The 55,066-nt window shown below is 69.4% G+C and carries 46 protein-coding genes, 1 tRNA gene and 1 rRNA gene; 8 read left to right on the plus strand and 40 right to left on the minus strand.

The window, feature by feature from the left end:
• A partial coding sequence (locus FBZ83_RS30095; RefSeq protein WP_211101719.1) for a site-specific integrase occupies positions 1–943 on the plus strand: 943 nt, incomplete at its 5' end.
• Between the two features lie 450 nt (positions 944–1,393).
• Here FBZ83_RS30095 and pcaB read toward each other — a convergent pair.
• The 5 genes from pcaB to FBZ83_RS30120 are packed head-to-tail and all read right to left on the minus strand — an operon-like array spanning position 1,394 to position 7,414.
• The gene (pcaB, locus tag FBZ83_RS30100) at positions 1,394–2,743 is read right to left on the minus strand and encodes a 3-carboxy-cis,cis-muconate cycloisomerase (protein ID WP_145690564.1); all 1,350 of its coding nucleotides are present in this window, start codon (positions 2,741–2,743) and stop codon (positions 1,394–1,396) included.
• A gap of 43 nt (positions 2,744–2,786) precedes the next feature.
• Complete coding sequence (locus FBZ83_RS30105) at positions 2,787–3,980, minus strand: CaiB/BaiF CoA transferase family protein (protein WP_145690566.1); 1,194 nt, start codon at positions 3,978–3,980, stop codon at positions 2,787–2,789.
• An 11-nt stretch (positions 3,981–3,991) separates the two neighbouring features.
• Positions 3,992–4,867 (minus strand): FAS1-like dehydratase domain-containing protein, encoded by an 876-nt coding sequence (locus FBZ83_RS30110; RefSeq protein WP_145690568.1) that lies wholly within the window; start codon positions 4,865–4,867, stop codon positions 3,992–3,994.
• A 38-nt stretch (positions 4,868–4,905) separates the two neighbouring features.
• A complete protein-coding gene (gene dctA / locus FBZ83_RS30115; RefSeq protein WP_145690570.1) occupies positions 4,906–6,279 on the minus strand; it encodes a C4-dicarboxylate transporter DctA in 1,374 nt (457 codons plus the stop codon).
• Between the two features lie 28 nt (positions 6,280–6,307).
• A complete protein-coding gene (locus tag FBZ83_RS30120; protein WP_145690572.1) occupies positions 6,308–7,414 on the minus strand; it encodes a 4-oxalomesaconate tautomerase in 1,107 nt (368 codons plus the stop codon).
• A gap of 146 nt (positions 7,415–7,560) precedes the next feature.
• Between FBZ83_RS30120 and FBZ83_RS30125 the strand changes: the two genes are divergently transcribed.
• Entirely contained in the window at positions 7,561–8,451 is an 891-nt protein-coding gene (locus FBZ83_RS30125; protein WP_145690574.1) for a LysR family transcriptional regulator, read from the plus strand.
• A 15-nt stretch (positions 8,452–8,466) separates the two neighbouring features.
• Here FBZ83_RS30125 and FBZ83_RS30130 read toward each other — a convergent pair whose 3' ends face one another.
• Positions 8,467–9,681, minus strand: coding sequence for an MFS transporter (locus FBZ83_RS30130; RefSeq protein WP_145690576.1), 1,215 nt, complete (start codon positions 9,679–9,681; stop codon positions 8,467–8,469).
• Positions 9,682–9,789: 108 nt separating this feature from the next.
• Here FBZ83_RS30130 and FBZ83_RS30135 point away from each other — a divergent pair, with 108 nt between their 5' ends.
• On the plus strand, positions 9,790–10,242 hold the full coding sequence (locus FBZ83_RS30135) for a winged helix-turn-helix transcriptional regulator (protein WP_145690578.1): 453 nt from the start codon (positions 9,790–9,792) through the stop codon (positions 10,240–10,242).
• Positions 10,243–10,535: 293 nt separating this feature from the next.
• Positions 10,536–11,432: a diguanylate cyclase gene (locus FBZ83_RS30140; RefSeq protein ID WP_145690580.1), complete on the plus strand. Its 897-nt coding sequence runs from the start codon at positions 10,536–10,538 to the stop codon at positions 11,430–11,432.
• A gap of 26 nt (positions 11,433–11,458) precedes the next feature.
• Here FBZ83_RS30140 and leuD read toward each other — a convergent pair whose 3' ends face one another.
• The 22 genes from leuD to urtA (FBZ83_RS30250) all read right to left on the minus strand — a co-directional run bounded on the left by leuD (position 11,459) and on the right by urtA (FBZ83_RS30250) (position 36,687).
• Positions 11,459–12,055, minus strand: a complete 597-nt coding sequence (gene leuD, locus FBZ83_RS30145) for a 3-isopropylmalate dehydratase small subunit (protein ID WP_145690582.1) — start codon at positions 12,053–12,055, stop codon at positions 11,459–11,461.
• 2 nt (positions 12,056–12,057) lie between these two features.
• Positions 12,058–13,479: a 3-isopropylmalate dehydratase large subunit gene (leuC, locus tag FBZ83_RS30150; protein WP_145690584.1), complete on the minus strand. Its 1,422-nt coding sequence runs from the start codon at positions 13,477–13,479 to the stop codon at positions 12,058–12,060.
• Positions 13,476–14,885 (minus strand): FAD-dependent oxidoreductase, encoded by a 1,410-nt coding sequence (locus FBZ83_RS30155; protein ID WP_145690586.1) that lies wholly within the window; start codon positions 14,883–14,885, stop codon positions 13,476–13,478. The genes leuC and FBZ83_RS30155 overlap by 4 nt, the downstream gene beginning before the upstream one ends.
• On the minus strand, positions 14,882–15,496 hold the full coding sequence (locus tag FBZ83_RS30160; protein ID WP_145690589.1) for a cysteine hydrolase family protein: 615 nt from the start codon (positions 15,494–15,496) through the stop codon (positions 14,882–14,884). The genes FBZ83_RS30155 and FBZ83_RS30160 overlap by 4 nt, the downstream gene beginning before the upstream one ends.
• A complete protein-coding gene (locus tag FBZ83_RS30165; protein WP_145690591.1) occupies positions 15,493–17,565 on the minus strand; it encodes a hydantoinase/oxoprolinase family protein in 2,073 nt (690 codons plus the stop codon). The genes FBZ83_RS30160 and FBZ83_RS30165 overlap by 4 nt, the downstream gene beginning before the upstream one ends.
• A gap of 19 nt (positions 17,566–17,584) precedes the next feature.
• Positions 17,585–19,330 carry a hydantoinase B/oxoprolinase family protein gene (locus FBZ83_RS30170; RefSeq protein ID WP_145690593.1) on the minus strand — a complete coding sequence of 582 codons (1,746 nt, stop codon included), beginning with the start codon at positions 19,328–19,330 and terminating at the stop codon, positions 17,585–17,587.
• Positions 19,327–20,229 (minus strand): isocitrate lyase/PEP mutase family protein, encoded by a 903-nt coding sequence (locus FBZ83_RS30175; protein WP_137141170.1) that lies wholly within the window; start codon positions 20,227–20,229, stop codon positions 19,327–19,329. Before FBZ83_RS30175 ends, FBZ83_RS30170 begins: the two co-directional genes overlap by 4 nt.
• Position 20,230: 1 nt before the next feature.
• A complete protein-coding gene (locus FBZ83_RS30180) occupies positions 20,231–21,658 on the minus strand; it encodes an MmgE/PrpD family protein (RefSeq protein ID WP_145690595.1) in 1,428 nt (475 codons plus the stop codon).
• A gap of 25 nt (positions 21,659–21,683) precedes the next feature.
• Positions 21,684–22,397, minus strand: a complete 714-nt coding sequence (locus tag FBZ83_RS30185; protein WP_145690597.1) for an ABC transporter ATP-binding protein — start codon at positions 22,395–22,397, stop codon at positions 21,684–21,686.
• Positions 22,390–23,136: an ABC transporter ATP-binding protein gene (locus FBZ83_RS30190; protein ID WP_145690599.1), complete on the minus strand. Its 747-nt coding sequence runs from the start codon at positions 23,134–23,136 to the stop codon at positions 22,390–22,392. The genes FBZ83_RS30185 and FBZ83_RS30190 overlap by 8 nt, the downstream gene beginning before the upstream one ends.
• Positions 23,123–24,121 carry a branched-chain amino acid ABC transporter permease gene (locus FBZ83_RS30195; RefSeq protein WP_145690602.1) on the minus strand — a complete coding sequence of 333 codons (999 nt, stop codon included), beginning with the start codon at positions 24,119–24,121 and terminating at the stop codon, positions 23,123–23,125. The genes FBZ83_RS30190 and FBZ83_RS30195 overlap by 14 nt, the downstream gene beginning before the upstream one ends.
• Positions 24,118–24,990, minus strand: a complete 873-nt coding sequence (locus tag FBZ83_RS30200) for a branched-chain amino acid ABC transporter permease (protein ID WP_114858882.1) — start codon at positions 24,988–24,990, stop codon at positions 24,118–24,120. Before FBZ83_RS30200 ends, FBZ83_RS30195 begins: the two co-directional genes overlap by 4 nt.
• A gap of 110 nt (positions 24,991–25,100) precedes the next feature.
• Positions 25,101–26,339: an ABC transporter substrate-binding protein gene (locus tag FBZ83_RS30205; RefSeq protein ID WP_145690604.1), complete on the minus strand. Its 1,239-nt coding sequence runs from the start codon at positions 26,337–26,339 to the stop codon at positions 25,101–25,103.
• A 5-nt stretch (positions 26,340–26,344) separates the two neighbouring features.
• Entirely contained in the window at positions 26,345–27,214 is an 870-nt protein-coding gene (locus FBZ83_RS30210; protein WP_145690606.1) for a GntR family transcriptional regulator, read from the minus strand.
• 210 nt (positions 27,215–27,424) lie between these two features.
• A complete protein-coding gene (locus FBZ83_RS30215) occupies positions 27,425–27,778 on the minus strand; it encodes an FmdB family zinc ribbon protein (RefSeq protein ID WP_145690608.1) in 354 nt (117 codons plus the stop codon).
• A gap of 25 nt (positions 27,779–27,803) precedes the next feature.
• Complete coding sequence (fmdA, locus tag FBZ83_RS30220) at positions 27,804–29,036, minus strand: formamidase (protein WP_094302374.1); 1,233 nt, start codon at positions 29,034–29,036, stop codon at positions 27,804–27,806.
• Positions 29,037–29,194: 158 nt separating this feature from the next.
• Positions 29,195–31,615, minus strand: coding sequence for an urea ABC transporter substrate-binding protein (gene urtA, locus FBZ83_RS32575; RefSeq protein ID WP_145690610.1), 2,421 nt, complete (start codon positions 31,613–31,615; stop codon positions 29,195–29,197).
• Between the two features lie 52 nt (positions 31,616–31,667).
• Entirely contained in the window at positions 31,668–32,357 is a 690-nt protein-coding gene (gene urtE, locus FBZ83_RS30230) for an urea ABC transporter ATP-binding subunit UrtE (protein ID WP_040133978.1), read from the minus strand.
• A 33-nt stretch (positions 32,358–32,390) separates the two neighbouring features.
• Positions 32,391–33,137, minus strand: coding sequence for an urea ABC transporter ATP-binding protein UrtD (gene urtD / locus FBZ83_RS30235; protein ID WP_137141180.1), 747 nt, complete (start codon positions 33,135–33,137; stop codon positions 32,391–32,393).
• A gap of 13 nt (positions 33,138–33,150) precedes the next feature.
• A complete protein-coding gene (gene urtC, locus FBZ83_RS30240; protein ID WP_145690612.1) occupies positions 33,151–34,302 on the minus strand; it encodes an urea ABC transporter permease subunit UrtC in 1,152 nt (383 codons plus the stop codon).
• A gap of 13 nt (positions 34,303–34,315) precedes the next feature.
• Positions 34,316–35,242, minus strand: coding sequence for an urea ABC transporter permease subunit UrtB (gene urtB / locus FBZ83_RS30245; RefSeq protein ID WP_145690614.1), 927 nt, complete (start codon positions 35,240–35,242; stop codon positions 34,316–34,318).
• Positions 35,243–35,412: 170 nt separating this feature from the next.
• A complete protein-coding gene (urtA, locus tag FBZ83_RS30250; protein ID WP_145690616.1) occupies positions 35,413–36,687 on the minus strand; it encodes an urea ABC transporter substrate-binding protein in 1,275 nt (424 codons plus the stop codon).
• Positions 36,688–37,092: 405 nt separating this feature from the next.
• Between urtA (FBZ83_RS30250) and FBZ83_RS30255 the strand changes: the two genes are divergently transcribed.
• Together FBZ83_RS30255 and FBZ83_RS30260 are read left to right on the plus strand one after the other, a co-directional pair.
• Complete coding sequence (locus tag FBZ83_RS30255; protein WP_247888546.1) at positions 37,093–40,554, plus strand: hybrid sensor histidine kinase/response regulator; 3,462 nt, start codon at positions 37,093–37,095, stop codon at positions 40,552–40,554.
• Positions 40,523–41,461: a response regulator transcription factor gene (locus FBZ83_RS30260; RefSeq protein WP_247877122.1), complete on the plus strand. Its 939-nt coding sequence runs from the start codon at positions 40,523–40,525 to the stop codon at positions 41,459–41,461. The genes FBZ83_RS30255 and FBZ83_RS30260 overlap by 32 nt, the downstream gene beginning before the upstream one ends.
• A gap of 12 nt (positions 41,462–41,473) precedes the next feature.
• On the opposite strand, the gene FBZ83_RS30265 is transcribed toward FBZ83_RS30260, so the two are convergent.
• From FBZ83_RS30265 to FBZ83_RS30275, 3 genes are read right to left on the minus strand one after another with little or no spacing between them, the layout of a single operon-like run.
• Positions 41,474–43,150: a nitric oxide reductase activation protein NorD gene (locus FBZ83_RS30265; RefSeq protein ID WP_145690618.1), complete on the minus strand. Its 1,677-nt coding sequence runs from the start codon at positions 43,148–43,150 to the stop codon at positions 41,474–41,476.
• Positions 43,151–43,156: 6 nt separating this feature from the next.
• The gene (locus FBZ83_RS30270; protein ID WP_145690619.1) at positions 43,157–43,954 is read right to left on the minus strand and encodes a CbbQ/NirQ/NorQ/GpvN family protein; all 798 of its coding nucleotides are present in this window, start codon (positions 43,952–43,954) and stop codon (positions 43,157–43,159) included.
• 34 nt (positions 43,955–43,988) lie between these two features.
• Positions 43,989–45,026, minus strand: a complete 1,038-nt coding sequence (locus FBZ83_RS30275) for an aliphatic amidase (RefSeq protein WP_145690621.1) — start codon at positions 45,024–45,026, stop codon at positions 43,989–43,991.
• 300 nt (positions 45,027–45,326) lie between these two features.
• Between FBZ83_RS30275 and FBZ83_RS30280 the strand changes: the two genes are divergently transcribed.
• Both FBZ83_RS30280 and FBZ83_RS30285 read left to right on the plus strand, forming a co-directional pair.
• On the plus strand, positions 45,327–45,710 hold the full coding sequence (locus tag FBZ83_RS30280) for a response regulator transcription factor (RefSeq protein ID WP_145690623.1): 384 nt from the start codon (positions 45,327–45,329) through the stop codon (positions 45,708–45,710).
• A 148-nt stretch (positions 45,711–45,858) separates the two neighbouring features.
• Complete coding sequence (locus FBZ83_RS30285) at positions 45,859–46,572, plus strand: response regulator transcription factor (RefSeq protein WP_145690625.1); 714 nt, start codon at positions 45,859–45,861, stop codon at positions 46,570–46,572.
• A 132-nt stretch (positions 46,573–46,704) separates the two neighbouring features.
• On the opposite strand, the gene FBZ83_RS30290 is transcribed toward FBZ83_RS30285, so the two are convergent.
• The 9 genes from FBZ83_RS30290 to rrf form a co-directional block, all read right to left on the minus strand.
• Positions 46,705–47,463: an SDR family oxidoreductase gene (locus tag FBZ83_RS30290; RefSeq protein ID WP_145690627.1), complete on the minus strand. Its 759-nt coding sequence runs from the start codon at positions 47,461–47,463 to the stop codon at positions 46,705–46,707.
• A gap of 162 nt (positions 47,464–47,625) precedes the next feature.
• Complete coding sequence (locus FBZ83_RS30295; RefSeq protein ID WP_145690629.1) at positions 47,626–48,579, minus strand: GlxA family transcriptional regulator; 954 nt, start codon at positions 48,577–48,579, stop codon at positions 47,626–47,628.
• A 246-nt stretch (positions 48,580–48,825) separates the two neighbouring features.
• Positions 48,826–49,863 carry an ABC transporter ATP-binding protein gene (locus FBZ83_RS30300; RefSeq protein ID WP_145690631.1) on the minus strand — a complete coding sequence of 346 codons (1,038 nt, stop codon included), beginning with the start codon at positions 49,861–49,863 and terminating at the stop codon, positions 48,826–48,828.
• A complete protein-coding gene (locus FBZ83_RS30305) occupies positions 49,853–50,860 on the minus strand; it encodes an ABC transporter ATP-binding protein (RefSeq protein WP_145690633.1) in 1,008 nt (335 codons plus the stop codon). The genes FBZ83_RS30300 and FBZ83_RS30305 overlap by 11 nt, the downstream gene beginning before the upstream one ends.
• On the minus strand, positions 50,857–51,738 hold the full coding sequence (locus tag FBZ83_RS30310) for an ABC transporter permease (RefSeq protein WP_145690635.1): 882 nt from the start codon (positions 51,736–51,738) through the stop codon (positions 50,857–50,859). The genes FBZ83_RS30305 and FBZ83_RS30310 overlap by 4 nt, the downstream gene beginning before the upstream one ends.
• A 3-nt stretch (positions 51,739–51,741) precedes the next feature.
• Complete coding sequence (locus tag FBZ83_RS30315) at positions 51,742–52,710, minus strand: ABC transporter permease (protein WP_094307401.1); 969 nt, start codon at positions 52,708–52,710, stop codon at positions 51,742–51,744.
• A 6-nt stretch (positions 52,711–52,716) separates the two neighbouring features.
• Positions 52,717–54,321 (minus strand): ABC transporter substrate-binding protein, encoded by a 1,605-nt coding sequence (locus FBZ83_RS30320; protein WP_247888547.1) that lies wholly within the window; start codon positions 54,319–54,321, stop codon positions 52,717–52,719.
• A 499-nt stretch (positions 54,322–54,820) separates the two neighbouring features.
• A tRNA-Met gene (locus FBZ83_RS30325) sits at positions 54,821–54,897 on the minus strand.
• Between the two features lie 96 nt (positions 54,898–54,993).
• A 5S ribosomal RNA gene (rrf, locus tag FBZ83_RS32580) occupies positions 54,994–55,066 on the minus strand; the annotation flags it as partial.

The raw sequence follows: 55,066 nt of genomic DNA on the forward strand, positions 1-55,066 counted from the left end.
GGCGCTCCATTCTGGCAAAAACGGGCGTCGGAAACGCTATTTTCAAGCCTCAGCGGAGGCAAAAAGCCGGAATATGTTCGTTTTTCCGCGTCCTGTTAGGACGCGATCCCGCGCGCTCGCTCGTGCCGTGCTGACCAGCCTCAAAGGGATTCTTAAGGTCGCGCGCCGACGGGGCTTGATTGTCCAGAACCCAGCCGAAGATGTGACCATCGACAAGCGCCGGGCCGAAGGTGTCCGGCTGGTCGAGGAAGAGGGAGAGAACGCGCCGATCCCGTCCAAGGATGACATTCGCCTGATGTTGGCGAAGTCGGTGGAGTTGTGGGACCTCACGCGGGTGGTGGAGGGGAGATGGGTTGCCGGCAAGGGCCGCACGCGACGCATAGTCCTGGTGCCGTGGCGCCCGCTGCTGGTGACGGCGATCTTCACCGGCATGCGCGCGTCGGAACTGCGCGGCCTTCGCTGGCCGAGCGTAGATATCCAAGCTGGCGTGATCCGGGTGCGCGAGCGCGCCGACCGTTACCAGAAGCTGGGGCCGCCGAAGTCGAAGGCAGGGCGCCGGGATATCCCGCTGGCACCCATGGTCATCAACACGCTGCGGGAATGGCGGCTGGTCTGCCCGGTCACGGAACTTGATCTGGTCTTCCCGAGTGAGGCGGGTGGCATCCTCCTTCACACCAACCTGTTGCGCCAGGGCTTCCATACGCTGCTGAAGGCGTGCGAGTTGATGGGGGCCAAGGACACAGAACCGCCCTACCCCTTCCACTCCCTGCGGCACGCTGCGGCCTCGCTGTTCATCGAACAGGGGTGGACCCCGAAGAAGGTTCAGACCGTCATGGGGCATAGTTCCGTTCAGGTGACGTTCGATGTCTACGGCCACCTGTTCCCGTCGCCTGACGATGACCGGGCCGCGATGGAACAGCTTCAGGCCCGGCTTTTGGGATGACGAGCTGCACGCAACACGGCTGCAACATTTATCAGATAAGCTATTGAAATTATTTGCGTTGTAGCCAACTCTGACTCCGCCAGCCTAGGTTCGAATCCTAGTCCCCCAACCAACCTCCCCAAACGATCTCAAATTTTAAAAGCCTGCAGGCAGATCGCACATCGCGACGCCACGCGTGTGCAAAAGTGACGCGAAACGCTGTCGCGCATCGTGCATCCCGGCCGGCTTGAGAAAAGCTGATCAAAAGGTCGACGGCGGACCGCTCCCCTTGGATCAACCGGCCCTGGATCAACCGGCAAGCGCAGGGGCTCCCTGCCCCGTTCTGCCGCTCGCGTTATCCGCAGGGTGCCCATGGCGCGCTCCCGGAGGAGCACTCGCCATGGGCACCGCGCCGGTGGAACGGCCAACACCCCGATCGTGGGTCACATCAGCCGGAGTGGAACAGCCCGATCAGGCCTTCATGCGGGCCAGAACGCGATCGACCATCACCCCCGACTGCCCCAGGTAGTTGGCCGGGTCGCACAGCTTGGCCAGTTCGGCGCGGCTGAGGCAGGCGCTGATCTCCGGCGTCTCGGCCAGCAGGTCGAGCAGCGGCCGGTTCTGCCGCACCGCAGCGCGGCAGAGATCATAGACGAGGTCGTGGGCGTACTCGCGGCCGATGTGGCGGCCAAGCCCCATCATCACCGCCTCGGAGGCCACCAGCCCGTTGGTCATGTCGAGGTTGGCGCGCATCCGCTCGGCGTCCACCTCCAGCCCGCTGACCACGGAACGCGCCTGCTTCAGGGCGCCGGCCAGCAGGCAGAAGGCCTCCGGCAGGACGATCCACTCGATTTCCCACGGGCCGGTCGACCGCTCGTGGTCCGCCACCATGGCGTCGAGCAAGGCCGCCGTGTGCTGGCGCAGCACGGAGATCGCCGCGTGGATGTAGCAGCTGGAGATCGGGTTGCGCTTCTGCGGCATGGTGCTGCTCGACCCGCGGCCGTGCGCGTAGGGCTCGTAAACCTCGCCGACCTCCGTCTGCATCATCAGCTTCACGTCCATCGACAGCTTGCCGAGCGTGCCGCCGACCAGGCCCAGGAAGCAGCCGACCTCGGCGACGGTGTCGCGGATGGTGTGCCAGGCGATCACCGGCTGGGCGAGGCCCAATTCCTCCATCAGCCCGGCCTGGGTCTCCATGGCGCCGTGCTCCAGCGAGGCCAGCGTGCCGGCCGCACCGGCGAACTCGCCCATCAGCACGCGGGGGCGAAGCTGGGCCAGCCGTTCCCGGTGGCGTTCGACCGCCGACAGCAGCCCGGCCATCTTGTAGCCGAAGGTCACCGGCACCGCCTGCTGCAGGTTGCTGCGGCCGATCATCGGCGTGTCCCGGTGACGCTTGGCGAGAGACGCCAGGGCCGCCGAGAGGCCGGCGAGATCCTCGTCGACCAGGGCCAGCGCCTCGCGCATCTGCAGGACCGTGGCGGTGTCGGTGATGTCCTGCGTGGTGGCGCCCCAGTGGCAGTATTCGCCGAGCCGATCGCGGCACAGCGCGTTGAGCTGCGAGACGACGCCCAGCACCGGATAGCCGATGCGCTCCGTCTGCGCCTTCAGCTTCGCCATGTCGATCTTGTCGAGCGAGCAGTTGGCGACGATCTCGTCGGCGGCCTCCTGCGGGATGATGCCCAGGCGGCCCTGGACGCGGGCGAGCGCCGCCTCGATGTCCAGATACGTGCGCGTGCGGTTCTCGTCCGACCAGACGGTGCGCATGGCCGGGGTGCTGAAGATGTCGCCGAAGATGGCGGAATCGATGATCGTGGACGGCATGATTCTGGTCCTCCCTGAAATGGCGTTCCGTTCGCGGCGTGGCTCAGATCGCCTTAGCGTCGCGCAGCCGGGCGATGTCGCCGGGCGCGTAACCCAGCTCGGCGAGGATGCGGTCGGTGTGCTGGCCGAGCGCCGGAACCGGGTCCATGCGCGCCTCCCCCTGCACGCCTCGGCGGCTCGCCGTGCCCGGCGGCAGCAGGGCCGGCACCGGCCCGTTCTGGGTTTCCACGGTGCGCCAGCGATCGCGGGCCGCCAGTTGCGGGTGGTTCCAGACATCCTGCATGGCGTTGGCCTGGGCGTTGGCGATGGAAGCCCGCTCCAGCCGGGCGACCACCTCCTCGGCGGTCAGGGCGGCGAAAGCCGTCACGATGATCCCGCGCAGCTCGTCGCGCGCCGCGTTGCGGCGGGAATTGCTGGAGAAACGCTCCTCCCGCGCCAGCTCGGGGCGTTGCAGCACCGTCTCGCAGAAGGCCACCCATTCGCGCTCGTTCTGCAGGCCGAGCAGGACCGTCTTGCCGTCGCCGGCCGGAAACGGGCCGTAGGGGTAGATGGTCGCGTGGCTGGCGCCGGTGCGGGCTGGCGGCGGCGCTCCGTCGAAGGCGTAGTAGAGCGGGTAGCTCATCCACTCCACCAGCGATTCCAGCATGGAGACGTCGATGCGGCAGCCCTGCCCCGTCTGCTGGCGCTGGAGAAGGGCGGCCAGGATGTTGGTGTAGGCGTACATGCCGGCGGAGATGTCGGCGATGGACGGGCCGGCCTTGGACGGCGTCTCCGGCGTGCCGGTCACCGACAGGAAGCCGGACTCGCCCTGGATCAGCAGATCGTAGGCCTTCTTGTCCCGGTAGGGACCGTCGTCGCCGTAGCCGGAGATGTCGCAGACGATGATCCCCGGCTTCCCGGCGGACAGCGCCTCGTAGGACAGGCCGAGACGGGCCGCCGCTCCGGGGGCGAGGTTCTGCACCACCACATCGCCCTGCTCGCGGATCAGCCGTTTGAGGATGGCCTGCGCCTCCGGGTGCTTGACGTCGAGCGTCAGGCTTTCCTTCGACCGGTTGGTCCACACGAAGTGCGAGGCGACGCCGCGCACCCGCTCGTCGTAGCCGCGGGCGAAGTCGCCGACGCCGGGACGCTCCACCTTGATGACGCGGGCGCCGAGGTCGGCGAGCTGGCGCGTCGCGAAGGGGGCGGCGATGGCGTGTTCCAGGGTGACGACGGTGATGCCGGACAGCGGTTTCATAGGGGGCGCCCTCACGTCAGGACCGCGGTGGCGTCCATGGTCAGCCAGCCGTCATGGTCCTTGGCCCACAGGTGGACCGTCTTGCCGTCGGCGAGCGGCGTGCCGCACACCGAGAAGGGGTTGATGTCGAAGGTCGGCCGCACCGCCTTGAAGCGGAAAGAAGCGACTTCGGCCTCCGGCTGCCGGTGGCGCAGCAGGTCGAGCAGCAGCGTGGCGATCAGCGGGCCGTGCACGATCAGCCCCGGATAGCCCTCCACCCCCGTCACGTAGCGCCGGTCGTAGTGGATGCGGTGGCCGTTGAAGGTCAGCGCCGAGTAGCGGAACAGCAGCACGTCGTCGGGAACCCAGCGCGTCTCCCAGGCCGCGTCCTCCGGGGCCGGACGGGGTTCCGGCGGCCTGTCGTCCACCATCGCGGCCTCGCGGTAGACGATATCGTGGAACTCGGTCAGCGCCACCTCGGTCTCGCCGGCGCGGCGGATCTCGTGGCGGACCTTGACGAAGACCAGCGGGCCGGTGCGCCCGGACTTCTCGGTCACGTCATGGATGGTCGAGGTCCGGGTCAGGGCGTCGCCGACGCGCAGGGGGCTGTGGAACTCGAACTGGCTGCCGGCCCACATCCGGCGGGGCAGCGGCACCGGGGGCAGGAAGCCGCCGCGCCGGGCATGTCCATCCGCCCCGATCTCCGACTGGCGGTGCAGCGGCAGGAAGTACAGCCAGTGCCACAGCGGCGGGAGTGGGGTGCCGGCGGCGGGCCGCTCGGCGGGCCGGTCCAGCGTGGCGGACAGAGCGGCGTAGGGGGTCGGGGTGACGGTGTCGGACACGGTCTCGGTCCGGCCGATCCAGTCCTTCGCGCTTGTGATGGAATCGGCCATGGTGGGGGCGGTCATCGTGGCGTCCTCGATGCGTGGGGGCGGCCTGCGCCGGATCAGTGCGACGGCTGGGCGGGGGCGGTCAGCGGCAGGACGGCGATGTCGCCCTTCTCATCCAGGCGCCGCTCGGTGGTGCCGTAGCACTGGTTCAGCTCCCGCTGCAGGACATCGCGGTCGCAGGCGTTCTCCCAGATCGAAACGACGATGCTGGCGACGCAGTTGCTGATGATGCTGGTCAGGGCGCGGGCCTCGGACATGAAGCGGTCGATGCCGACGAGCAGAGCGACGCCCGCCACCGGAAGGTCCGGCATCACCGTCAGCGTGGCGACCAGGGCGACGAAGCCGCTGCCGGTGACACCGGCCGCCCCCTTCGAGGTCAGCAGCATGACGCCGAGCATGGCGAAGATCTGGCCACCCGACAGGTGGATGTCGCAGGCCTGGGCGATGAACAGGGAGGCCAGCGTCAGGTAGATCGCCGTCCCGTCGAGATTGAACGAGTAGCCCATGGGCAGCACGAGACCGGAGACGCCCTTCTTGCAGCCCAGCGCCTCCAGCTTCTGCAGCACGCGCGGCAAGACCGGCTCGGAGGACGAGGTGCCGAGCACGATCAGCAGCTCCTCGCGGAAGTAGCGCAGCACCTTCCACAGGCTGAAGCCGTGCAGCCGCGCCAGCGTGCCGATGACGACCACCAGGAAGAAGCCGCAGGCGACGTAGAAGGTCAGGATCAGCAGGCCGAGCGAGCCGATGCTGTCGATGCCGTATTTGCCCACGGTGAAGGCCATCGCGCCGAAGGCGCCGATCGGAGCGAGCTTCATGATGAAGCCGAAGGCGGCGAACAGGACGTGGGAAAAGGACTCGATGCCCTGGACCACCGGCTCGCCGGCCTTGCCGACCCGCGTCAGCCCGAAGCCGACCAGGACGGAGATGAGCAGCACCGGCAGCACCTCGCCCTCGGCGAAGGCGCCGAAGAAGGAATGCGGGATGATGTGCAGTACGAAATCAGTGAAGCCGACCGGAGCCGCCTGCTTGGCGTAGCGCGCCGCCACCGTGGGGTCGAGCGACGCCGCCGACACGTGCATGCCGACGCCGGGCTCGATGATCATGACCGCGGCCAGCCCGATGAGCAGCGCCGCCACCGTCAGCGCGTAGAACAGCGCCATCGACTTGACCAGCGTCTTGCCGATCTCGCGGGTGTCGTTGAGGCTGGTGATGCCGCTGACGATGGTGCAGAAGACGACCGGCGCGATCATCATCTTGACCAGCTTGACGAACCCGTCGCCGAGCGGCTTCAGCGAGGCCCCGAAGTCCGGCCAGAAATGGCCGGCCAGGATGCCCAGGGTCAGGCCGACGACGACCTGGAAATAGAGAGCCTTGTAAAAGGCCTTGGGCTTGGTCGGCGCCGGGGTTTGCTCTCCCGTTTGTAGGCGCATGGCGTTTCCTCCTTCGTGTGCTGTTGGGTCAGGCGGCCATGGCGGCCCGCGGCGGGTCCGATGGCCGTGCGAACACGGTTCCCTCGAACAGGCGTCGTGATGTGCGCAGGATGCTGGCGGTGGGGGCTGATTGACCGGCACCCGGATCGAGGCGGACGGTCAGCCGGCCGGCTGGATGCTCGAAGGTGACGTCGCCGGGCAGCGCCATCCGTCCGGCCAGCGCGGAGGCGACGGTTCCCGGAATCGTGCAGGCGGTCGCGGTGGCAACGGCCCCGGTGATGGCCATCGCCCGGTGGCAGTCGTGCGGCATGAAATAGCGCACGGCGAGCGTGCCGCCGCGGGTCGGCGGCGCCAGCAGGACGGGCTTGGGGATCACCATGCCGGCGGCGTTGGGGAAGCCCATGCGGCGGCCGGCCTCGACGCGCAGCGCCTCCAGCCGGGCCATGAAGACCCGGTCGAGCCGGTAGCTGTCCATCGGCTCATGCCCCGTCTTGCCCAGGTCCGCGGCGCGGACCAGCATCACCGGGATGGCGGCGTCGATGCAGGACACCTCGATCCCGCCGATGCGGTCGATCGGCGCCCCGGTGGGCAGCAGCCGGCCGGTGTTGGCGCCCGCCGCGTCGAGAAAGGCGAGGTGGATGGGCGCCGCGGTGCCGGGCACGCCGTCGATGACGGCCTCGCCCTCGTAGGTCACCCGGCCGTCCGGGGTCTGGACGCGCGCCTCGATCAGCTTGCCGGTGTTGACGTTGTGGATGCGCACCACCGTCACGCCGTCGGTCGCCGGGACCAGCCCGGCCTCGATGGCGAAGGGGGCGACCGCGGCCAGCATGTTTCCGCAGTTGGGCGAGGTGTCGACCACCCCTTCCTGCACCCGCACCTGGGCGAACAGATAATCCACGTCGGCGCCGGCCAGGGTGGCGGGACCGACGATGGCGACCTTGCTGGTCAGGGGATTGCCGCCGCCGATGCCGTCGATCCCCAGGTCGTTCCCCGCCCCCATGACGGAGAGCAGAAGGGCGTCGCGCTCCGCCGGGGATGCTGGAAGGTCGGATGCCAGGAAGAAGGGCCCGCGGGAGGTTCCGCCGCGCATCATCACGCAGGGAATGCCGATCTGGCGGCTGGTCAGGTGGTTCATGGCGCTTGCTGTCTCTTGGTCTCGCCGTCGCGGCGAAGAAAGCCGATGGACAGATATTCCGCCCCGGAACCGTATTTGTTAAATGCAATGATTCGGGATATTATTGCGCATTGCGCATCAATAGGCGCCGCCGCGGGGAGGAGAGCATGAATTTCGAACTGGTCGATCTGAAAGCCTTCGTGGCGGTGGCCGAACTGGGCAGCTTCAACCGCGCCGCCGAGTTGCTGAACCTCTCGCAGCCGGCGCTCAGCCGCCGCATCCAGAAGCTGGAGGACACGCTGGGCGTCGCTTTGTTCGAGCGCTCGACCCGCCACGTCGCCCTGACCATGGTCGGACGCGACTTCATCCCCAAGGTCCGGCGCTTCCTGGACGAGTTCGAGTCATCGCTGCTGGGGATCAGCGACCTGGGGGCGCGGAGCGGCGGGCAGATCACCATCGCCTCCGTTCCGACGGCGGTGTTCTACTTCCTGCCGAACGCGATCAGCCGCTTCAGCATCGCGTTCCCGCGCATCCGCATCCGCATCCTGGACCTCGGCGCCAACGAGGGGCTGGAGGCGGTGGCCCGCGGCGAGGCCGATTTCGGCATCAACTTCATCGGCACGTCGCATCCGGACATCGAGTTCACGCCGCTGGCCGAGGACCCCTTCGTCGTCGCCTGCCGGCACGATCACCCGCTGGCCTCCCGCCAGGAAGTCGGCTGGGACGAGTTGGCGGCCCATCGGGTCATCACCGTGGGTCGGACCAGCGGCAACCGGGCGCTGATCGACAACGCCCTGGCGCAGCACGGCCTGAAGCTCAACTGGTCCTACGAGATCACGCACCTCGCCAGTTCGCTCGGGCTGGTGGAGGCCGGGCTCGGCGTCGCGGTGCTTCCCAAGCTCGCCACCCCGGCCTCCGGCCATCCCATCATCCGCACCATCCCGCTGAGCCACCCGAAGATTTTCCGGACGATCGGCGTCGTGCGCCGGCACGGCGCCATCCTCTCGCCGATGGCGGCCCGCTTTCTGGAGGTGCTGCTCGGCTCATGGAAAGGTTGATGCGCTTTGGACACGTCAGGCACGCCCGGGCGGAGCCGGGCTGCGGCGTGTGAAGCCCCATGTCAGCCATGCCGCCGCGCTGATCGCGGCCCCCAGCGTCGAGACACCCGCCCAGCCGGCGTGGGCATAGGCCATCGTCGCCGCGATGGCGCCGAGCGCGCTGCCGAGGGAATAGAACGCCATGTAGCCGCCGACGAGGCGGCTGCGCGCCTGCGGGTGTCGGTCGAGGATGATGCTCTGGTTGCTGACATGGACCGCCTGCACCGCGAGGTCGAGCGTCACGACGCCGACGAGCAGACCGGGAAGGGACACCGGCAGCAACGCGATCAGCCCCCACGACGCCACAAGCAGCGTGAGCGCGGCGCCCGTGGTCCATTGGGCGAGGCCGCGATCCGCCAGCCTTCCTGCCCCCGTCGCGGCGACGGCGCCCGCCATGCCGACCAGCCCGAACAGGCCGATCCGGGAGTGGGAATAGCCGAACGGCTCGGCGCTGAGCGGCAGCACCAGCGCGGTCCAGAAGGCGCTGAACGCCGCGAAGATCAGCAGGGCGAGGACGCCGCGAACCAGCAGCACGCGGTCGGTCAGGAACAGGACGGGGATCGAGCGCAGCGCCGCGGCGTAGTTGTCCGTGCTGGCCGGCGGCAGGTTGCGCGGGAGGACCCGCCACAGCAGGCCGGCCATCGCCAGCGTGAGAGCCGCCGAGGCCAGATAGACCGCGCGCCAGCCTCCGAGGTCGGCGAGCAGACCGGCAACGGAGCGCGCGCCGAGGATGCCGATCACGACGCCGCTCGTGACCATGCCGACGGCCCTGCCGCGCTCGGCGGGGGTGGCGAGCGCCGCCGCGAAGGACACCAGCACCTGGACGACCACCGCGAGCAGCCCGACCGCCGCCATGCCAGCGAACAGCATCCCCTCCGTCCGCGCCGTGGCGACGGCGGCCAGCGCGACGACGGACAGGACGCCTTGCCCGACAATCAGCCGACGACGGTCCACGAGATCCCCGAGTGGAACCAGGACGATCAGGCCCAGCCCATAGCCAAGCTGCGTCAGCGTCACCACGAGACCGATCGCGGCGGGTGGAATCCCGAAATCCCGCGCCATCGCGTCGAGCAGGGGTTGCGCGGCATAGATGTTTGCGACGCTGAGGCCGGCGGCGGCGGCGAAAATCAGCCCTGTGACCCTCGATAACCCGGCGCCCGGCCGGTGCCGTGGGCTGCTTTCGTGCGGCATGGACACCCCGTTGGTGAAACGCAATCTGGTTTTATGTTGAGACCACTTGCGCGCCGGGAAATCCAGTTCTATTTTAGGACCACATTGGGCGGTTGAAGGGTTCTGGTCATGGTCAAGCGGGTCAGCCTTTGGGACGCCGACTGCCCGGTCGCACGCTCGCTCGATGTCATTGGCGACTGGTGGTCGCTGCTCATCATCCGCGACGCCTTCGACGGGGTGCGGCGGTTCAGCGAGTTTCAGACCGGCCTCGGCATTGCCAAGGGCATGCTGGCGACACGGCTGCGCGACCTGACCGGGCGCGGCATTCTGGAAACCGTGCCGGCCTCCGACGGCAGCGCCTATCGCGAATATGTCCTGACCGAGAAGGGACGCGGCCTCTTCCTCGTCATCGTCGCGCTGCGGCAATGGGGTGAAGACCATCTCTACCGCCCCGGCGAACCGCACTCCTCGCTGGTCGATGCCGAAAGCGGCGCGCCGGTGGCGCGGCTGGAACTGCGCGCGCGGAACGGGCGGCCCCTCGGATGGAACGACACGCGGGTCCGGAAAACCGACGGTGATTGATGTACACTATGGGAACGACATCAACGCGCGGTGGCGGACGCCGCTGCCGTTCCGGCCTCGCAGGTCTCGACCAAGCGGCGCGTGATGATCCTCGCGGGCTGAGACGGCCATCGAAGGCACCGCCTCATTGTTGAAAAATCACCAGTCCTGACCAAGCCTTGATTGCATCAACGCTGTTTTCGGTCGAACAGGAGCAGGACAGCCGTTGATGCGGGTTCATTCGAAAATCCATACGGTTGTAATGTTTCCTTCAGGGCTTTGTGATTCTCTGGAGCCATGGTCGTGGAGGCCGCATGCGGATTTTGGTGGTGGACGATTCGCGCATGGCGCGCACGGTGTTGTGCCAGCAGCTTGAAGGCTTCGGCCATCAGACGGCCTTTGCCGAAAGCGGTCAGGCGGCGCTGGCGCGCTGCCGCGAGGAGCCCATCGACATCGCGCTGGTCGATTTCCGCGTCGGCGCCATGGAGGGCGTGGAGGTCTGCTGGCACCTGCGCGCGGCCCAGCGGGAACGGCACCTCTACCTGATGCTGATGATCCCCGGCAGCATCACCAACCAGTTCTTCGAGGTCGTGGAGAACGGCGCCGACGAGTTCCTGCGCAAGCCGCTGGACCTGACATGGCTGCGCGCCCGGCTGCTCGCCGCCTCCCGCGTGGTCGACATGCAGCGGCAGTTGGAACGGCTCGCCACCACCGATTCCCTGACCGGGGCGCTGAACCGCGGGCGCTTCATGGCGCGGGCCGCCGACGAGGTGGCGCGGGCGCAGCGCAGCGGCCAGCCCTTGTCGGCGATCATGCTGGACATCGACCATTTCAAGAAGGTCAACGACACCTACGGCCACGCCACCGGCGACGAGGCGATCCGCAGCGTGGTCCGCGTCTGCCGGTCCCTGGTGCGCGGCGCCGACGTCCTGGGCCGGCTGGGCGGAGAGGAGTTCGCCATTCTGCTGCCGGAGACGCCGCCGCAGGGGGCGGCTCTGCTGGCGGAGCGGCTGCGCCGGGCGCTGGCCGAAACCGACGTGCGGATCGCCAACGGCGCCGGGTCCGTCCTCTCCTTCACCGTCAGCATCGGGGTCAGCGCGCTGCGACCGGCCGAGACCGGCATCGCCGCGGTGCTCGCCCGGGCGGACGAGGCGCTGTACCGCGCGAAGAACGGCGGTCGCAACCGGGTGGTCTGCGACGCGGCGTCGTAATCCGGCGCCGGGCCGTCAACGCCCCGTCAGGTGCCCGGCACCAGCCAGGGCCGCGCCGCGGCGTCGGCGCGGTCGAAGGCGTCGATGGCGTCCTGGTGGCGCAGCGTCAGCGCCACGTCGTCGAGCCCCTCGATCAGGCATTCCTTCTTGAACGGGTCGATGGCGAAGGCCAGCGGCCGACCGTCCGGGCCGGTCAGGGTCTGGGCCGGCAGGTCCACGGTGACGGCGGCGCCCGGCGTCTCCTGCAATTGGCGGCGCAGCTCCGCCACCGTCTCCTCCGGCAGGGTGATGGTCAGCAGGCCATTCTTGGCGGCGTTGGCGGCGAAGATGTCGCCGAAGCTGGGGGCGACGACGCAGCGGAACCCGCCGTCCACCAGCGCGTAGACCGCACCCTCCCGCGACGAGCCGCAGCCGAAGTTGCGGTCGGTCACCAGCACTCGGGCGCCGGCGTAGGCGGGATCGTCCAGGGGAAAGCCGGGCTTGCGCTCGTCACGGAGCAGGAAGTTGCCGTAGCCGGCGCTGCGCGGCTTCTTCAGGAAACGCGCCGGGAGAAGCTGGTCGGTGTCGATGTTGGCGATGTCGAGCGGCACCGCCGGCGCGGTCAGCGTGACGAAGGGGTCCATCCTTACGAAACTCCCAGCTTGCGGACATCGAGCGTCCGGACATCGGTGAGTTTGCCGGTCACGGCGGCGGCGGCGGCCATCGCCGGGCTCATCAGATGCGTGCGCGCGTTCGGCCCTTGGCGACCAGGGAAGTTGCGGTTGGTCGTCGAGGCGCAGCGCTCCCCCGCCGGGACGAGGTCGCCGTTGATGCCGACGCACATCGAACAGCCGGGCTCGCCCCACTCCAGGCCGGCGTCGGTGAAGACGCGGTCCAGCCCCTCCGCCTCCGCCTGACGGCGCACCGGGACCGATCCCGGAACCACCAGCCCCGGCACCACGGCGCGGCGGCCGCGCAGCACCGCGGCGGCGGCACGCAGGTCCTCCAGCCGGGCGTTGGTGCAGGAACCGATGAAGACGCGGTCGATGCCGACCTCCTCCAGCCGCGTGCCGGGGGTCAGCCCCATGTAGTCGAGCATCTTCCGCATCTGGCCGGCGCGCACCGGGTCGCTCTCGGCGCCGGGATCGGGAACCGCACCGGTGACCGGCACCGCGGTCTCCGGGCTGGTGCCCCAGGTGACCGAGGGGGCGATGGCCGCGGCGTCGAGCGACACCTCGCGGTCGAAGGCGGCGTCCGGGTCGCTCGGCAGGGTGCGCCAATGTTCGACCGCACGGTCGAACAGCTCCCCCTTGGGGGCGTAGGTCCGCCCCTCGATCCAGGAGAAGGTGGTGTCGTCGGGGGCGATCATGCCGGCCCGCGCCCCCGCCTCGATCGACATGTTGCAGACGGTCAGCCGGCCCTCCATCGACAGGGCGCGGATGGCGCTGCCGGCGTATTCGATGACGTGGCCGGCCGCCCCGTCGGCGCCGATGAAACCGATCACCGCCAGGATCAGGTCCTTGGCCGTCACATGCGCGCCCAACTCTCCATCGACGGTGACGCGCATGGTCCTGGGCCGGCGCTGCCACAGGGTCTGGGTCGCCAGCACATGCGAGACCTCGGTGGCGCCAATGCCGAAGGCGAGCGCGCCGAAGGCGCCGTGGGTGGAGGTGTGGCTGTCGCCGCAGACGATGGTCAGGCCCGGCAGGGTCAGCCCCTGCTCCGGAGCCAGCACATGGACGATGCCCTGCGCCGGGTCGTGCAGCCCGAAATGGCGCAGGCCGTGGCGCCCGGCATTCGCCTCCAGCATCGTCACCATGTTGGCGATCTCCGGATCGGCGATCGGCTTGGCGCGGCTGTGCGAGGGCACGTAATGGTCGGCGACGGCGAAGGTCAGCTCCGGCCGGCGCACCGGGCGCTTGGCGTGGTCGATCATGCCGAAGGCGTGGAAGGAGCCCTCGTGCAGGAAATGGCGGTCGATGGCGAGCAACGCCTGCCCGTCCGGCCGGGTCGCCACAAGATGGGCGTCCCAGACCTTGTCGAACAGGCTGCGGTGGTGCGACGTCATGGGGTGCTTTCCTCCTTCACGGCGTCCGCCGCGGCGGCTCCAGCGATGCGCCCCAGCGCCACCGCGGTCAGCAGCCCGTTGCCGGACAGGTAGCCGGACGCCTTCGCTCCCGACACGCCGCAGGCGGCCCCGCCGGCGGCGTAGAGGTTGGGCAGCGGCCTGCCCTGCCCGCCCAAGACGCGGGCGTCGTCATCGACCACCAGCCCACCCTGGGTGTGGAACAGAGCGCCGGTGACGCGGACGGCGCGGTAGGGTGCCGCCAGCGGCGCCGAGCCGGCGAAGCTCCGGCCGAAGCCGTCGCTTTCCCCCGCTGCCTTCAACCGGTCGACCTCGGCCAAGGTGGCGGCCAGAGCGTCCGCGTCGACCTTCATCAGACGGGCGAGGTCCGCCGGGCTGTCGGCGCCGAGCACCGCGCCCATCGCTTCGGCCTGCCGGAAATCCTCGAACTGGCGGGCGACGGCGGCGATGCGCTCGTCAAAGACGGTCCAGGCGATGCCGTCGGGCTGGCGCAGCACGACGGCGGCCTGCTCCGAATAGCCCTGCGCCTCGTTGGAGAAGCGCTGGCCCGCGCTGTTCACCTGCACGCCGCCTTCGGTGACCGTCGCCCAGGTGACCAGGATGCCGGCGGGGTGGGCGACCGAGCCGTGGCCCTGATGCCCCGACAGATGCCGCGTCGCCGCCCCCAGCGCTTCACCCCAGAGAAGCGCGTCGCCCTGGTTGCCGGGGTGGCCGAAATAGAGCGCGTCGGCCAGCTCCGGCACATGGCGCTCGACCAACGCCCTGTTGCCGCCATAGCCGTTGCAGGCGAGGATCAGCGCCGCGCAGCCGACCCGCTCGACGCTGCCGTCGGGCCGGGTGACCTCGACGCCGCGGACGCGCGGGCCGTCGGCGTGGAGCGCGGTCACCTGCGCCTCGCACAGCACGTCGATGCCGGCGGCCTCGACAGCGCCGCGCAGCCGGTCGATCAGCTCCGCCCCCGACCGGCTGGGCAGCCCGTGCATGCGCCGGGCGCTGTGGCCGGGATAGGTGAAGTTGTCGACCACCGAGAACGGCAGGCCATAGCGGTCGGCCAGCCATTCCAGCGCCGGGCCGACCGCGTGGGCGACGCGGGAGACGTCCGCCGGGTCAGGCTCCCCCTTTGCCTTGGCAATGATGTCGGCGGCGAAGCGCTCGGGGCTGTCCTCAATCCCGGCGGCACGCTGCCAGCGCGTGCCCGGCGCCGGGATCAGGCCGGCCGACAGGGCGGTGGAACCCTGGGGCAGCGCGTCGCGCTCCAGCACCAGAACCTCCGCCCCGCGCTCATGGGCGGCGAGCGCTGCGATCATCCCGGCCGCACCGCCGCCGATCACGACGACGGGCACCGTGAATTCGAACGTCACCCCGTCGGCGGGCAGGATGCGGCTCATGGCGCGGTCAACTCCTCCAGCATCGCCGCGACCGTCGCCACACGGCAGACCGGGCGCAGAGCGGCGACCGAGACGTCATGGACCTGCGGCGTGAAGGCGGCGCAGCCGTCCTCCAGAAGGATGGTGTCGAAGTCGCGGACATGGGCGTCGCGCACGGTGGAGGCGACACCGCCGTTGGTGACGATGCCGCAGACCAGCAGCCGCTCCACCCCGCATTTGCGCAGCACCCACTCCAGCCGCGACATGTAGAAGGCGGAATAAGCGATCTTCTCCACCTCGACATCGACGGGCTGGAGCACGTCCACCGTGCGGTGTCCCCAGCCGCCCGGCTGGAAGTCGCCCTTCGCCAGGAAGGGCCGCAGCGCCTTCAGGTGGGGCGAGATCATCGGCTCGCCGCACCGGCCCGGCACCAGGGTGAAGTTGGTGGAGATCACCCAGCCGCCGCGCGACCGCAACAGGTCGGCCAGCGGCTTCACCCGCTCCGGCAGCGCCAGGATGTCCGGCGCCGTCTGGCCGGCGCGGCCGTAGGCCCCCTCCGGGTGGAGGAAATCGTTCTGCAGGTCGCAGACCAGAAGCGCGGTGCGCTCCATCGGAATGGCGGTGCCGCTCATCGGGCGCTCCTTTCCACGATGACGTTGCCGTAGCCGTCGACGCGGGCGCTGAGGTCGGGGTCGATGACGGTGGTGGCGTCCGGCTGCTCCAGGATCGCCGGACCCTGGATGTGCGCACCGACCGGCAGATCGAGGCGGTTGTAGACCGCCGTGTCGTGCCACGCCCCGTCGAACCAGACGGGCCGCGAGCCGGCGTGGGCGCCCTCGACCGTCGTTCCGGCGGCCGGGGCCAGGGCGGCGAGGTCGAAATGCGGACGACGGCCGATGGCGGCGGTGCGCAGGTTGACGATCTTGGCGCCGACGCCCGGCAGCAGCCGGCTGAAGGACGCTTGATAGGCGCGCTCGAAGGCGGCGCGGATGGTCGCCTCGTCGACGCCTGTCGTGCCATTCTCAACCGACACCGGCAGCGGCACGGCGACCGTGTGGGTCTGGCCGATGTAGTGCATGTCGAGTTCGAAGACGAGGTCGATGCGCTCGACGCTGAGGCCGGCGGACTCCACCACGGCGCGGGCGGCGGTCGCCTCCTCCACCATGCGGCGGTCGAGCGACCCGGCGTCGATGCTGGCCAGCGGCAGGTTCACCGTCTGCACCTGATCGTGCCGGATGTCGGCGATGACGCAGCCGAGCGCCGAGGTCACGCCGGGGAAGCGCGGCACCAGCGCCGCCTTCAGCCCGACCTCCTTGATGAGGGCGCCGACATGCAACGCGCCGCCGCCGCCGAAGGGCACGGCGGCGAACTTGGCCGGGTCGTGCCCGCGCTCGATGGAGACGAGGCGGATGGCGCCGGCCATCTTGCTGTTGGCGATGCGCACCACCGCCTCCGCCGCCGCCATGACGTCGAGGCCGAGCGGCTCGGCGACGTGGGTGGCGATGGCGGTGCGGGCGGCGTCGACGTCCAGCCGGGCGAGCTTGCCGCCGATCGGCCGCTCCGCGTTGATGCGGCCGAGCAGCACGTTGGCGTCGGTCAGCGTCGGGCGGGTGTTGCCCTGGCCGTAGCAGACCGGCCCCGGCCGCGAGCCGGCGCTCTCCGGCCCGACCTGGAGCATGCCGCCGGGATCGACCCCAGCGATGGAGCCGCCGCCGGCGCCGATGGTGGTGATCTCGATCATCGGCGTGCGGACGACCAGACCGAAGTCGATGGTGGTCTGGGCGGCCAGCATGGTCTGCCCCTCCACCACCAGCGACACGTCGAAGCTGGTGCCGCCGAGGTCCCCGGTGATGACGTTGGGGAAGCCCGCCGCCTTGGAGATCGCCGCCGCGGCGATGACGCCGGCCGCCGGACCCGACAGGGCGGTGCGCACCGGCAGGCGCCGGGCGGTGTCGGTGGACATGACGCCGCCGTTCGACTGCACGATGTGGAAGCGCCCGCCGAACCCCTCCCCCGCCAGCGCGTTGTCGAGCTTGGCGAGGTAGCTGCCGACCACCGGCTGGAGATAGGCGTTCAGCGCGGTGGTCGAGGTGCGCTCGAACTCGCGGATCTCCGGCAGGATGCGCGAGGAGCATTCGAGGTTGGCGTTGGGCCACACCGCGCGCGCCGCCTCCAGCGCCGCCAGCTCGTTGGCCGGGTTGGCGTAGGCGTTGATGAAGACGATGGCCAGCGCCTCGGCGCCCATTTCGGCCAGACGGCGAGCGGCGGCGCGCACCTCGTCGGGATCGACGGCGGCGCGGACGGTGCCGTCGGCCAGCGTGCGCTCCGCCACCTCCAACCGCAGATCGCGGTCGACCACGGGAACGAAGTCGCCCCACAGGCCCCAGGTCTGGCGGCGGTCGCGGCGGCGCATCTCCAGCACGTCGCGGAAGCCGGCGGTGGTGATCAGTCCGACCTTGGCGCCCTTGCGCTCCAAGAGCGCGTTGGTGCCGACCGTGGTGCCGTGGACGATGGAGCCCAGTTCGGAGACCGGGCCGAAGCTCTGCAGGCCGGCGAGGAAGCCGACCGCCTCATCGCCGCGGTTGGACGGGACCTTGGCGGTGCGGAAGCTGCCGCGCGCCTCGTCGTAATGGAACAGGTCGGTGAAGGTGCCGCCGACATCGACGCCGACGATGGCGCCCTTGGTGATACCGTTGCTCATGGTCTTGCTTCCGGATTCGTCAGGCGGCGGAGGTTTCGCGGAGCGCCGCGGTGGCGGCGACGTCGAGCGCGCCGTCGTCGGTCAGCGCCACGCCGTAGGCGCTGCGCGCGGCCTCGGCGCCGAGGTAGCCGAGCCGCACGTCGCGGGCCACAGCCTCGGCGTCGCGGCGGCGCGGGTCGCCCCAGCCGCCGCCGCCCGGCGTCTCCAGCCGGACGCGCTGGCCGTCGCGGATCTTCACGTCGGTGACCTTGGAGGCGAGCGGCGGCGACTTCTCGCCCTCGTCGCTCTGCCAGACGAAGCGGTTCAGCGCCGCGGGCGTGCCGCCGGCCACCCCGAAGGGCGCGAAGACGCCACGCTCGCCCAGCAGGAAGACGTCGGCGGCGGTCAGCGCCTCGATCTCGTAGACGGCGCCCAGCCCGCCGCGGTGCAGGCCGGCCCCGGCGGAATCCGGGCGCAGCGCCCATTGGGTGAACATCACCGGGTAGGCGGCTTCAAGGATTTCCACCGGCGGAATGGTGGCGGTGGAGATCGGGTTGTTGGCGTGGTTCAGCCCGTCGCTCTCCGGGTTGCCGCCCAGACCGCCGCCGAAGAAGGAGAACATCACCCAACGCGAGCCGTCCGGACGGTGGCCGGCCAGCGACAGCGCGTTGATCGTGCCGAAGGGTGCCGCGGTGGCGCGGGCCGGATCGGCCAGGGCCAGCGCGCCGAAGACCACGCCGATGACGCGCAGGATGGTCTCGGTGTAGCCGCCGACCGGCTTGGGCGGCTTCACCGCCAGCAGCGTCGTCTCGGGGATGACGAAGGTGATCGGGTTGAGGCAGCCGGCGTTGGCCGGCACGTCGGTGAAGACGTGCTTCAGCGCGACGTAGCAGCAGGCGACCGCCGTGGAATAGGCGATGTTGAGCGGCCCGGCGCAGGGGGCCGAGGAGCGGGAGAAGTCCAGCACCATGCGGTCGCCCGCGATGGTCAGGTCGAGCGCGATGCGCAGGCGGTCGGCGGTGATGCCGTCGTTGTCGAGATAATCCTCGAAGCTGTAGGTGCCGTCGGGCAGCCTGGACAGCGCGCTGCGCATCAGCGCCTCGGCCCGCGCGGTGAAGGCGTCGAAGGCGGCGGCGACGGTGTCCTCGCCATGCTCGTCCAGCAGCTCGGTCAGGCGGCGCACGCCGAGGTCGAGCGCGTTGAGCTGCCCGTTCAGGTCGCCGTAGTTGGACACCGGCACGCGGGAGTTGGCGGCGAGGATCGCCAGCAGGTCATGGTTCATCGCCCCGGCCTTGACCAGCTTCACCGGCGGGATGCGCACGCCCTCCTGGAAGCTGTCGGTGGCCCGCGCGTTGAAGTTGCCGGGCACGTTGCCGCCGATGTCGAGCCAGTGGCCGACCGACGCCATCCAGCAGAACAGCCGGCCCTGGCGGAAGATCGGCCGCACCAGCCGGAAGTCGTTCAGATGGGTGCCGCCGTCGTAGGGGTCGTTGAACAGGAAGATGTCGTCGGGGTGCAGGTCGCCCTCCCGCGCCACCTTGTCGATCACCGCCTTGACCGCGAAGGCCATGGCGCCGACGAAGATCGGCAGGCCATTGGTGCCCTGCACCAGCGTGGCGCCGGTCTCGGCGTGGTAGAGGCCGTGGCAGGCGTCGCGCGCCTCGGCGATGATCGGGTTGAAGGCGGAACGGTAGAGCGTCGCGTCCATCTCGTCGGCGATCTGCTCCAGCCGGCCCTTGAGGACGGCCAGCGTGACGGGGTCGATTGTGGTGGTCTTGGTGGTCATGCCGCGTCCTCCCGCTTTGCGGAGGTGAAGTCCTTGTAGGTTTCGCCGAGCGCCAGCATCTCCGGCGTGCCGATGAGATCGTTCAGCGCGTTGAAGTCGAACATGCGGTCGCGGAAGGGCTGGGTGGTGCCATGCTGCGCCAGCGACGCGTAATAGTCCTGAGCCTGCCGGGCCAGCGCCCGCACGATGCCGCCGGGGAAGATCACCAGCCGGTAGCCGAGATCGCCGAGGTCGGCGGCGGAGCTGATCGGCGTCTGCCCGCCCTCCACCATGTTGGCGAGCAGCGGGCGGATGCCGCCGAGGTCGGTGGCGATGGCGGAGAGCTGCTCCCGGCTCTTCGGCGCCTCGACGAACAGCACGTCGGCGCCGGCCTCGACGTAGAGCCGGGCGCGGTCGAGCGCCGCCGGGACGCCCTCCACCGCCACCGCGTCGGTGCGCGCGATGATCAGAGTGCCCTCGCTGGTCCGGGCATCGACCGCCGCCTTGATCTTGCCGGCCATCTCGCCGGCCGGGATCACCGCCTTGTCGGTCAGGTGGCCGCAGCGCTTGGGAAAGCTCTGATCCTCAAGCTGAAGCGCAGTGGCCCCGGCCCGCTCGAACATGCGCACGGTGCGCTGCACGTTCAGCGCGTTGCCGTAGCCGGTGTCGGCGTCCACCACCAGCGGCGTCGGCACGCGGTCGCGCACCAGCGCGATGGTGTCCGCAACCTCGCTGACCGAGACCAGCCCGATGTCGGGCCGGCCGAGCCGGGTGTAAGCGATGGCCGCGCCCGACAGATACAGCGCCTCGAACCCCGCCGCCGCCGCCAGCGAGGCGGTGAAGGCGTCGTAGACGCCGGGAGCCAGGACGACGCGGTCCTCGGAAAGCCGCTGTTTGAAGGTGAGGTCGGGTCGGGTCATTTCAGACGCTCCCCCCGGCGGCGGCGGGCGCCGACAGAAGCCGGGTCAGGGTTGAAAGGTCGGCCGCGCGGTCGATCGACGCGACGCAGTCGGCAATGGCGGCGGCGTGGGACGCACCCCAGACCGGGCCGGCGAGGTCGGCGAACTTGGCGCGCACCTCGTCCGGGCTGTGGGGGTCCTCGGTGTCGCCCTTGTTGGTCAGCGCCTCAGCCTCGAAGCGCCGGCCGTCGGCCAGGGTCAGGCGGACGCGGGCCGGGCGCAGGCCGGGAAGACGGGCGGTCAGGCCGCGGTCCTCGCGCACGGTCACCCGGCGGGCAAGCTCGCGGGTCGCCGCGTCCTGGCGGGCGCCGTCGCGGAAGGCGTCCGGCGTGGCGGCGCCGTTGGCGAGGAAGGTCGCCAGCGCGAAGGGCAGCGAGAATTTCGCCGCCAGCATGTTCTTCGGCTCGGCCCCGTCGAGTTGGGCGGCCCAGACGTAGGTGTCGACCTCGATGGCCGCGACCTCCGCCGGGTCGATCCGCCCGCCGGCCTGCGCCACGATGTCGCCCAGCGCGTCGAGCGCGCCGTGGGTGTAGCGGCAGGCGGCGTGGCGCTTGAAGTAGTTGCGGGCGATCTCCCAGCGTTCGCCCACCTCCTCGACCATCAGCTCCGGCCGGAAGTCGGTGGCGATGACGCCGCCGAACACGCTGCCGACCCCGTCGGTCTCGCCGATGATGCCGCTTGCCGCCAGATCCCAGGCGGTCAGGCCGAGCTGGTTCGACACCCCGGCGTAGGCGTTGCGCACCGTGCCGCCCTCCAGCATCGTCCGCCGGCTGGTGGCGAGGCCGAGGGTCGAGGCGATGTTGAGCGTCTCGATCATCATCGCCGCGTCGGCGCGGTTCAGATGGGCCACGCCCAGCGCCGCCCCCGCCGTGCCCCAGGTGCCGTGCGGGTGGGTGGTGACCAGCAGCTTGGCGGCAATGCCGATGCGCGACCCGATCTCGTAGCCGAGCGCCAGTGCGGTCAGCAGGTCGGCGCCGGACGCCTTCAGGCGAGAGCCGGCGGCGAGAAGGGCCGGCACGACGTGGATCGCCGGATGGCCGCGGGCGTACTGGTTGCCCTCGTCCAGTTCCAGCATGGTTCCGGCCAGACCGTTGAGGAAGGCGGCGGACCCGACGGCGAAGCCCCGACCGCTGCCGATGGCCGGGCAATCGCCGGAACCGCCGGTCTCGGCGAGGCGGGCGGCGAGCGCGCGGCATTCCGGCTCCTGCATGCCGGCGGCGATCACGCCGACGCAGTCCAGCAGCACCAGCTTCGCCCGCTCCACCACCGTGGCCGGCAGGTCGGCAAAGGTCAGGCCGGCGGCGAAGGTGCCCCAACGGTCGAGCCAGGACGGGCGGGCGGCGGCGAGCAGTTGGCTCGCCGGCTTCACGTCAAAGGACAGGCTTGTCATGTCACCGCTCCCGAGCGGACGGCCCCTAGAGGCCGAGATAGGTGCGTTTCAATTCGGGGTCGCGCGCGATCTCGTCGGACGGTCCCGACAGCGCGAAGACGCCGTTTTCGAGGATGTAGGCGCGGCGGGCGACCTCCAGCGACTGGACGACGTTCTGCTCGACCAGCAGGATCGCCAGCCCGCCCGCGTTCAATTGGCGGATCAGCCCGAACATCTCCTCGACCACCAGCGGCGACAGGCCGAGCGACGGTTCGTCGAGGATCAGCAGCAGCGGTTCGGCCATCAGGCCGCGCCCGATGGCGAGCATCTGCTGCTCGCCGCCCGACAGCGTGCCGGCGAGCTGGCCCTCGCGCTCCTTCAGGCGGGGGAAGGTCGTGAAGATGCGTTCCAGGTTACGCGCCCGGTTCGGCTTGCCGCGCCGGTAGCTGCCCAGCTCCAGATTCTCGCGGATCGACAGGTTGGGGAAGATCTTGCGGCCTTCCGGCACCTGGATCAGCCCCTCCTCGACGATGCGCGCGGCGGAGCGGCCGTCGATGCGGCTGCCGGCGAAATGGATTTCCCCCGCCCAGGGCGGCAGCACGCCCGACAGCACCTTGTTCAGCGTCGTCTTGCCGACGCCGTTGGAGCCGAGGACCGTGACGATCTCGCGATCCAGCACGGCCATGTCGATGCCGCGCAGCACCTCGGTGGCGCCGTAGCCGGTCTTCAGCCCCTGGATGCTCAGAAGCGCCTCAGCCATGGGCCGCCCCCTCCGCCGCAAGGCGGGCGGCGGCGCCGTGGCCGAGATAGGCCTCGATCACGCGGGGGTCCGCGCAGACGGCGGCGGGCTTGCCCTCGGCGATCATGCGGCCCTGCGCCAGCACATAGACGCGCTCGCACAGGTTCATCACCGCCTGCATGACGTGTTCGATCATCAGGATCGTCACCCCTTCGTCGCGGATGCCCCGGATCACCGGGATGATGTCGCGGATCTCCGACGGGTTCAGGCCGGCCAGCACCTCGTCCAGCAGCAGCAGCTTCGGCTCGGTGGCGAGCGCGCGGGCCAGTTCCAGCCGCTTGCGCCCGGCCACCGTCAGCCCGCCGGCCGGCCGGTCCAGCTCGGCCGCCAGCCCGACGCGGCGGGCGACGTCGCGCGCCTTGCCGATGGCGTCGGCGCGTTTGGCGTGGCGCAGATAGGCGCCGACCGCGATGTTCTCGCACACCGTCAACCCGGCGAAGGGCTGGACGATCTGGAACGTCCGGCCGATGCCGCGCTCGGCGCGGCGGTGCGGCTCCTCGCCGGTGATGTCGGTGCCCTCGAACAGGATCCGCCCGTCGCTCGGTGCGACGAAGCCGGAGATCATCGAGAACAGCGTGGTCTTGCCGGCGCCGTTCGGCCCGATCAGGCCGATGATGCCGCCCGGCTCCAGCACGAGCGACGCGTTGTCCACCGCCATCAGGCCGCCGAAGCGCTTGGAGACGGACTCAACGGCCAGCATGGGACACCTCCTTGGCGCCGCGCGTCATCATCCCGCGCCCGCGGTCGCGCAGCCGCTCCAGCAGGCCCAGGATGCCGCCGCGGGCGAAGGCGACGGCCAGCACGAGCACGCTGCCGAAGACGATCAGATCGATGCCGGGGATGCGGCCGGCGAACTGCTTGGCGAGTTCGCCCAGCCCGTGCAGGGTCAGCGCCCCAACCACCGGCCCGAAGACGGTGCCGACGCCGCCGATGATCGGGGCGAGCAGAAGCTCCACCGAGATCCAGCTGCCGTAGGCGATGTGGGCGTCGATGTAGAGGAAATACTGGGCGTAGAGGCAGCCGGACAGCGCCGTCACCGCGCCCGACAGGGCGATGGCGCGCAGCTTCACCTTCAGGGAGTCGACGCCCAGCGCCTTGGCCGCGTCCTCGTTCTCGCGCACCGCGACGAGCTGCGCCCCGAAACGCGAGCGCTGGATCCAGCGCGTCAGCAGCAGCACCCCGGTGACGAAGGCCAGCACCAGCCAATAGAAGACGGCGCGGTCGGCGAATTGCAGGTTGGCGGGGTGGACGTCCAGCTTGATCAGCAGGCCGGCGGCGCCGCCGGTGAAGGAGGCCGCGTTGGCGAGGATGCGGAACACCTCGGCGAAGGCCAGCGTCACCAGCGCGAAGTAGGAGCCGCGCAGGCCGGAGCGGAAGCTGAGGAAGCCGATGGTCCAGGCGACCGCCGCCCCCGCCGCCATCGCGACCAGCAGCCCGGCCCAGGCGTTGACGCCGTAGCGCAGTTGCAGGATCGCCGTCACATAGGCGCCGGTGCCAAAGAAGGCGGCGTGGCCGAAGCTGAACTGGCCGCCGAAGCCGCCCAGGATGTTCCAGCCCTGCGCGCCCAACGCCACGATCAGCGTGAAGACGAGGAAGTTCATCACCGGGCTGGAGGTCACCACCAGCGGCAGCAGCGCGGCGAGGACGGCCAGAACGACGATCGGGATCAGGTCGCGCGCGGTCATGCCTTGGCTCCGAACAGGCCGGTCGGCCGCACCAGCAGCACGGCGATGAAGATTAGAAAGATGCCGATCTGCCCCAGGCTGTCGCCCAGCAGCAGGCCGCACAGGCTCTCCACCACGCCGATGAACAGGCCGCCGAGCAGCGCGCCGGGCAGCGAGCCCATGCCTCCCAGCACCACCACCGTGAAGGCGACCAGCACGAAGGCGCCGCCGATGCGCGGGTTGACGTAGAAGGTCGGCATCAGCAGCGCGGCGGCCACGGCGAGGCAGGCGCAGCCCAGCCCGAAGGTCACGGCGTAGACGTGCGGCACGTCGATGCCGACGAGATTGGCGCCCAGCTTCTCCTTGGCAACGGCGCGGATCGCCTTGCCGGTGTCGGTGCGGTTCAGCACCAGCCAGAGCAGCCCGGTGACCACCACCGCCACCCCCAGCCCGATCACCCGCGGGTAGGACAGCAGCAGCGGCCCCAGCGCGACCACCTGGAACGAGTAATCGGTGTCGAGCGTGCGGGTGTCCGACTGGAAGACCGCCAGAAGCACGTTCTCCAGCACGATCGACAGGCCGAGCGTGACCAGGAGGATGTTGCCGTCGTCGCCGTGGCTGGCCGGCCCGATGACGAAGCGCTGCAACCCGTAGCCCAGCACGAACATCAGCGGCACCAGCGGCACGATCACCAAATAGGGGTCGAGGCCGAGCCAGGCCCAGGCGACCCAGACCGCGAACATCGCGCAGGTCAGCAGAGCGCCGTGGGCGAAATTGATGATGTGGAGCACGCCGTAGATCAGCGTCAGGCCGAGGGCGATCAGCGCGTAGACCGCGCCGGTCATCAGCCCGTTCAGCGCCGCTTCCAGGATGATCTGAGGTGAATACATGGCAGCCCGCGCGTGAGGGAAACGGTTCCCCCGCCCGTCCGGGCGGCCGGTGCGCGGCGCTTCGGGACGGGCGGGGAGAACGGCGGGAGGTGCGAAGGCGATGCGGCGGGTTACGTCGCCGGGAAGTTGGCCTTCGCCTCCGCGAAGTACTCGGGGAAGATCACCTTGATGTCCTCGCCCTGGATCTGCGTGTTGATCGGGGTGGCGCCCTCGTTCTGGCCGTTGACGAACTTCGTCGGGCCGTAGGGCATGATGTGGCCCTCGAAGGTGGAGCTGTTCAGCGCCTCGATGATCTTCTTACGGTCGGCGGAACCGGCGCGCTCGATGGCGTCGGCGAGCAGAAGCACGTTCGAATAGTTCAGCGGGACGTTGTAGGCGAAGGACTTGCCCTGCGCCTCCACCGCCTTGCGCAGCGCCTGGGCCTGCGGATTCTGCGGGTCGTGCCAGTGGTTGCAGTCGATGACGTTCTGGGCCGCCTGCGGGAACTCCTTGACGAAGCGTCCGTTCGACGCCGCCCCGCCCAGCACCGCGTAGACGCCCTTCGGCTTGATGCGCTGCTGCTGCATGGTGCGGGCGAGCAGAACGAACTCGCCGTAGTAGTTGGACGGGATGACGAGATCCGGGTTCAGCGAGCGGATGCGCAGCGCCACGTTGGACATGTCGCGCGCCGGAGTCGGGTGGGCGATGGTCTCCAGGATCTCAAAGCCGCGCTTGGGCAGCTCGGTCTGCAGCAGCTTGGCGAGGCCGGAGCCGAACAGGCCGTCCTCATGGACCAGCACGACGGTCTTCGCCGGCTTGCCGGCCAGCTCGTTGATCTTGGTCAGGTTGTCGAGCGCGACCTGGGTGACCTTGCCGAAGCCGGGGCTGAAGCGGAAGGTGTTGGTCAGGCCGCGCGCCATGATCTGGTCCGACACGCCGACATCGACCAGATAGGGCAGATCGTAGCGCGCCGCCGCCTGCGAGGCGGCGAGGCAGATCGGGCTGGCGAAGCCGCCGACGATGGCGCACACGCCCTCGGCCTGCATGCGCTCCACCTCCTGCGTGCCGGCCTCCGGCGTGGAGCGGGCGTCGCCGAAGACCATCTCGATCTTGGCGCCGCCCAGCGCCTTGAGGCCGCCCGCCGCGTTGATCTCGTTGATCGCCATCTCGGCGCCGAGCCGGCCGAGGTCGCCGTCATGGGCGAGCGCGCCGGTCACCGGCTGGAGGATGCCGATCTTCACGGCCGGGGTCTGCGCCCGCAGAATCGACGGGGCGCCCACCGTCGCGAAGGCGGCTGCCGCGGCGCCCGCCTTGAGCACCGTGCGGCGGGAAACGCCGAAGAGTGCGGAGTCCTGAACCGAACGTCCCATAACGCTCAACTCCTCTGCTTGATGGCCCGCGAGCCGCGGGTGGGCTTTTCGCCCGCTTTGTTTTTGTCGGCCTTGGTCTTCTCGGCCTTGGCAATTTCGGATGCGCGCGGCCGGCCCAGGGCCGGGCTCCAGCGCCGCTCCCCGTCGTCGCCGATGCGCACCAGATCCATGTGGAAGCTGTAGCGGTCGGGCCGGTACAGCGCGTGCAGATGCTCCACCCCGCGGCCGGACGGGTCGTGCACGATGCGGGTCAGCGTCAGCAGCGGCGAGCCGATCTCCAGATCGAGCGCCGCCGCCGGCTCCGGCCCGGCCAGCGTGGCGTTGATCGCCTGGGTCGCCCGCTCGGTCTTCACGCCCGACCGTTCGATCAGCTCCAGCAGCGGGCGCGCCGCCAGCTCCGCCTCCGAATAGGTCAGGCCGAGCCATTCCGGCACATGGGTGGTCAGGTAGGAAAAGGGCTCCCCGTCGATCAGCCGGACGCGCACCGACCGCTGGACCCGCTCGCCCGGCTTCAGCCCCAGACTCTCGGCGATGGCCTCCGGCGGCGCGACATAGCCGAAGGAGAGCAGCTTCACGTCGGTGCTGCGCCCCATGTCGATCAGGTGCGACAGCACGTTGGAGAGGTCGGCGACGATCGGACGGACCGCGCGGCTGTCATGGACGAAGGTGCCGGAGCCAGGCTTGCGCTGCACCAGCCCTTCCTTCTCCAACAGGTCGAGCGCCCGGCGCACGGTCACCCGCGACACGGCGTGCTCGGCGGCCAGCGCCGGTTCCCCCGGCAGGCGCTCGCCCGGCGGCAGGTCGCCGGCGATGATGCGGTCGCGCAGCAGCAGATAGATCCGGCGCGCCTTCAGCGGTTCGACCGACGACTTCACTGTGCCCCGCCTCCTTCTCGCTGGAAACCGGTGTCCGTCTCTCCATAAGACAGGAACCTGTATGATCCATAATACAGCTTCGGTCAACAGCGATGTTGGGGAAACGGACGATCGGCGCCGGGACCCGTGTCGGATGTCGCGGGGACGGGAAACGCAAACGGCCCGCCTCGGGGGGAGGCGGGCCGTTCGGTGGTGGTCGTCTTCAACGCGTCAGTGGCTGATCATCCACGGCCGCGCCGTCGGGAAGCCCTTCGCCCCGTCGGGGGTGCGGAGCACCGAGCGTCCCTTCTTGCCACCACCACCACCGCCGCAGCCGCAGCCCGGTCCGTGCTTGTGCGTCGGCCCGACCTCCGACAGCAGCTTGGGCCGGTCGGCGCTGCGCTCGTTGGTGGCGTGCGCCGTCCGGACGGTGGCCGACAGCCCGGAGAAGGCCGGCGCCATGCGGATCACCCGCTGCGACGGTGTTCCGCAATCGGGACAGGGCTGCGGCAGACCGCTTTCCGCCATCGGCCGCATTCCCGTGAAGTCGCCGCAGGTCGGGCACTCGTAATCGTACATCGGCATGGCGCGGCCTCCCTTCTCTCTCTCTTTACACGCGGTCCTGGGCGATCGGCATGTCGACGTCGCCCTTGATGAACTTCGTCGGGCCGTCGGCGTTCGGGGTGATGTCGAAGTCGAAGATCTGCGTCGGCAGGAACAGGGTGGCGCAGGCGTTCGGCACATCGACCACGCCGCTGATGTGCCCCTGCACCGGTGCGGTGCCGAGGATCGAGTAGGCCTGGGCGCCGGAGTAGCCGAACTTCTTCAGATACTCGATGGCGTTCAGGCAGGCCTGGCGATAGGCGACATGGACGTCCAGGTAATGCTGCTCGCCCGCCTCGTCGACCGAGATACCCTCGAAGATCAGGTAGTCGTTGTAGGTCGGGACGATCGGGCTCGGCTTGAAGATCGGGTTCTTGATGCCGTACTTCGCCATGCCGTCCTTGATCAGGTTGACCTTCAGATGCGCCCAGCCGGCCATCTCGATGGCGCCGCAGAAGGTGATCTCGCCGTCGCCCTGGCTGAAATGCAGGTCGCCCATCGACAGGCCGGCGCCCTTCACATAGACCGGGAAGTAGATGCGCGAGCCGCGCGACAGGTCCTTGATGTCGCAATTGCCGCCATGCTCGCGCGGCGGCACGGTGCGCGCACCCTCCGCCGCCGCCTTGTCGCGGGCCTCGCCCTTCAGCCGGCCCATGTGCGCGGTCGGCGCATAGGGCGGGTTGGCGAGGCCGGGGACGCGGGTCGGGTTGGTGTCGATCAGCGCCTGCTCGCGCTTGTTCCACTTGGCCAGCAGGTCGTGCGACGGCAGGCAGCCGATCAGGCCGGGATGGATCAGCCCGGCGAAGCGCACGCCGGGGATGTGGCGCGACTTGGTGAACATGCCCTCGAAGTCCCAGATCGACTTCTGGGCCAGCGGGAAATGCTCGGTCAGGAAGCCGCCGCCATTCTGCTTGGAGAAGAAGCCGTTGAAGCCCCACTGCTGCTGCGGGAAGGCGCCGATGTCCAGCAGGTCGACGACCAGCAGGTCGCCCGGCTCCGCCCCCTCGACCCCGACCGGGCCGGACAGGAAATGCACCTGGCTGAGATCGACGTCGCGCACGTCGGCGGCATCGTCGTCGTTTTTGATCTGCCCGCCGGTCCAGTCGTAGCATTCCAGGATGAAGTCGTCGCCCGGCTTCACCGTCACCGCCATCGGGATGTCCGGATGCCAGCGGTTGTGGATCATGTCGTTCTCATAGGGAGACTGCGACAGGTCGGCCTTGATCAGGGTGTCAGCCATGGTTTGCTCTTCCTTATTGGTGGACTGATGGGGTGACGAAGGGGTGGATGCTGCGAGCCCCCTCCCCGGCCCTCCCCCGCTCCGCGGGAGAGGGGGCTTTGCACGAAGCGGCGTCCGTCCCCTCTCCCGCGAAGCGGGGGAGGGTTAGGGAGGGGGCCTCAGGCCGCCAGTTCCCGGAATCCGTCCGGAAAGGGGTTCGGCTCGATCAGGTCGCGGGTCTCGAAGACCACGTCGAACTGACCGTCGCGCCGGGCGCGGCCGATGCGGGTGCGGGTCCACAGGTGATGGTTCTCGTGGATGCGCAGCGGCCCGGCCGGCGCCCCGGCGAACTCGATGCCGGGCGAGGCGGCGATGACGCGCGCCACGTCGAAGCTGCCGGCCTTCTCGACCGCCAGCATCCACAGCCAGGGGCCAAGATAGGCGTTGTGGGTGACGTCGCCGATGACGCTGTCCGCCCCCCACATCGCCTTGAAGGCGGCGACGAAGGCGCGGTTGGCCGGCAGCTCCAGGCTCTGGAAATACTTGGCGCAGGTGAAGGCCCCGGCGATGTAGTCGCCGCCGATGCCCATCATCTCGTCCTCGGTGACGCTGTTGGTCATCAGGATCTGGCGGTCCAGCTCGATCCCGGCGGCCTTGAGCTGCTTGTAGAAGGCGACGTTCGAACCGCCGACGACGATGGCGTAGACGACGTCGGGCTTGGCTGCCTTGATGCGCGCGACGATGCTCTCGAAGCGGGTGTCGCCGAGTTCGGCGTAGTCCTCGCCGACGACGCGGCAGCCCTTGGCCTCGATGTGGCGCCGCGCGATGGCGTTCGACGCGCGCGGCCAGATGTAGTCCGATCCGACGAGGAAGAAGCTCTTCGCCCCCTTCTCGCGCATCACCCAGTCCAGCCCGGCGAGAATCTGCTGGGTCGCCTCCTGCCCGGTGTAGATGACGTGGCGGGACTGCTCCAGTCCCTCGTAGAAGGTCGGGTAATAGAGCAGGCCGTCGCGCTTCTCCAGGACCGGCAGCACCTCCTTGCGCGAGGCCGAGGTCCAGCAGCCGAAGATCGCCGCCACCTTGTCCTGCGCCAGCAGCTTGTCGGCACGGGCCGCGAAGGTCGGCCAATCGCTGGCGCCGTCCTCCTGAGCGATCTCGATCCGCCGGCCCAGCACGCCGCCGGCATCGTTGATCTGCTGGATCGCCAGCATCTCCGCCTGGATCGACCCGCCCTCGCTCAGCGCCATGGTGCCGGTGGCGGAATGGAGGATGCCGACCGTCACCGCCTCGTCGGTGACGGCGATGCCGCTCTTGTTGACGATGGCCGTGGCCGGCGCGCCCGGCGCCAGTCCCTGGACGCGCCGCGCCGTGCCCGCCGCCATCAGGCGCCCGGCCACGGACGCGCGGCGGCGCAACGCCGATTGCAGGCTGACCTCCGCCAGGAAATTGTTGACCTCGCGGCTCAGCTCGTCGGCGTGACCGGCGACCTGCGAGGCGGCACCGAGCACTTGCCCGGCCGCCATGCCGGTGTCGGACGCGGCATCCGACACGCCGACGATGTTGGAGGCCACGCTCTCGGTGCCGCGCGCCGCCTCCTGCACGTTGCGGGCGATCTCGCGGGTGGCCGCCCCCTGCTGCTCGACGGCGGCGGCGATGGCCGAGGCGATCTCGTTGATCTCGGCGATGGTGCCGGCGATGGCGCGGATGGCCTCGACCGCTTCGCCCGTCGCCGACTGGATGGCGCCGACCTGGGTGGCGATGTCCTCCGTCGCCTTGGCGGTCTGGTTGGCCAAGGTCTTGACCTCGCTGGCGACGACGGCGAAGCCCTTGCCGGCCTCCCCCGCCCGCGCCGCCTCGATGGTCGCGTTCAGCGCCAGCAGGTTGGTCTGCCCGGCGATGCCCTGGATCAGCCCGATCACCTGCCCGATCCGCGCGGCGCTGTCGGCGAGGCTCTGCACCACCGCGTCGGTGCGGCGGGTGTCGGCCACTGCCCGGCCGGCGATGGCGGCCGACGAGGCGACCTGCCGGCCGATCTCCTGGATCGAGGCCGACAGCTCCTCGGTCGCCGTCGCCACGGTCTGCACGTTCATCGACGCCTGGGCCGAGGACTCCGACATCGCCGCCGACAGCCGGTTGCTGCGCTCGGCGGTGCCGCTCATCGCGGTGGCGGTGTCGGTCATTTCGCCGGCCGCCGAGGAGACGGTCTGCACCAGCCGGCCGACCTTGCCTTCGAAGTCGCGGGTCAGCGCCTCCAGCCGGGCGGCGCGTTCCTCCGTCGCCTTGCGCTCGGCGTCGCGCTGCGCCTCGTGGGCGGCGCGCGCCTCGGCGGCGGCGGCGATGCGGTCGAGGGCGGCGGCGAGGTCGCGCTGCGGATCGTTGCCGCCGACCGCCGCATCGCCGGCCAGCGCGGCGGCCCGCTCGCCGAGCCGACGCAGCCCGGCGCCCTGGCGGTGGGCCAGCGCCGCCGCGGCGGCGGCCAACGCGGCCGAGAGCACGAGGCCGGCGGCCGGCACGGCGGGCGACCCGGCCAGCGGCGTCGCCACGGCGGTCAGCAGAGCGACCACGGCGCAGGCGGTGGACGCGGACTTGGCGGATGTCATGGCGCATCCTTCTGTGGTGGGAGATGGGGTGGGGGCAATCCCTGGCCGCGCCCTAGACCGACAGCAGCCGCGCGACCTTCGCCTCGTCGACCTGATCGCGGCTGTCCTCGTGGACGATCTCGCCGTTCTCGATCACCAGCACGCGGTCGGCGATGTCGAGCGCGAAGCTCAGCACCTGCTCCGACACGATGATGCTGAGACCCTTCTCATCGCGGATGCGGCGCAGGGTGCGGGCCATCTCGCGGATGATCGACGGCTGGATGCCCTCCGTCGGCTCGTCGAGCAGCAGCACCTTCGGCTTGGTGGCGAGCGCGCGGGCGATGGCGAGCTGCTGCTGCTGCCCGCCCGACAGGTTGCCGCCGCGCCGTCCCTTCATCTCCAGCAGCACCGGGAACAGCTCGTACAGGTCCCCCGGCACGCTGCGCCCGCCATGGACGCTGAGGCCCGTCTCGATGTTCTCCTGGACCGTCATGGTCGGGAAGATCATGCGGCCCTGCGGGACATAGGCGACGCCCTTGGCCACCCGCTCGTAGCTTTTCAGGCCGGTGATCTCGTCGCCGCCGATGCGGATGGCGCCGGAGCGCGTCGGCACGATCCCCATCAACGACTTCATCAGGGTCGTCTTGCCCATGCCGTTGCGGCCCATGATGGCGACGATCTCGTTGGGCGCCACGGTGAAGTCCAGCCCATGCAGGACCTCGCTCTCGCCGTAGGACACGCGGAGTTGATTGACGGACAGCATCTCTTGATCCCCCGCTGAATGGCCTGGATAGACTCAGTGGCCCAGATAGACTTCGACGACCTTGGGATCGTTCTTCACCCGCTCCATGCTGCCTTCCGACAGGATCTTGCCCTGGTGCAGGACGGTGACGCGGTGGGCGATGTCCTCGACGAACTTCATGTCATGCTCGATCACCAGCACCGAGCGGTTCTGGATGATGCGGTTCAGCAGTTCGGCGGTCTTCTTGCGCTCGTTCACGCTCATGCCGGCGACCGGCTCGTCGAGCATCAGCAGCTCGGGGTCCTGGATCAGCAGCATGCCGATCTCCAGCCACTGCTTCTGGCCGTGGCTGAGATACTCGGCGCGCTGGTCGAGATGGTCGGAGAGGAAGATCATCTCGGCGATCTCGGCCACCCGCTCGCGCACCGCGGCGTCGCGCTTGAAGGCGAGCGCGCCGAACACGCTGCGCCCGCGGGGGTAGGAGATCTCCAGATTCTCGAACACCGTCAGGTCGTCGTAGATCGACGGGTTCTGGAACTTGCGCCCGACGCCGGCCGTGACGATCTGGTGCTCCTTCATCGCGGTCAGTTCCTTGTTGCGGAACTTGATGGAGCCGCCGGACGCCTTGGTCCGCCCGCAGATGAGGTCGAGCACCGTGGTCTTGCCGGCGCCGTTGGGGCCGATGATGACGTGGATCTCGTTGCTGTCGACGTAGAAGGACAGGTCGTTGACCGCCTTGAACCCGTCGAAGGACACGGTCAGCCCTTCGACCGCCAGCAGGTAATCGGTGTTGTTGGCCATGCTCCGTCCCTCCTCAGTCGGCGGCGGTGTGGGGCGGGATGATCGGCGCCGCGGCGGGGATCGTCGTCCGGCCGACGGTCGGGCGGCGCAGCCGCGGGGCGATGTACTGCTGGTAGAGCCCGGCGAGGCCATTGGGGAACACCATCACCACGCCGATGAACAGGGCGCCCATCGCGAACAGCCACAGCTCCGGGAAGCTCTCCGACAGCATCGTCTTGGCCCAGTTGACCAGCAGCGTGCCGTAGACCGCGCCCAGCAGCGACAGCCGGCCGCCGACCGCGCAGTAGATGACCATCTCGATCGAGGGCACGATGCCGACGAAGGACGGCGACATGAAGCCGACCTGGAGCGTGAACATCGCGCCACCCACCGCCGACAGCGCCGCGGCGAAGCAGAAGACGAAGATCTTGAAGTTTGCGACGTCGTAGCCGGAGAAGCGGACCCGGTCCTCCTTGTCGCGCAGCGCCACCAGGATGCGCCCGAGCTTGGAGCGGCGGACATAGAGGCAGAGCAGGATGCAGCCGATCAGCAGGGCGGCGTTGACGAAGTAGAGCACCAGCTTCGCCTCGTCGGTGCGGATGTCCCAGCCCTTCAGCGTGCGCAGGTCGGTGATGCCGTTGATGCCGCCGGTGTAGCCCTGCTGGCCGACGATCAGAATGGTCAGGATGGCGGCGAAGGCCTGGGTGATGATGGCGAAATAGACGCCGCCGACCCGCCGCTTGAACATCGCCAGCCCGACGATGAAGGCGAGCAGCGCCGGAACCGCCACCACCGCGACGATGGAGAAGGTCAGGCTGTGGAACGGCTCCCAGAACCAGGGCAGCGCCGTGAGCTGGTTCCAGTCCATGAAGTCGGGGATGCCGGGGGTGGACTGGATCTTGGTCGCCTCGGGGCTGGAGGCCTCCAGCTTCAGGAACATCGCCATGCAGTAGCCGCCGATGCCGAAGAAGATGCCCTGCCCCAGCGACAGGATGCCGGCGCTGCCCCAGCACAGCACGAGGCCGAGCGCCACGAAGGCGTAGGTCAGGTACTTGCCGACCATGTTCAGCCGGAAGATGTCGAGCCCCAGCGGGAGGACGACCACCAGCAGGGCGGCCAGCAGCAGGATGCCGGCGACGTCACCGTCGATGCGCCCGAGAAGGCCGTTTTGAGGGTTGCGCGTCATGGTGAAGGACTCCTCAGCGGCGGACTTTGAGGACGAACAGGCCCTGCGGGCGCAGCATCAGGATCACGACGACGGTCAGCAGCGTCAGCACCTTGGCGGTCGAGCCGCTGAGGAAGAACTCCATCGTCGACTGGGCCTGGCTGATGGTGAAGGCCGACGCGATGGTGCCGACCAGGCTCTGCGCGCCGCCGAACACCACCACCAGGAAGGTGTCGACGATGTAGAGCTGGCCCGAGGTCGGGCCGGTCGAGCCGACCATGGTGAAGGCGCTTCCCGCCACCCCGGCGATGCCGCAGCCGAGCCCGAAGGTGTAGCGGTCGACCTTCTCGGTGTTGATGCCGACGGCGCCGGCCATCGTGCGGTTCTGCATCACCGCCCGCACGCCCTGGCCCCAGCGCGAGCGGAACATCACGGCGTAGATGACGACGGTGATGGCCATGGTCAGGGCCATGACGAACAGGCCGTTGATCGGCACCTCGATGGTGTCGGTGACGGCGACCGAGCCCATCAGCCAGTCCGGCAGGACCACGCCGACCTCGCGCGCGCCGAAGACCGAGCGGAAGACCTGCTGCAGGATCAGGCTCAGCCCCCAGGTCGCCAGCAGCGTGTCGAGCGGGCGGCGGTAGAGGAAGCGGATCATCCCCCATTCCACCAGCATCCCCAGCGCCCCGCTGGCGACGAAGGCCAGGATCATGGCGATGAAGAAATAGGCCGGGAACAGCGCCGGCGCGGTGCTGGAAATGAAGTTGGAGCAGAGGTAGGTCACGTAGGCGCCGAGGATCATGAACTCCCCGTGCGCCATGTTGATGACGCCCATCTGCCCGAAGATGATGGCGAGGCCCAGCGCCATCAGCACGAAAACGGAAAAGAGAATGAGCCCCGCGAATCCCTGCATGGCAAAGATCGACCCGAGCTCGGCCAGGCTGTAGCCCTCGAACATGATGGGAACTCCCGTGCGGTGATGCGGCGGAGTGCGGAGGCGGTTGCCCCCTCCCCGACCCTCCCCCTCTTCGAGGGGGAGGGGGCCAACTGCGAAGCGGCGGCCGTCCCCTCTCCCGCGGCAGCGGGGGAGGGTTAGGGAGGGGGCAACCGAAGCCGACGCCCCGCCCCTTACTGGTAGCCCTTCGGGAACGGGTTCGGCTCGATGAGGTCCGCCGTCTCGTAGACGACGTCGAACTGGCCGTCCGGACGGGCACGGCCGACGCGGGTCTTGCTCCACAGGTGATGGTTCCCATGGACGCGGACATAGCCTTCCGGCGCGCCGCTGAATTCGATGCCCTCCGACGCGACGGCGATCTTGTCGATGTCGAAGCTCTGCGCCTTCTCCACCGTCAGCTTCCACAGCCAGGGGCCGAGATAGCCGGCCTGGGTCACGTCGCCGATGACGCTGTTGGCGCCCCACATCGCCTTGAAGGCGGCGACGAACTTCTCGTTGTTGGGATTCTGCAGCGACTGGAAGTACTTCATGCAGGCGTAGGCGCCGGCGATGTTCTCGCCGCCGATGCCGAGCATCTCGTCCTCGGTGACCGAGATGGTCATCAGCACCTGCTTGTTCAGGTCGATGCCGGCCGCCTTCATCTGCTTGTAGAAGGCGACGTTCGAGCCGCCGACCACCGAGGCATAGATGACGTCCGGCTTGGTCAGCTTGATCTTGTTGATGACCGAGTTGAACTGGGTGTGGCCGAGCGGGAAATACTCCTCGCCCACCACCTTCTGGCCCTTCATCTCGATGTGCTTGCGGGCGATCTTGTTGGAGGTGCGCGGCCAGATGTAGTCGGAGCCGATGAGGAAGAAGCTCTTGGCGCCCTTCTCCTTGGTCACCCAGTCCAGCCCGGCGAGGATCTGCTGCGTCGCCTCCTGCCCGGTGTAGATGACGTTCTTCGACTGCTCCAGCCCCTCGTAGAAGGTCGGGTAGTAGAGCATGCCGTTGTACTGCTCGAACACCGGCAGCACCGCCTTGCGCGAGGCCGAGGTCCAGCAGCCGAACACCGCCGCCACCTTGTCCTCGACCAGCAGCTTGCGCGCCTTCTCGGCGAAGGTCGGCCAGTCGCTGGCGCCGTCCTCCTGGATCACCTCGATCTTGCGGCCGAGCACGCCGCCCATCTCGTTGATCTGGGCGATGGCCAGCTTTTCGGCCTGCACCGAGCCGGTCTCCGAGATCGCCATGGTGCCGGTGGTGGAATGCAGGATGCCGACCTTCACCGTGCTGTCGGTGACCGCCAGCTTCGTCGTGTTGACGGCGTCGGTCGGCAGCGCCTGGGCCAGCGCGCCGCGCGGCAGCAGCCCGACGGCCGGCAGCGCCGCCATGCCGAGGAGGAGCTTGCGGCGAAGCGGAGACGGCAGCCCGCCAACGGGCTTGCCCGCATCGATCTTATCCGAGGACATGAAACCTCCTGCTGTTCGCCGTTGTCGCCCTGCAACGGCGGCGCGCAACCGGGCGCGGCCGTCGGACAGGCGGTGTTTTTTGGGGGGTGGGCGGAACGTTCCGCGTTAGGACAGCCCGATGGTTGGCCGAACAGTGCATCGCAGCAATACGTGGATTTGCGTATAGGGGTGCCGATCGGCAAATCGTTATAAAATCGCGACAGACTGCAACCGCCCGCGCAGCCGCAACCACCCCGAAGCGAGTGGAACAGTTGCTTTCACTCGCAAGAAACGACGCGATTCAACTGTGTTGTCTGGCCGATCTGTTCCTGACAGACTGGCGGGGACGCAGGCTTTATTAGCGAAAATGCCCGGAAACAGGGCTAAGAAATAATCAGTTGCACGAACATATCCTCAGGAGGGTGAATGGGGCCGATGGCGGGGCGCCAGAGGGTGGTCGCGATCCGGCGGACCTACAACCGGTGGGTCGCCAACCAGACGCTGGAGGATTACGCGCTGCGCTTCACCGCGCGGAAGGCGCGGCGGTGGTCGCCGTTGCGGGTCGCCAACACGGCCCTCGGCTCGATCTCCTTCCTGGCGTTGGAGGCCATCGGCGGGGCGATCACGCTGAGCTACGGCTTCACCAACGCGGCCCTCGCCATCCTGGCCGCCGCGATCCTGATCTTCGCCAGCGCCCTGCCGATCAGCTACTACGCCAGCCGCTACGGCGTGGACATGGACCTGCTGACGCGCGGCGCCGGCTTCGGCTACATCGGCTCGACGATCACGTCGCTGATCTACGCCTCCTTCACCTTCATCTTCTTCGCCATCGAGGCGGCGATCATGGCGACGGCGCTGGAGATGGTCTTCGACCTGCCGCTGGCCGCCGGCTACGTCGTCAGCTCGCTTCTGGTCATCCCGCTGGTCGCCTACGGCTTCACCGTCATCAGCCGCCTCCAGCTGTGGACCCAGCCGCTGTGGCTGGCGCTGCACGCCCTGCCCTTCCTGTTCATCGCCGTCCAGGACCGCGAGGCCTTCGACGCCTGGACCAGCTTCACCGGCCAAGCAGGCGACGCGGGCGGCGCCTTCGACCTGATGCTGTTCGGTGCAGCGGCGTCGGTGGTGTTCTCGCTGCTGGCGCAAATCGGCGAGCAGGTCGACTTCATCCGCTTCCTGCCCTACGACCCCGCCGCCACCGGGGCCAAGCGGCTGCGCTGGTGGGCGGCTCTGGTCGCCGCCGGGCCGGGCTGGATCGTCATCGGCACGATCAAGCTGCTGCTCGGCTCCTTCCTGGTGGTGCTGGCGCTGCAGAACGCCGTGCCGCTGGAGATGGCGGCGGAACCGACGCGGATGTACCTCGTCGCCTTCCAGTATGTGACGCCGTCGCCGCAGCTGGCCCTCGGCCTGACCGGCCTGTTCGTCGTGCTGTCGCAGCTCAAGATCAACGTCACCAACACCTACGCCGGCTCCATCGCCTGGTCGAACTTCTTCTCGCGCCTGACCCACAGCCATCCCGGCCGGGTGGTCTGGGTGGTGTTCAACGTCGTCATCGGCCTGATGCTGATGGAGCTCGGCATCTACAAGACGCTGGAGCCGGTTCTTGGGCTCTATTCCAGCGTCGCCGCCTCCTGGATCGGCGCGCTGGTCGCCGATCTGGTGGTGAACAAGCCGCTGGGTCTCAGCCCGCGCCACGTCGAGTTCAAACGCGCCCACCTTTATGACATCAACCCGGTGGGCGTCGGCGCCATGCTGCTGGCGACGGTGCTGTCGATGCTGGCCTTCCTCGACGCGCTGGGGCCGACGCTGAAGGTCTGCGCCCCCTTCCTCGCTTTCGGCACCGCCTTTGTCGCGGCCCCTGCCATCGCCTGGGCGACGCGCGGCGGCACCTACATCGCGCGCCGCCCCTTCGACGACTGGAACGGCGCGGAGTCGATCCGCTGCTGCATCTGCCAGCACGCCTTCGAACCGGAGGACATGGCACACTGCCCGGTCTACGCCGGGGCGATCTGCTCGCTCTGCTGCTCGCTGGACGCCCGCTGCGGCGACGGCTGCAAGACCGACGCGCGGATGGGCGTGCAGCTGCGCCGCGCACTGGACGCCGTGCTGCCGCCGCGGGCGGCGACGGCGCTGAAGGCGCGGCTCGGCCATTATCTGGGCGTCCTGCTGATGCTGGCGCTGGCGGTCGGCGCGGTGCTGGCGCTGGTCTATGTCGAGGTCGCCTCGGTCAACGCCGAGGCGCAGGCGCTGATCGGCAGCACGCTGTGGAAGGTCTTCTTCATCCTGATGATCGTCGCCGGCGTCGCCACCTGGCTGTTCGTACTGGCGCGCGAGAGCCGCAGGGTGGCACAGGAGGAGACGCAGAAGCAGACCGCCCTGCTGATCCAGGAGATCGAAGCCCACGAGCGCACCGACGCCCAGCTCCAGAAGGCCAAGGAGGCAGCGGAGGCGGCCAACCTCGCCAAGAGCCGCTATCTGGTCGGCATCGGCCACGAGTTCCGCACGCCGCTCAGCGCCATCTTCGGCTACGCGCAGATCCTGGAGCGCGACGCCGCCATGCCGCCGCACCGGGTCGACGCCGTCCGCGTCATCCGGCGCAGCGCCGAGCATCTGGCCGGCCTGCTCGACGGGCTGCTCGACGTGTCGAAGATCGAAAGCGGCCGGCTGCAGCTGAACCGGGGCGAGGTGCGCTTCGGCGATCTGCTCGACCAGCTCGTCGGCATGTTCCATTTGCAGGCGGAGGCCAAGGGCATCGCCTTCCGCTTCGACGCGCCGGAGGACCTGCCGCCGGTCGTCTTCACCGACGAGGGACGCATCCGCCAGATCCTCATCAACCTGCTGTCCAACGCAATCAAGTTCACCGATTCCGGCTCGGTCTGCCTGCGCGTGCGCCACCGCAGCCAGATCGCCGAGTTCGAGGTGGAGGACACCGGCCCCGGCATCGCCGAGGCCGACCGCGAGCGCATCTTTGAACCGTTCGAGCGCGGGTCGGCCGCCAACCCGATGGTGCCGGGCATGGGGCTCGGCCTGACCATCACCAAGTTGCTGACCGAGGTGATGGGCGGCGAGATCACCGTGACCAGCACGCCCGGCAAGGGCAGCCTGTTCCGGGTGCGGCTGATGATGTCGGCGGCGATGCTGTCCACCACCGCCAGCCAGCCCGACCACCCGATCCGCGGCTATCGCGGCCCGCGCCTGACCGTGCTGGTCACCGACGACGACCTCGCCCACCGCAGCCTGCTGTCCGACCTGCTGGCGGAGCTGGGCTTCACCGTGTTCAAGGCAACCGACGGGCCGACCTGCCTCGCCATGGCGGAACGGCACCAGCCGGACATCCTGCTGCTCGACATCTCCATGCCCGGCATGAACGGGCTGGAGGTGGCGCGGCGCCTGCGCGCCGCCAGCCACAGCGACACCACCATCATTCTGGTGTCCGCCGACACGCGGGAGGACCGCTCCGGTCCCGGTTCCGACGGCGACCAGCCCCACGACGGCTTCGCCGCGAAGCCGGTGTCGATCCCGAAGCTGCTGGCCTGCATCGGCCGGCTGCGCGGCATCGAGTGGGAGTACGAGGCGCCGGCCGACACCGACGCCGGGCCGCCGGTCTTCGCCCCCTCGGAGCTGCCGCCGCAGCACCACATCGCCGAGCTGATCCATCTCGGCCGCATCGGCTATGTGCGCGGCATGCAGGCCAAGCTCGCCGAGATCGCCGCCGCCCATCCGGAGCTGGAGCGCTTCGTCGGCCGCATGCGCACGCTCGTCAGCAATTACGACCTCAACCAGTATATGGCCGCGCTGGAGGCAGTGTACCGCGATGACAAGCCCCGCCATGACAACTCCCGCCATGACGAGTCCAGCCATGACGATGAAGCCCGTAACCAAACCGCGTGACGTCGTCCTGGTCGTCGACGATTCACCCGAAGCCCTAAGCTTCCTGACCGACGCGCTGGAGGAGGCCGGGGTGACCGTGCTGGTCGCGCTGGACGGCCGCAAGGCGCTGGCCCTGCTGGAGCAGGTGACTCCTGACGTCATCCTGATGGACGCCATCATGCCGGGGCTGGACGGCTTCGAAACCTGCCGGCAGTTGAAGCGCAGCAGTCAGGTCGCTCATGTCCCGGTCATCTTCATGACCGGGCTGACCGAGACGGAGCACATCCTGAAGGGCTTCGCCGCCGGCGGTGTCGATTACGTCACCAAGCCCATCGTCGCCGAGACCCTGATCGCCCGCATGTACGCCCATCTCGCCAACGCCCGTGTGGCCCAGAGCACGCGGGCGGCGCTGGACGTCACAGGCCGCACCCTGCTGGCCGCCAACCACCGCGGCGAGGTGCTGTGGTGCACGCCGCAGACCACCCGCATGCTGGAGGCGGCCTTCGGCACCGCCGGGGGGGATGGCGTCTCCCTGCCGGAGGAGGCGCGGCGCTGGCTGGCCGACCGTCAGGCCGGCGGCCCCGGACGCAAGCCCGACAGCGTGGTGATCGCCACCGGCACGGACGGCCGCCGCCTGCGCCTGAGCCCGGTCGGCCAGACCGGTCCCGACGAGATTCTCCTTCAACTGGCCGAGGAAACGGGCGCCGGCGAGGACACCCAGCTCAAGGACAAGCTGTCCCTGACCCCGCGGGAAGCGGAGGTGCTGATGTGGGTCGCCAACGGCAAGCCCAACCGCGACATCGCCGAAATCCTCGGCCTCAGCCCGCGCACCGTCGACAAGCATCTGGAGCAGATCTACGCGAAGCTCGGCGTCGAGAACCGCGCCGCCGCCGCCGCGATGGCGGTGCGGGCGCTGAACGGCCGGTAGACGTCCGCAAGTTCAGCCGGTCAGCCGGACATAGACGGTCGGGAGGATGTCGGGCAGCCGCTCCACCCGGTCGACCGGCAGCACATTGCGCCGGCCGAAGATGCGGTGATGCGTGTGGGGATCGCCGCCCAGCGCCACGCAGACCACGTCGATGCCCCGCCCGGTCAACTCCCGCACCGCCTTGCGGGCGTCCTCCACCAGATGGCGAGGATCGGGGCAGTCGATGTCGGACGGCTCGCCGTCGGTCACCAGCAGCAGCAGGCGGCGCAGCGTCGGCTGGGCGGCGAGCGCCGCGCCGGCGTGGCGGATCGCCGCCCCCATCCGCGTCGACCAGCGCCCGTCCAGCCCGGCGAGGCGCCCGCGCGCCGCCGCGTCATAGGGTTCGGCGAAGCGCTTGACCGGCAGCCAATGCACCGCCTCCCGCCCGTCGGAACGGAAGGCGGCCAGGGCGAAGCGGTCGCCGGCCGCGGCCAGCGCGCCGGCCAGCAGGTCGGCCGACCGGCGTTCGAGGTCCAGCACCGTGCCGTCCCCCGCCCGATCGTTGGCCGGATCGTTGGTCGAGTGCGACGCGTCGAGCAGCAGCAGGACCGACAGGTCGCGGCCGCGCCGCCGCACCCGCCGGAAGACACGCATGTCCGGAGCGTGACCGTGGCGCCGCGCCGCGCTCGCCGCGATGCAGGCGTCGAGGTCGAGATCGTCCCCGTCCTTCTGCCGCCGCAACCGCTCCGGCCGCGCCACCACCGCGTGGCGGACCAGGGCGCGGACCCGGCCGGCGAGCCGGGGATCGGCGGGCGCCTCCAACGGCCGACGGAGTTCCGGCTCGCATTCCACCAGCTGGACGAAGTCGGGCCGGTGCAGGCCGATGCGGTGGTCCCATTCCGGGTAGCGCGCCACCGGACGCAGCGCGGTGGTATCGGCGACGGCGAGCGGAGCCGGCGCGGAAGAGTCCTGCGGCGGTCCGTTCCGACGGGTCCCCTCGCCCTCCGCCGGCTCCGGCCGAACCGCCTCCAGCGGGTCGTCGGCATCGCGCGGCGGCTCCGGCGGGGTGTCGTACAGCCAGAGACCACCGTTGTCGTCGCGGTAGGGAGGATCGACGCGGTGCCCCCGGGCGTTGATCTGGACCCGCGTCTTGCCGAGGTCGCCGGCCAGATCGCCGCCGAGCGCCAAGCTGAAATTGGGATCGTCCCAGCGCTCCGGCCGCTCGAAGAACAGGCGCTGCCCCTTGTCGACCCAGGCGTTGCCGTCCCGGTACCCGGTGTCGAACAGGGCGCGCGCCAGCCGTTCCAGCAAGTCCGCCGCCATCAGCGACGGCGAGGGTTCGACGCGATGGAACGGCGCCCACAGCCGCCGCAGGCCGGGAAGGCGCCGCATCGCCAGATGCTCCACCCGCGCGTCCTCGACCAGCGAGACGACGATGGTCAGCAGCGGCTTCAGCCCCTTGGCCGGCCAGGGTCGTGAGAACATGCGGTGCGCCCCGGCATGCGCCAGCGCCGCCCGGTAGAGGTCCAGGGTCGGCCAGACCGCCGGCAGCCGGACGAGGTCGGCGTCGAAGCGGGGCCGCAGCGCCGCCGGATCGCCCTCCCGGACCAGGGGCCGCAAGGGGGGATCGCTTCCCCACAGCGCCGCCCCGTAGGCCCTCAGCCGGCGCTCGACATCGGCCAGGGCGATGTCTCCACCAACGCCGTCCATCGCCGGTCAGAAGCAGGCGCCGACCGCCGCCGCCAGCGCGTCGCGCAGGTCGGGGTCGTCGGTCAGCGGCAGGACGATGGCCATCCGGCAGGCGGCCTCCGGCGCGACGCCGCGGGCGATCAGCCGGCCGGCGTGGATCAGCATGCGGGTCGAGGCGCCCTCTTCCAACCCGCGGCCGCGCAGGTTGCGGCTGCGCTCGGCCACCGCCACCACGCGCCGCGCCATCGCCGGTTCGATCCCGGCCTCGTGCGCGACGATCGCGGCCTCGACGGGCGCCGCCGGATAGCCGAACTCCAGCGCGGCGAAGCGCTGCTTGGTGGATTCCTTCAGGTCCTTTGCCACGCTCTGATAGCCGGGGTTGTAGGCGACGACGAGCTGGAAGTCGGGGTGGGCGGTCAGCAGCTCGTTGCGCTTGTCGAGCGGCAGCGCCCGCCGGTCGTCGGTCAGCGGATGGATGACGACCGTGGTGTCGGCGCGCGCCTCCACGACCTCGTCGAGGTAGCAGATGGCGCCGTGGCGCACCGCCAGGGTCAACGGCCCGTCCTGCCACACCGTCCCCTCCGCCTCCAGCAGGTAGCGGCCGAGCAGATCGGAAGCGGTCAGGTCCTCGTTGCAGGCCACAGTGACGAGCGGCCGGCCGAGCCGCCACGCCATATGCTCGACGAAGCGGGTCTTGCCGCAGCCGGTCGGCCCCTTCAGCATCACCGGCAGGCGGTCGGCGTGGGCCGCCTCGAACAGGGCGATCTCGTCGCCGGCCGGGCAATAGTAGGGTTCCCGCGCGATCCGGTAGCTGTGGAGCGCCATGCCATCGGCCTTTCGCGATGCGATTGCCGGGGGGTCAGCGGTGCGCCGGCTCGTCCGCCGGGATGCCGTCGATCGGGCATTCGGGCGTGCCGACCGTCTTGCGGGTGAAGGATTCCACCATGGCCCGCGTGCCCTCGGGATCGCTCACCCATTGACGGTAGAAGTCGTAGGGGCAGGCCGCCTCCCCCTTCACCCCGTCGTGGCTGTTGATCATGCCGGTGTAGCCGCGATGGACCAGCTTGAAGAGGTGGTTCTCCGATTGCCCGTGCTTGCGGAAGTCGCGGATCAGCGACTTGGAGAGCTGGGCGTACTGTATGCCGTACTCCTCCTCGCCGCATTCGCCCAGTGTGCGGCCGTCGAAGCCGACGATGGCGGAATGGCCGAAGTAGGAATAGACACCGTCGAAGCCGGCGGCGTTGGCCACCGCGACATAGGTGTTGTTGGCCCAGGCCATCGCCTTGGCCATCAGCACCTGCTGGTCCTTGGCCGGGTACATGTAGCCCTGGCAGCGGACGATCAATTCCGCCCCCTTCATCGCGCAGTCGCGCCAGATCTCCGGATAATTGCCGTCGTCGCAGATGATCAGGCTGATTTTCAGGCCCTTCGGCCCCTCCGACACGTAGGTGCAGGTGCCGGGATACCAGCCCTCGATCGGCACCCAGGGCATGATCTTGCGGTACTTCTGCACGATCTCGCCCTGATCGTTCATCAGGATCAGGGTGTTGTAGGGCGCCTTGTGGGGATGCTCCTCGTGCCGCTCGCCGGTCAGGGAGAAGACGCCCCACACCTTTGCCTTGCGGCAGGCGGCGGCGAAGATTGCCGTCTCGTCGCCGGGGATGGTCGCGGCGGTCTCGTACATCTCCTTGGAATCATACATGATTCCGTGGGTCGAATATTCGGGAAAGATCACGAGGTCGAGGCCGGGCAGGCCCGTTTTCATGCCGACCAGCATGTCGGCGATTTTCTGCGCGTTCTCCAGCACCTCCGCCTTGGTGTGAAGGCGCGGCATCTTGTAATTGACGACGGCGACGCCGACGGTGTCGTTGCTGCTGGTGATATCGCCGTGGATCATCTCGATCTCCCTTGCGTGACGGGGGCACGGGGCGGCGCGCGCGGGAAGCGGGCTGAGCGTCCGGCTTCCGCATTGTTTTCGCACGCCTTCTTGTCCCGATCGATCATCGGGGAGCGGCGGATGGACGGGAATACGCGATTCCCCGTATGGCCGGCGCGGCGCGCGGGCGGAAACGGCGCGGTGCCGCTCCGGGGTCAACCTATACGCAGGTATGGATGGCGCGCCCTGGCCAAGCTGTTGAAATGGAACGCCCGCGACGGAGGTGGTTGACGAGGCGGGCCCCGGTCGGAGTGCGATGTCGTGTTGAGCGTTCCCACCATCTGTGTCGTCGACGACGACGAAGGCGTCCGGGAAAGCCTCGGCAATTTCCTGCGCTCGGCCGGCATGCGGGTCCGCACCTTCGCCACGGCGGAAGCGTTCCTCGCCCACGAGGGGGACGCCGACTGCCTCGTCACCGACCTGAACCTCAAGGGCATGGATGGTTTCAGCCTGCAGATGGTGCTGCTGCAACTGGGCCGCCGCCCGCCCGTGATCGTGATGACCGCCTTTGCGACGCCGGCGGTGCGCAGCCGCTCGCTGGCGCTGGGGGCCTGTGCCTTCGTGACCAAGCCGCTCGACCCGGAAAACCTGCTTCTCCTCATCGAGGACGCCCTCTCGACACGCCAGGGGACTCCCGAACCATGACCGGAATGGTGCCGCACGGTGGCACGCCCATCCGGAGGTACGACCTCGACGGCTTTGCCGCCGGGGAGCGGACGGGCTACCATGCCGCGGCCGGCCGCGCGCTGCGACGGCGCGGGGACGTGGGCGCGGGGACGTGACGGAGGAACCCATGGGGGATCGCACCATCGTCGACGGCGGCAGGTCCGGGGACGCCGTCCCCACTCCGGCCATACCCGTCCAGGAAGGCCCCGCCCTGGTCTGCGTCATCGACGACGACGCCGACGTGCGCTGCGCGATGGAAAGCCTTCTGCGCTCCGCCGATTACCGGGTGCTCACCTTCGCCACGCCGGACGAGTATCTCGCCTGCGCGGAGGCGGTGGACGCCGCCTGCCTGCTGCTGGACGTCTATCTCGACGGCGCCGACGGGCTGGAGGTGCAGCAGGCGCTGCACGACCGGTCCATCGCCGTGCCGGTGGTGCTGATGACCGGCCAGGGCGACATCCCGATGACGGTGCGCGGCATGAAGGCTGGCGCCGTCGATTTCCTGACCAAGCCCTTCGCCGAGCAGGACGTGCTGCGGGCGGTCGGCGAAGCGGTGGCGCTGGACGGCCGCCGCCGATCCGCGCGCGGCCAGGACGACGCGGTGCACACCCTCTACGCCACCCTGACCCCGCGGGAACGCGACGTGATGGGGCTGGTCACCGCCGGGCTGATGAACAAGCAGGTGGCGGCGAAGCTGGCCTTGAGCGAGGTTACGGTGAAAATCCACCGCGGCAACCTGATGCGCAAGATGCACGCCCAGTCGCTGGCCGACCTCGTGCGGATGGCCGAGACCCTCGGGGCGCGCGAACGGACCGTCACCCGCTACGGCGCGGCAGGTTGAGGTCCTACCGCCGCCGATGCCACCGTCAGTCGGGCGCAGAGCGCTCGGCCGACCAGCGGGTGTCGGTCCTGAATGGAGAAAGGACCGCCGGGGCGGGACCCCGGCGGCCCATTTTTGCGGCGACCTGCCCGATCAGACCGGGATCGGGTTGTCGGCGATGTAGCTGTTGAAGCCCATCACCAGGGCGTGCTCGTTGGGGCCGGCGTTGTCGCGCATCGGACGGGCGCTTTCGACGATAGCCTCCTCTGCGTCAGTGGCCAGCGCGGCCATCGTCTGCTCGATGAAGGCGTCCAGCGGCATGGCGCGCGGGTCGTCGCCCTTCTTGATCAGGTCGGTGTTGACCCAGGGCGGCGCGATCTCCTGCACGGTGACGCCGGTGCCGCGCAGCATGAAGCGCTGGGACAGCGTGTAGCTGTGCAGCGCCGCCTTGCTGGCCGAATAGACCGCGGTGGTGGCCAGCGGCGTGTAGGCGAGCACCGAGGTGTTGTTGACGATCGCCGCGCGCGGCTGTGCCTTCAGATGCTCGATCAGCGCCGAGGTCATGCGGATCGGGCCGAGGAGGTTGGTCGTCAGGATCGACTGCGCCTGCGCGTCGTCCATCGGGCCGGAGGCGTCGTCGAACGGCATGATGCCGGCGTTGTTGATCAGGACGTTCAGCGTCGGGTTTTCGGCGATCAGCCGTTCGGCCGCGGCCTGGATGCTGGCCGGGTCGGCGATGTCCAGCTCGATGGCGGTCATGCCGGGGTTGGCGGCGGTCACCTCGTCGAGAAGGGCCTTGCGCCGGCCGGCGATGATGACCCGGTTGCCGAGCTTGTGGAACGCCTCGGCCAGGCCGCGGCCGATGCCGGAGGTCGCGCCGGTGATGAAGATGGTGTTGCCGGTGAGTTGCATGGCTCGGTGTCCGTTCGGTTGAAAGAAAGCAAGGGGGAGCGTCGGGGAAAGCAATGCCTTCCCAGGAAAACGCCAACTTTGACGATGGAAAAGGCTACCGCCGCCGAAGCATCGCGGGATGCCATGTCCAGGTGTCGGGGAAGTCCCGGCTTGGTCGGACGCTCACTCCAGCGCCGACAGGCGGCCGCTTTCCACGGCGCGACGGACCACCTGCGGCGGTTGGCCATAGGCGCGCAGGAAGGCGCGGCGCATGCGCTCGCGGTCGGCGAAGCCGGTTTCGCGGGCGATGATGTCCATGGAATGCCGTCCTTCCTCCATCATCACGCGCGCCGCCTCCAGCCGCAGATGCTCGACGGCCTTGGCCGGGGTCTGGCCGGTCTCCTGGCGGAACAGACGGCTGAACTGGCGCGGGCTGAGAGTGGCCGCCTCCGCCAGCTCCTCGACAGACAGCTCGTTCTTAAGGTTCTCCTTGGCATAGACCAGCACCCGGCGCACCCGGTCGGAGCGCGGTTCCAGATCCAGCAGGGCGGAGAATTGCGACTGCCCGCCGGGGCGGCGCAGATAGACCACCAGCTTGCGCGCCACCTGCTTGGCGACCTCGGCGCCGAAATCGTCCTCGACCAGCGCCATGGCGAGGTCGATGCCGGCGGTCATCCCGGCGGAGGTCCAGACGGAGCCGTCGACGCTGAAGATGCGGTCCTCCTCCACCCTCACCTTGGGATAGAGGCGCTGCAGCGCCCGGGCGTGGCTCCAGTGGGTGGAGGCGCGCCGACCGTCGAGCAGGCCGGCCTCGGCCAGCACATAGGCGCCGGTGCAGATGCCGGCGATCCGCCGCGAGTTGGCGGCGGCATCGCTCAGATAGGCCAGCAGGCCGGGCGTCGAGGGTTTGACCCGCAACGACCCGATGGTGATGGTCGTGTCGTGGAAGCCGTCGCCGAACGGGACGGTGTCGATGGCGAAGCCCAGCGAGTTGCGCACCGGCCCGCCCCGTTCCGACAGCACATGGACCCGGTAGGCCGGCCGGTCGAGCACGAGATTGGCCATCTCGAAGGCCGACAGCGCGGCCATGCCCATCACCTGGAAATCGTCGAACACCACGAAACCGATGGTGAGCATGCCCCTCTCCGCTCCTGCCCCGTTCCGAAGCCGCCAGCCCCAGGCTTCAGGCCTCGGGACGCCGCGCTGGAGTCAGAGTAGGCGGTCAGCCTCCTGTCTGGAATGTCAAAGACACCACGATTCCGGCCATCGCCGCAGGATGGATTGTCCGTTTTCGTCGGAATGTTGGCCGATCGACGCGTCCAGAGCGGCGACCTCCCGAAGACCCGCAAATCCTTCCAGTGAGAGCCACGGCAGGGCGCATGTTCAGCTGTTGATCGCGGATTGCATGGAAGGCGGTTCCGACCCGCTGTCCGGGAAATGGCAGGCGACGTGATGGCCCGGCGACAACGCTTGCATGGCCGGCGCCAAGCGCCGGCAGACGTCGGCGGCGATCGGGCAACGGGTGTGGAAGCGGCAGCCCGACGGCAGGTCGTAGGGGCTGGGCGTGTCCCCGGTCAGACCGGGCCCGGCGGGAGCGGAGGGGCCGTCGATGCGTGGCGCCGCGTCGAGCAGGGCGCGGGTGTAGGGATGGGCGGGCCGGCGCCACAGGCTGTCGCGGCCGCCCAGCTCGACGATCCGGCCGAGATACATCACCGCCACCCGGTCGGAGACATACTCCACCACCGACAGGTCATGGCCGATGAACAGGAAGCTGACGCCCAGCGTGCGCTGGAGATCGGTCAGCAGATTGAGGATCTGCGCCTGGACCGAGACGTCGAGCGCCGAGACGGGTTCGTCCAGAACCACGACCTTCGGCTCCAGCGCCAGAGCGCGGGCGATGCCGATGCGCTGGCGCTGGCCGCCGGAGAACTCGTGCGGCCGGCGCTGCGCCGCCTCGGGCGGCAGCCCGACCTTGTCCAGCAGGTCGGCGACGCGCGCGCGCCGCTCGGCCCGGCTGCCGATGCCGTGGATCTCCAGCGGCTCGGCCAGCAGGTCGCCGACCGTCCAGCGCGGGTCGAGCGAGGCCGCCGGGTCCTGCAACACCATCTGGAGGTCGCGCCGCGCCGCGCGCATCCGCCGCCGCGTGGCGTGGGTGATGTCCGTCTCGCCCAGCCGGATGGTCCCGGCGCTGGGGTCGAGCAGCCGGACCACCGCCCGCGCCAGCGTCGATTTCCCGCAGCCGGATTCGCCGACGATGCCCAGCGTCTCGCCGGGCGCCAGTTCGAAGGACACGTTGTCCAGCGCGTGGACGACACCGCGCGCCGTCCGGTACTCGACGGACAGCCCGCTCACCCGCAGCACCGGGGTGGCGGTGACGGGGGCGGAAACCGCGGGCGCGGCGAGAACGGCGTCAGAGGGCATGGGTCTCTCCCGCGTGATGGCAGGCGACGAGGCCGCTGCCGGCCCGGCGCGGCGGCGGAACGGCCTGGACGCAGCGCTCGTCGGCCAGCGGGCAGCGCGGCGCGAAGGCACAGCCGGCCGGCATCGCCGCCAGCGCCGGCACGGTGCCGGGAATCTCGGCCAGACGCTCCCGCACCGCGCCGGCCGCACCGGCCCCCGCGCGCGGCTGTGCCGCGATCAGGCCGCGGGTGTAGGGATGGAGCGGATCGGCGAAGAGGTCGCGGGTGTCGCGCTCCTCCACTTTGCGGCCGGCATACATCACCAGCACGCGGTCGACGTAGCGCGACACCACGCCGAGGTCGTGGGTGATGAAGACCACGGCTGTGCCCTGCTCACGCCGCAGCTCGTCGATCAGCGACAGGATCTGCGCCTGGATGGTCACGTCGAGCGCGGTGGTCGGCTCGTCGGCGACCAGGACGGCCGGGGCGCCGGCCAGCGCCATGGCGATCATCACCCGCTGGCGCATGCCGCCCGACAGACGGTGCGGGTATTCGGCGAAGCGGCGCTCCGGATCGGGGATGCGCACCCGCTCCAGAAGCGCCAGAGTCCGCTTGCGCGCCGCCTTGCGGCTGACCGGCTCGTGTTCGAGGATCGCCTCCATGATCTGCTCGCCCACGGTCAGCACCGGGTTGAGCGCGGTCATCGGCTCCTGGAAGATCATCGCGATGCGGGCGCCGCGCACGCGCCGCAGCGCCGCCTCGTCGAGCGCCAGCAGGTCGCGGCCCTCCAGCCGCACCGTGCCGCCGGTCACCCGGCCGGGCGGCGGGATGAGGCCGAGCAGGGCCAGCGCGGTCAGCGACTTGCCGCAGCCGCTCTCGCCGACGATGGCCAGCATCTCGCCGCTCCGGACCGAGAAGGACAGCTCGCGCACCGCCGGCAGCAGGCCGCGGCGGGTCTGGAAGCCGATCGACAGGCCATCGACGGCCAGGACCGGCTCGTTCGGCACGGCGTGGCTCATCGCCGCTCCCCCTTGCTGCTCAACACGTCGTTCAGCCCGTCGCCCAGCAGGTTCAGCGCCAGCACGGCGATGACGATGGCGACACCGGGAATGGCGGCGACGTGCGGATCGGTGCGGATCGTCTCGCGCCCCGCCCCGACCATGCCGCCCCAGCTGACGACGTTGGGATCGCCGAGCCCGAGGAAGGACAACGAGGATTCGGTGAGGATGGCGGTCGCCACCAGGATGGAGGCCGAGACGATCACCGGCGCCAGCGCGTTCGGCAGGATGTGCCGGAAAATGATCCGGGCGTCCGACGCGCCGAGGATGATCGAGGCCTGGGCCAGCTCGCTGTTGCGCAGGCGCAGCACCTCCGCCCGCACCAGCCGCGCCAGCCCCGACCAGGAGGTGATGCCGATGGCCGCGGTGATGGTGGCGATGGACGGCTGCAGGATGGCGACCAGCGCCAGCGTGAACAGGAAGGGCGGGATGGTCTGGAACAGCTCGGTCACCCGCATCAGCGCCCGGTCGACCCGCCCGCCGTAATAGCCGGACAGCGCGCCGATGCCGATGCCGATCACCAGCGACACCAGCGCCGCCACCCCGCCGATCAGCAGCGAGACGCGGGCGCCGTGGAAGATGCCCGACGCCAGATCGCGGCCCATCATGTCGGTGCCGAGCGGGAACGCGGCGTCCTCGCCCGGACGCAGCAGCGGCATCCCCGCCATGTCCAGCGGGTCGCCGGTGAAGGCGATGTCGGCGAAGGCCGCCATGGCCAGGATGCCGGCCAGCAGGAGCAGACCCAGCAGCGCCGACGGGCGGCGCAGCAGCCGTCCGACGGTGGTGTCGCGGAAGTCCGCCCGCGCCGGCGGGAGGGAAACGGTCTCGGGAAGCGCCATCGGTCAGTTGAGTTCAATGCGGGGGTCGAGCAGCGTGTAGACGAGATCGACCGCGATGTTGACGAGGACCACGACCACCGACGAGCAGAAGAGGATGCCGAGCAGCAGGTTGAGGTCGCGCTGGAAGAGCGCCGCGAAGGCCAGCCGGCCCAGCCCCGGCCAGGAGAACACCGTCTCGACCAGAACCGCCCCGCCGAGGATGGAGCCGAGCTGCACGCCGAGCGTGGTGACGATCGGCAGCAGGGCGTTGCGCAGCACATGGCGCCAGGCGATGCGGCGGGGCCGCACCCCCTTGGCCCGCGCGGTGCGGACGAAGTCCTGGCCGTAGACCTCCAGCATCGCCGCCCGCATCAGCCGGGCGTAGATGGCGAGGTAGAACAACCCGAGCGTCACCGCGGGCAGCACCAGATGCAGCGCCACGTCGCCGACCAGGGCGAGGCCGCTCAGGTTGGCCTCGACGCTGGTCATGCCGCCGACCGGCAGCCAGTCCAGCATGACGGAGAAGACGACGATCAGCATGATGCCGACCCAGAAGACCGGGGTGGCGTAGAACAGCAGCGCCACGATGGAGATCACCGTGTCGGTCAGCTTCCCCGCCCGCCGCGCGGCGAGGAAGCCCAGCGAGCAGCCGGCGACCAGCGCGAAGCCGATGGCGGTTCCCATCAGCAGCAGCGTCGCCGGCAGGCGTTGCAGGATCAGCTCCGACACCGGCAGCGACTGGCGGAAGGAGTAGCCGAGGTCGAAGGTCACCAGATTGCCGAGATAGCGGAGGAACTGGACGTAGAGCGGCTGGTCCAGCCCGAACTGCCGCCGCAGCGCCTCCATATACTCCGGCGTCGCCGCCCCCGACTCCCCCGCCAGCACCTGGGCCGCGTCGCCGGGCGCCAGATGCAGCAGGAAGAAGTTGATCAGCGCGATGCCCAGGAGGACGAAGACCACCTGGGCGGCGCTGCGCCTGAGATAGGTCAGCACGGCGCGTCAGTTCCCCTTCGGGGCGTTCACGAAGCGGGCGTTCTTCAGCGAGGAATAGACCTGATCGCCCTGCTCGACGATGCCCTCGAGGTCGGCCGAATAGACCGAGAAGAAGTTCAGCTCCAGCAGCGGCAACGAGGGCACGTCGCCGAGCACGATGTCCTGGAACTCGTTGAACTGGGCGACGCGCGTGGCCGGATCGCCCTCGACGCCGGCTTCCTGGATCAGCGCGTCGGCCTTGGCGTTGCGGTAGCCCGACCCGTTGGTCCAGGGCGTGCCGGTGCCGAGCCAGCCCGACCAGAAAGCGCGCACCACGCCGATCTGCGGATCGGGGAAGGCGTTGTTGTAGGAGATGGCGAAGTCGAAATCGCGGTCGACATAGACCCGCTTGATGAAGGCGGCGCTGTCCTGCGAGCGGATGGTCACCTCGATGCCGACGCGCTTCAGCGCCTGCTTGAGGAACTCGCCGGTGCGGCGGTAATCGTCGCCGTAGGGCAGGAAGTCATGGGTCAGCGTGAAGCGCACGCCGTTGGCGTCACGCTTGAGGCCGGCCTCATCCAGCAGCGCCTCGGCCTTCTTCACATCGAAGGGGTACTGCGGCAGCTTGGCGTTGTGGAAGGTGACGAGCGACGACGGCACCGGGCTGATCGCCGGCTTGGCGTAGCCGAACCACACGATCTTCGCCAGGGCGGCGCGGTCGATGGCGTGGGCGATGGCCCGGCGCACCCGGACGTCCTTGAGATACTGGTTCTCGACGTTGAAATCGAGATAGAGCAGCGGCGACAGCCACTCGTAGCCGCGGGTGTCCACCTTCAGGCGCGGCAGCTTGGCCAGCCGCTCGGCGTCGCGGAAGGGCACCGGGTTGTAGGGGGCGTACTGGATCTCCCCCTTCTCGATCGCGGCGGCGCGGGCGGCGGCGTCGGGGATCATGCGGAACAGCAGCCGGTCGAGGTGTGGCTTGCCGGCCTCCCAGTAATCCGGGTTGCGGGTCAGTTCGACATACTCACCGCGCTTCCACTCCTTGAAGACGAAGGGGCCGGTGCCGATCGGCTTGTTGTTGTACGGGTTGTTGAGGACGTCGGTGCCCTCATAGAGGTGCTTGGGCAGGATCGGGGCGCCGACGCCGTTCAGCACCGACAGGATCGGCAGCGACGGCTTCGACAGGCGCAGGATGACGGTGGCGTCGTCCGGGGTGTCGACCTGGGTGACGTTCTCGAACAGCGACTTGTTGCGCGGGTGGATGGTCTTCCAGACATTCTCCAGCGACCATTTCACATCGGCGGCGGAGAAGGGCTGGCCGTCATGCCATTTCACACCGCTGCGCAGGTGGAACGTGATGGTTAACCCGTCGGGCGCCACCTCCCAGCGCTCGGCCAGCGCCGGCTTCGGCTTCAGCTCGAAGTCGTAGGTGACCAGACCGTCGAAGATGTTGCCGGCAACCACCTGGGTCGGCTGCGCCATGTTGGTCGAGGGCGTGAGCGTCACAGGTTCCGGCTGCAGGATGATGCTGAGGGTGCCGCCCTGGCGCGCTTCCTGCGCCGCGGCGCTATCCATCGCCCCGGGAAGCACGCCGACCACCACCGCCGCGGTCATCATCGCCGCCGCAGCCACCACCAACCTCCGGCGAATCCCACCTGCGACCCGCGAATCCCGTCCCATCATGCTGCTCTCCGGCGCGAACTGTGTAAGGCGCCCGATTAAGCCCAGCGACCATCGGGAGGTCAATATGATTTCACACAAAAGCATCTCTGGTATGCCACAAAAAATAACTGTTATATTAGTAAATAATAACGCCAAGAACCCGCCCTTGGTTGGGGATCGATGGCGGGTTCGTCCAACCCCGCCGCCCGAGCGTTGGTGCCGGCCGTGTATGGGAGGTGAATTTCCGATGCCCCGCCGTCCACCAACGGCCATAGCGCAACAGCCCTCCACCCCACAGCAAGGTCATCAGGACACGCTGAGCGAAGTGACCCGCGCCGACGTGATCGGAAAACAGAAAAACATCCGACGGGGCCTGATGCAGGCCGCCCACGGACTCAGTCCGTCTCGGACGCGGCTGGTCTGAAATGCCGAAAGCCCGTCTCTTGCGAGACGGGCTTTCAACGCTTTTTGGTTGCGGGGGCAGGATTTGAACCTGCGACCTTCAGGTTATGAGCCTGACGAGCTACCGGGCTGCTCCACCCCGCGGGTGTTCCTGGGCCAGGGACCGTGTGCGACGATTGTCAAGCGTGTGTGAAACCGTGTCCGTCCAAGCCCTTGGATGGTTTGGCGTGTGCCGTGGTGACCTGGCGGCGACCTACTCTCCCACGTCTTAAGACGCAGTACCATCGGCGCTGAGGCGTTTCACGGCCGAGTT

Origin of the sequence: Azospirillum brasilense (assembly GCF_007827815.1) — a bacterium.
GTDB classification, from domain to species: Bacteria; Pseudomonadota; Alphaproteobacteria; order Azospirillales; family Azospirillaceae; genus Azospirillum; species Azospirillum brasilense_C.

Coding starts and splice junctions, on each gene's coding strand:
- pcaB (WP_145690564.1), bottom strand. CDS start 2,743: ATGCCGTCCACGATCATCGATTCCGCCATCTTCGGCGACATCTTCAGC.
- FBZ83_RS30105 (WP_145690566.1), bottom strand. CDS start 3,980: ATGAAACCGCTGTCCGGCATCACCGTCGTCACCCTGGAACACGCCATC.
- FBZ83_RS30110 (WP_145690568.1), bottom strand. CDS start 4,867: ATGACCGCCCCCACCATGGCCGATTCCATCACAAGCGCGAAGGACTGG.
- dctA (WP_145690570.1), bottom strand. CDS start 6,279: ATGCGCCTACAAACGGGAGAGCAAACCCCGGCGCCGACCAAGCCCAAG.
- FBZ83_RS30120 (WP_145690572.1), bottom strand. CDS start 7,414: ATGAACCACCTGACCAGCCGCCAGATCGGCATTCCCTGCGTGATGATG.
- FBZ83_RS30125 (WP_145690574.1), top strand. CDS start 7,561: ATGAATTTCGAACTGGTCGATCTGAAAGCCTTCGTGGCGGTGGCCGAA.
- FBZ83_RS30130 (WP_145690576.1), bottom strand. CDS start 9,681: ATGCCGCACGAAAGCAGCCCACGGCACCGGCCGGGCGCCGGGTTATCG.
- FBZ83_RS30135 (WP_145690578.1), top strand. CDS start 9,790: ATGGTCAAGCGGGTCAGCCTTTGGGACGCCGACTGCCCGGTCGCACGC.
- FBZ83_RS30140 (WP_145690580.1), top strand. CDS start 10,536: ATGCGGATTTTGGTGGTGGACGATTCGCGCATGGCGCGCACGGTGTTG.
- leuD (WP_145690582.1), bottom strand. CDS start 12,055: ATGGACCCCTTCGTCACGCTGACCGCGCCGGCGGTGCCGCTCGACATC.
- leuC (WP_145690584.1), bottom strand. CDS start 13,479: ATGACGTCGCACCACCGCAGCCTGTTCGACAAGGTCTGGGACGCCCAT.
- FBZ83_RS30155 (WP_145690586.1), bottom strand. CDS start 14,885: ATGAGCCGCATCCTGCCCGCCGACGGGGTGACGTTCGAATTCACGGTG.
- FBZ83_RS30160 (WP_145690589.1), bottom strand. CDS start 15,496: ATGAGCGGCACCGCCATTCCGATGGAGCGCACCGCGCTTCTGGTCTGC.
- FBZ83_RS30165 (WP_145690591.1), bottom strand. CDS start 17,565: ATGAGCAACGGTATCACCAAGGGCGCCATCGTCGGCGTCGATGTCGGC.
- FBZ83_RS30170 (WP_145690593.1), bottom strand. CDS start 19,330: ATGACCACCAAGACCACCACAATCGACCCCGTCACGCTGGCCGTCCTC.
- FBZ83_RS30175 (WP_137141170.1), bottom strand. CDS start 20,229: ATGACCCGACCCGACCTCACCTTCAAACAGCGGCTTTCCGAGGACCGC.
- FBZ83_RS30180 (WP_145690595.1), bottom strand. CDS start 21,658: ATGACAAGCCTGTCCTTTGACGTGAAGCCGGCGAGCCAACTGCTCGCC.
- FBZ83_RS30185 (WP_145690597.1), bottom strand. CDS start 22,397: ATGGCTGAGGCGCTTCTGAGCATCCAGGGGCTGAAGACCGGCTACGGC.
- FBZ83_RS30190 (WP_145690599.1), bottom strand. CDS start 23,136: ATGCTGGCCGTTGAGTCCGTCTCCAAGCGCTTCGGCGGCCTGATGGCG.
- FBZ83_RS30195 (WP_145690602.1), bottom strand. CDS start 24,121: ATGACCGCGCGCGACCTGATCCCGATCGTCGTTCTGGCCGTCCTCGCC.
- FBZ83_RS30200 (WP_114858882.1), bottom strand. CDS start 24,990: ATGTATTCACCTCAGATCATCCTGGAAGCGGCGCTGAACGGGCTGATG.
- FBZ83_RS30205 (WP_145690604.1), bottom strand. CDS start 26,339: ATGGGACGTTCGGTTCAGGACTCCGCACTCTTCGGCGTTTCCCGCCGC.
- FBZ83_RS30215 (WP_145690608.1), bottom strand. CDS start 27,778: ATGCCGATGTACGATTACGAGTGCCCGACCTGCGGCGACTTCACGGGA.
- fmdA (WP_094302374.1), bottom strand. CDS start 29,036: ATGGCTGACACCCTGATCAAGGCCGACCTGTCGCAGTCTCCCTATGAG.
- urtA (WP_145690610.1), bottom strand. CDS start 31,615: ATGACATCCGCCAAGTCCGCGTCCACCGCCTGCGCCGTGGTCGCTCTG.
- urtE (WP_040133978.1), bottom strand. CDS start 32,357: ATGCTGTCCGTCAATCAACTCCGCGTGTCCTACGGCGAGAGCGAGGTC.
- urtD (WP_137141180.1), bottom strand. CDS start 33,137: ATGGCCAACAACACCGATTACCTGCTGGCGGTCGAAGGGCTGACCGTG.
- urtC (WP_145690612.1), bottom strand. CDS start 34,302: ATGACGCGCAACCCTCAAAACGGCCTTCTCGGGCGCATCGACGGTGAC.
- urtB (WP_145690614.1), bottom strand. CDS start 35,242: ATGTTCGAGGGCTACAGCCTGGCCGAGCTCGGGTCGATCTTTGCCATG.
- urtA (WP_145690616.1), bottom strand. CDS start 36,687: ATGTCCTCGGATAAGATCGATGCGGGCAAGCCCGTTGGCGGGCTGCCG.
- FBZ83_RS30255 (WP_247888546.1), top strand. CDS start 37,093: ATGGGGCCGATGGCGGGGCGCCAGAGGGTGGTCGCGATCCGGCGGACC.
- FBZ83_RS30260 (WP_247877122.1), top strand. CDS start 40,523: ATGACGATGAAGCCCGTAACCAAACCGCGTGACGTCGTCCTGGTCGTC.
- FBZ83_RS30265 (WP_145690618.1), bottom strand. CDS start 43,150: ATGGACGGCGTTGGTGGAGACATCGCCCTGGCCGATGTCGAGCGCCGG.
- FBZ83_RS30270 (WP_145690619.1), bottom strand. CDS start 43,954: ATGGCGCTCCACAGCTACCGGATCGCGCGGGAACCCTACTATTGCCCG.
- FBZ83_RS30275 (WP_145690621.1), bottom strand. CDS start 45,026: ATGATCCACGGCGATATCACCAGCAGCAACGACACCGTCGGCGTCGCC.
- FBZ83_RS30285 (WP_145690625.1), top strand. CDS start 45,859: ATGGGGGATCGCACCATCGTCGACGGCGGCAGGTCCGGGGACGCCGTC.
- FBZ83_RS30290 (WP_145690627.1), bottom strand. CDS start 47,463: ATGCAACTCACCGGCAACACCATCTTCATCACCGGCGCGACCTCCGGC.
- FBZ83_RS30295 (WP_145690629.1), bottom strand. CDS start 48,579: ATGCTCACCATCGGTTTCGTGGTGTTCGACGATTTCCAGGTGATGGGC.
- FBZ83_RS30300 (WP_145690631.1), bottom strand. CDS start 49,863: ATGCCCTCTGACGCCGTTCTCGCCGCGCCCGCGGTTTCCGCCCCCGTC.
- FBZ83_RS30305 (WP_145690633.1), bottom strand. CDS start 50,860: ATGAGCCACGCCGTGCCGAACGAGCCGGTCCTGGCCGTCGATGGCCTG.
- FBZ83_RS30310 (WP_145690635.1), bottom strand. CDS start 51,738: ATGGCGCTTCCCGAGACCGTTTCCCTCCCGCCGGCGCGGGCGGACTTC.